The organism is Bradyrhizobium sp. AUGA SZCCT0176, assembly GCF_018130145.1.
Taxonomy (GTDB): Bacteria; Pseudomonadota; Alphaproteobacteria; order Rhizobiales; family Xanthobacteraceae; genus Bradyrhizobium.
Genome location: NZ_JAFCMB010000004.1, coordinates 56699 through 113450 on the forward strand (window position 1 = coordinate 56699; position 56752 = coordinate 113450).

A 56752-nucleotide genomic window follows, 5' to 3' on the forward strand; every position below is an offset into this window, starting at 1 on the left:
TGCGATCAGCATCGCGACCCGCGTCGCCTTCACGAGCTGCATCAGGGCGTTGAACACGTGATCGGCGGTGTGCGGATCGAGGTTGCCGGTCGGCTCGTCCGCCAGCAGCACCCGCGGCGCATTGGCGACCGCGCGTGCGATCGCGACGCGCTGCTGCTCGCCGCCGGACAGTTCGGCCGGGCGGTGGGTGATGCGTTCGCCAAGACCGAGATAGGCCAGGATCTCTGTTGCACGCTTGATGGTCTCGTTGCGCTTGAGACCGCGGATCATCTGCGGCAGCATGACGTTTTCGAGCGCGGTGAATTCCGGCAGCAGCCGGTGCTGCTGGTAGACGAAGCCGATGTCGGAACGCCTGATGTGGGTGCGGTCGATGTCTGACAATTGCGAGGTCGGCGCTCCCCCGACATAGACCTCGCCGTCATCGGGGCTTTCGAGCAGGCCCGCGATATGCAGCAGCGTCGACTTGCCCGAGCCCGACGGCGCCACCAGCGCCACCGACTGCCCGGCCCATAGCGCGAGCTTGGCGCCGTTGAGAATGGTCAGCGTCGCCTCACCCTGCGTGTACTGGCGTTTTATCTCGTGGAGATAGACCACCGGTACATCTTCCGCGCCCTCGGCCATTTTGCCCTCACTCATAGCGGAGCGCGTCCACGGGATCGAGGCGCGCCGCGCGCCAGGACGGATAGAGCGTGGCCAGGAACGACAGCGTCAGCGCCATGATCACGACGGCAGAGGTCTCGCGGAAGGCGATCTCGGCCGGAAGCTTCGAGAGGAAATAGATCTCTCGCGGAAATATGTCGGTGTTGGTGAGCCACGACAGGAATATCTGGATCGATTCGATGTTGAGACAAATCAGCATGCCGACGAAAAACCCGGTCAGCGTGCCGACCACGCCGATCGCGGCCCCCGTGATCAGGAATATCCGCATGATCGAGCCCCGCGAGGCGCCCATGGTGCGCAGGATCGCAATGTCCTGGCCCTTGTCCTTGACCAGCATGATCAGGCCGGAGACGATGTTGAGCGCTGCGACCAGCACGATCATGGTCAGGATCAGGAACGTCACGTTGCGTTGGACCAGCAGCGCATTGAAGAAGGTCGAGTTGCGCTGCCGCCAGTCGACCAGGAACACCGGCCGCCCGGCCGCATCCGTCACCAGCCTGCGGAAAGTGTCGATCTTGTCCGGATTGCTGGTGAACACCTCGATCGCGGAGACGTCGTCCTTGCGGTTGAAATAGACCTGCGACTCCGGCAGCGGCATGAACACGAAGCCTGAGTCATATTCCGACATCCCGATCTCGAACACGGCGGCGACCTTGTAAGGCTTGATGCGCGGCGTGGTGCCCATCGCGGTCACAGCCCCCTTCGGGGCAACCAAGGTGATGCTGTCGCCGGCACGCAACGACAGCGTATCGGCGAGCCGGCGACCGATCGCGACGCCCTGCCCCTCGTCGAAGCCTTCCAGCGTGCCCTGCTTGATGTTCGCCGAGATCGAGGTGAGGTTGTTCAGGTCAGCGGCGCGCATGCCGCGCACCACCACGCCCGAGGCGTTGAAGGCCGACGACGCCAGCGCCTGACCGTCAACCACCGGCGCGGCCAGCCGGACACCCTGAATCAGGCTGATCCGCTCGGCGACATCCTTCCAGTCCGTCAGCGGCGATTCCAGAGGTTGGACCAGCAGATGCCCGTTGAGGCCGAGGATCTTGTCCAGCAGTTCCTTGCGAAAGCCGTTCAACACGGCCATCACGACGATCAGCGTCGCAACGCCGAGCATGATGCCGAGGAACGAAAAACCGGCAATGACGGAAATGAAGCCTTCCTTGCGGCGCGCCCGCAGGTAACGCCCGGACAACAGCCATTCGAACTGTGAGAACGGCGGGGTACGAACTGTCTCCTTCATGGTCTCACCCATCACTCGTACCGGAGTGCGTCGACGGGATCGAGGCGCGCGGCGCGCCAGGACGGATACAGCGTGGCCAGGAACGACAGCGTCAGCGCCATGATCACCACCGCGGTGGTCTCGCCGAAATCGATCTCGGCGGGCAGCTTGGACAGGAAGTAGAGCTCCGGCGAGAACAGCTCGGTATTGGTCATCCACGACAGGAATTGCCGGATCGATTCGATGTTCAGGCAAACCAGCATGCCGACAAAAAAGCCGGTCAGCGTGCCGACCACGCCGATCGCAGCCCCCGTGATCAGGAATATCCGCATGATCGAGCCCTGCGAGGCACCCATGGTGCGCAGGATCGCAATGTCCTGGCCCTTGTCCTTGACCAGCATGATCAGGCCGGAGACGATGTTGAGCGCCGCGACCAGCACGATCATGGTCAGGATCAGGAACATCACGTTACGTTCGACCTGCAGCGCGTTGAAGAAGGTCGAATTGCGCTGCCGCCAGTCGACCAGGAACACCGGCCGCCCGGCCGCTTCCGTCACCAGTTTGCGGAAAGCGTCGATCTTGTCCGGATTGGAGGTGAACACCTCGATCGCTGTCACGTCGTCCTTGCGGTTGAAATAGGCCTGCGACTCCGGCAGCGGCATGAACACGAAGCTCGAATCATATTCCGACATGCCGATCTCGAACACCGCGGCGACCTTGTAGGCCTTGATGCGCGGTGTGGTACCCATCGGGGTCACGGCCCCCTTCGGGGCAACCAAGGTGATGCTGTCGCCGGCATGCAACGACAGCGTATCGGCGAGCCGGCGACCGATCGCGACGCCCTGCCCCTCGTCGAAGCCTTCCAGGGTGCCCTGCTTGATGTTCTTGGCGACCGAGGTGAGGTTGTTCAGGTCCGCGGAACGTATGCCCCGCACCAGCACGCCCGAGGCGTTGAAGTACGAGGACGCCAGCGCCTGACCGTCAACCACCGGCGCGGCCAGCCGGATGCCCTGAACCTGGTTGATACGCTCGGCGACATCCTTCCAGTCGGTCAGCGGCGATTCCAGCGGCTGAATTAAGAGATGTCCGTTGAGGCCGAGGATCTTGTCCAGCAGCTCCTTGCGAAAGCCGTTCATCACGGCCATCACGATAATCAGCGTCGCAACGCCGAGCATGATGCCGAGGAACGAAAAACCGGCGATGACGGAAATGAACCCTTCCTTGCGACGCGCCCGCAGGTAACGCCCCGACAACAGCCATTCGAACTGCGAAAACGGCGGGGTTCGGACTGTCTCGTTCATGGTCTCATCCATCTTTCGATAATCCCATGATTCGGGGCCAAATGTGGCCGGGAATGGCCAAGAATACCCGCCCCCCGTGGATAATCTTTATCCCGCTATCTTCCGCTTATCGTCCAACTATCTTGGCGACCGCTTCCGCCGGGCTGAGATTCTCGCGTGAGCCGTCGCTGCGCCGCTTGATCTCGAGCTTGCCCTCGGCGAGGCCCTTGGGGCCGACCAGAATCTGCCAGGGGATACCGATCAGGTCGGCGGCGGCGAACTTCGCCCCTGCGCGCTGATCGGTGTCATCATAGAGGACATCGACGCCCTTGGCCTCGAGCTCGCGATACAGCGCCTCGCAGGCCGCATCGGTGTCGCTGGAGCCCTGCTTCAGGTTCAGGATCACGGCGGTGAACGGGGCCACCGCCTCGGGCCATTTGATGCCGGCATCGTCATGGCAGGCCTCGATGATGGCGCCGACCAGGCGCGACACGCCGACGCCGTAGGAGCCGCCATGGATCGGGACGTCGACACCGTCGGCGCCCGCGACCATCGCCTTCATGGCGTCGGAATATTTGGTGCCGAAGTAGAAGATCTGGCCGACCTCGATGCCCCTGGTGTGCACCATGTTCTCGGCAGGCACTTCGCTGTCGAAGCGCGCGGCATCGTGCACGTCCTCGGTCGCGGCATAGACCGAGGTCCATTGCTTGATGATCGGGGTCAAATCGCCGTCATAATCGACGTCGTCGCCCGGGATCGGCAGGTTGAGCACGTCGCTGTCGCAATAGACGCCGGACTCGCCGGTCTCGGCCAGCACGATGAATTCGTGGCTGAGATCGCCGCCGATCGGGCCGGTCTCCGCGCGCATCGGGATCGCCTTCAACCCCATCCGCGCGAAGGTGCGCAGGTAAGCGACGAACATCCGGTTATAGGAGCGCCGCGCCGCCGCCTCGTCGATGTCGAACGAATAGGCATCCTTCATCAGGAATTCGCGGCCACGCATCACGCCGAAACGCGGACGCTGCTCGTCGCGGAACTTCCACTGGATGTGGTAGAGATTGAGCGGCAGGCTCTTGTAGGACTTGACGTAGGCGCGGAAGATCTCGGTGATCATTTCCTCATTGGTCGGCCCGTACAGCAGTTCGCGCTTGTGGCGGTCGCTGATGCGCAGCATTTCCGGGCCATAAGCGTCGTAGCGGCCGCTCTCGCGCCAGAGGTCGGCGAGCTGCAGCGTCGGCATCAGCAGTTCCAGGGCACCTGCGCGGTCCTGCTCCTCGCGGACGATCTGCTCGATCTTCTTCAACACCCGAAAACCCAGCGGCAGCCAGGCGTAAATGCCCGCCGCTTCCTGCCGCATCATGCCGGCACGCAGCATCAGGCGATGCGAGACGATCTCCGCCTCTTTCGGATTCTCTTTCAGGATGGGCAGAAAAAACCGCGACAATCGCATGGGTCAACTCAGGGAATCAGGGGGCGATAAGGAAGAATGGCAGTGAAACCGGATCGGCTACGAAAATACAAGGCCGGAACACCTTAAAAAGCCGCAAGATATGCGGATTTCCGACCGTTCTGCCCCCGATATTGACCGCATGATTGCGGCGCGATCAGGTCCGGGTTGGTCCCCACCAGCTCCGTCCGCGTCATTGCGAGCGAAGCGAAGCAATCCATTCTATCGTTACGCGGTGCGGTGGATTGCTTCGCTTCGCTCGCAATGACGGGAATGGCGCGTCTCCATACGATTCTGTCGTCCCCCGCGCATGCGGGGGATCCAGTACGCCGCGGCTTCTCGGTTCTTTCACTGGCGTCTCTGGGATACTGGGTCGCCCGGTCAAGCCGGGCGATGACAGCTGAATGTGTGTCCGCATTCTCGCGACGCGATGCGCCCGAGGTTTGCTGGAAACTTCTCGCCCTCCAAAATTCAGAGGGCGCAGGGAATGCCGGATGCGCGCTGCACCCGCGGTCTCGTGTGCGAATTGTGCTAAGTAGGCTGCACACGAGCATACAGGGCAGCGGAGGCAATCCGACATTCCCTGCGCAATGGCTTTACGGCTTATGGCGTGCTCTCCCCGGTGAGACGGCCTCTATTGCCACCGTCGCCCCTCGGAAGCGTTGGCTCCCGAAAGACTTGACGCCGTTACGGGCGCCAGGACCACACGCTTTTGCCGTACGCTTCCGCTACGACCGTCAATCGCAACGTCAGCGTCCACCGCAACCCGCCCCTCGTCGTGACGACGGCCGACGCCCCTCTGAGTGGGACGGGATGGGTGAGAATGTGCCGGCGATTTGGGTCGAAGGAAAGAGAAATATTTTTGATTTTCGGAAATTCTGGACTTGACATGATTTCCGTAAAACAGAAGTGATTTGCCCGTCGGGTTGATTTGTCGCACGCGGGCCGCGAGATTTCGCTTGCAAGCAAGGCGACGCAGCCCCCCTCACCGCACGTCGAATTCGCCCTCCAGCGTGACCTTCTCGAAATCGGTCACCAGCACGTCGATCCGCATGCGCCAGCGGCCGGCGACCGGCAAGGGCACGCCGCGCACGTGCCAGTAACCGTCGGGCCTGCGCTTGGCTTCACGTTCAAGCGGTTCGATACCGCGCTCCGGCAGGCTCAGCGTCAGCGTCGCCTCCTTGGCCGATAGCTCGCCGAAGTCGCCGGTCAGCAATTGCAGCACGAAATCGTTCGATCCCACTTTGCCCGGCACAATCGAGACCTGGGCCATCGCCTTCTCGGTGTGGATATGGATCGCCAACGGCGCCTGCGCGGCGGCCGCCAGCACGCGCGGCGGCGGCGTGAAACGCCAGGTCGCGACGACGGCGAGGATACAAGCCACCACGACGCATTCGATCAGGATCGAACCGATCAACGGCCGCGTATTCCCCGGATCAGCCGCCACGGCCAGCGTCAGGCGGTATCGGTTCAGCGCGGCGAGCCCAAGCAGGACCGTCACCAGTGTCAATTTGACCAGCAGGATAATGCCGTAGCGGGTGTCGATCAGCGCATGAAAGCTCTCGAGCTGGATGACCGCCAGACCCAATCCGCTCAACACCAGAAATCCGACGACCGGCACGGCCAGGCGCGAAAACCGTTGCAGCACCGGCACCACCGCGCCCGTCGATTGGCGCGCCAGCACCACAAGGGGCGCAAGTGCGCCGACCCAAAAGGCGATGGCAACGCCGTGGAGGAACATCGCAGGCGCCGTCAGCGATTTCGGTGACGCCGTTGCGGCGTGTCCGCTGGTTGCCAGCGACAGCCCGACGCCTGCCATCGCGAGAACAGTCAACGCCCAGGCGGTAATCCTGGTCGGGCTGCGCCACGCGAACCCGGCGATGACCATCGACGCGATCGCAATCAGCAGCGACGGTCCGAGGCTGGTTCCGAGCGCGCCGGTCCATGGCGCTGAGGTCGCCAGACCGCCGAGCGGAAGATCGAGCAAGTCGAGACCCTGCAGGCCAAGCGAGGCGACAGCGCTTGCGACACCGACGGCAAGCGCGCCCGTGATCACGAGCGCACCGCTGGAACCCTGCCCGATCCATACGGCAAAGAACGCGCCGCCGACGCCTGCGAACAAGCCGACATAAACCCCGATGCGAGCCAGCCAGATCAGGATCGCAACCGGGCCGCCATTCGACCTGGCAGTATTGGCCGTCGCAACGCCGATCGAAAACACCAGCGATCCCGCGACGGGATGCCCGTCCTGGGAAACCACGCGATAGCTGACGACCTGAGTCCCGCGCGGCAGGTCATCAGGCAACACGATCACGACGGATTGGTCGACCGCGCGAACCGTGACGGCGCGCGTCTTGCCCGCGGCATCGATCAGGTTGACAACCGCGGGTGTGACGCTTTCGTTGAACTGCAATTGCAGGGTCTTTGGCGCCTCGGCCACGACGCTGCCATCGGCAGGTTCGGCATCGACCAGCGACGCATGCGCAAACGTATCCGTTGCAAAACAGAGCGCCACCAGCAGTGCCGCGACGGCTGCGATGGCGCGTAGCATCGAATTTACGGCTTCGAAATCAGCTTGAGGCCCGGCGCCGGCGACGAGCCGTCATGACTATGCGACCCGGCCCCGGCCTTCGGAATATCGATCCAGCGGCTTACCCCCTTCTCGCATTCCTGCACCACCGGAAAATACAGCGTGGTGTTCGGCTTCAGGCCACCGGTGAGAAAGGTTGCCATGACGAATTCGTCGTAATTGTCGTCCGCGAGCTTGCCCCCGCTCCAGGACACTTCCTTGACGCCTTCGGAGAATTTGTTGCCATGATATTCGTATTCGGCGGCGTATTTTCCCTTGATGGTCTCGAGAGTCCAGCCAGCCTTCGGCATCGGCTTGACGCTGATCACGCCTTCGGGGATTTGCACCCGGATTTTGACGGTGGCCGATCCCGCGCAACCATGCGGCACGGCAAATACCGCCTTGTAATAACTGCCGACGGCCGCCTCGCGCTTCTCGAGCGTAACGTGCGCGTTGGCGGAAGACGCGGCGCAGAGTGCAGCGGCGGCGACTAGTAAACCTGGCTTAGACATTTTTGGCCTCAAATGTTCCTGCTGAATTGATCGGACTTCTCTCACGTCAATGGCGATGATGCGCCGCCCGTTCCTTGCCATGGCTGGTGGACGCGGGGTCGCCCGCTGCACCGGCCGCAGCGGCGAACCGCACGCCATCCCCGTTACTTCTTCATGCCGGAATGACCCGAATGATCAGGCGCGGGCGCCTGCGCGCCGACGCCCTGCACGTCGAGCGACAGCGTCACCTTGCCCGCTTTTTCGAACTCGAGCGTTACCGGTACCTTGTCGCCTTGCTTGAGCGGGCCCTTGAGATCCATCAGCATCAGATGATAGCCGCCCGGCGCGAGTTTTACGGTCTTGCCGGGTTCGATAGCGAGGCCCTTGTCGAGTTCCCGCATCGTCATCACGCCATTGTTGACAGCCATCTCGTGGACCTCGATCTTGCCGGAGATGTCAGCTGCGCCCTTGATCAACCGATCCGGCGTCGAGCCCTTGTTCTCGATGGTGAGGTATCCGCCCGCGATCTTGGCGCCGCCCGGCGTGGCGCGGCTCCAGGCTTGCGTGATGACGAGACCGCCGGCCTTGACCTCCTGGGCGTGCAAGGGGACCGTCTGCAAGCCCGCTACGAGGGCCAGGCACACGAGTTTGATTTGAATTGATTTCATAGCTTGTTCTTTCGATGTTTGAACGGCTTCGGCATTCGGATTTCCACCACGCTGGTGAAGAGAAACCGGCGACATATACCGTACTCCCTCACCATCGGTACTTCATGCCGGCATAAACAGCCCTTCCGTTACCAGGTTCGAACAGAGGCGACGTGGCGGTTGCCTGATTGATAATGCTCGCACTCGAAATATAGGCCTTGTTGGCCAGATTGCGCCCCTCGATATAGGCCGAAACCGGACCGCCATTGTCGAAGCCCGCCTTCAACCCGACGAGCGCATAGGGCTCGGTCTTCAGCGTGTTCGCGTTGTCGACAAAATAGGACTGCGGCACCCATTCGATATTGGGCCCGAAATAGAAACCGGTCGGATTCTTGTACAACAACTCGGCACGGAGGTAGTGGCGCGGGGCCCCGGGCAGGATGTTGTTGCGATAGTTTGGATCGTTGTCGAAACGAAAATCGTTCAGCGTATACGCAAGATTCAGCCAGATCTTGTCGGGCGCCGGGCCGTTGTTGAAGATGCCGCGGAAAATCGCGGCGCCCGCACCCGCTTCGATGCCCTGGTGAATGGTGCGATCGGCGTTGGTGACGTTACAGGTTCCGGCGGCGTTGCCGAAGATACATTGCAGCTCGTCGCGGATGTTGGCGCGATAGGCCGTGATCTCCCAGGCGTAATCGGGCCGCTTCATCCGAGTTCCGATCTCGTAGGTGGTGGCGATCTGCGGTCGGATGCTGGTGAAGGGAATGACCGGCGTGCCCCCCGCTCCGGACGAACTTTCCCCAAAACTTGGCACCTCGGCGCTTCGGGAGATGTTGGCGTAGGCCTGCCAGGTCGGATCGATATTCCAGAGCAGACCGGCCTTCGGCGACCACAGCCTGAACTCGGTCGCCCCCGACTGATTGCCATCGCTGAGAAAGCGATCCTGCCGGTTGCGGGTTGCGTACAGGAACTGCGTTCCGCCGATCGCGGCAACATTCGGCAAGAAGTAAAAGCTGTCCTCGATGTAGAGGGAGGTGTTTTTGGACCGATCGATCGACGACGACAACAGCGCGCCCTTCTGGCCGCCGATATTCGCGAACTGCTGGTTGTCGATGCTGCCGTTCAGGACGTTGACGCCGGCGACAAGGCGGTTGCGGAAGCCGCCGATGTACCGGTCGTCGGTGACCTTCGCGAAGCCGCCATAGTCCTTGTAACTGTAATCGAGCCACTGAAAGATCGGGTGCATCAGGTGACGGTCGACGCCGAACACTCCGAATTCGACCTTGGTGTCTTCAAACCGGATCGTCGTCTTGTTGGCGAGCCGCACAGTATCGATATTGCGCTGCTGGTCATTGATGACGTTTGCGGGAGCGGCGGCTTCAGGATTGCTCAAGGCGGAGGCCTTGGTGACGGTGCCGGGGATACGCTGGCGCACCTCATTGGCGTTGAAATAGAACCGTGTCTCGACATCCGGCGAGAACTGATAGCCGACATTGCCGCTGACGCGCGTGCTGCTGCCGCTGCTGTGATTGCGAAAGCCGTCGGACGCCTGGGTCGAAGCGGTGACGAAACCGTCCCACGGCCCATTCGCGCCGCCGGCATTGGCTTGGAGCCGCTTGAATCCGAATGCGCCAATATCAGCCGACACCCCGTTCGGAAACGGGTCGCGGCCGGTCGGCATCACGAAATTGATGGCGCCGCCGAGCGAGTTCGCGCCGAACTGCAGCGCGTTGCCGCCCTTGTAGACCTCGACATATTTGTAGGCGGTCGGATCGATTTCCTGGAAATCGCCATAGCCGTCCGCGGTGTTCATTGGAATGCCGTCCATATAGAGCTGCACGCCGCGCAGATGGAAGTTCCGTGACAGGCCGGACCCGCGGATCGAAAGCCGCGTGTCGTCACCCCATTTCGGCTGCGCAAAGACGCCGGGAACGTAATCCAGAATGTCCTTGATGGTGTTGGCGACTGTCGAATTCCTGTACGCTTCGGCCGGCACCAGCGCGACGCCGCCCGGCGTCTGGTTGATTTCCGCCAACGCCTGCTGTGCACTCAGTACCGCCAGGGCGCCGCGCGCCCCCTGCCCCTCATCGCTCGCGACCGGCGCAACCGGAGCCGGATTTCGAACGCGAGATGCCCGCGCGGTGCGCGCCGCGGCGCGTTGTGGGGGACGGGTCGTGGTCGCCCGCTGCTGTGTGGGGGCGTCAACCGTGACGGGAGGCAACACGCCGTGCGGGCCTGTCTGAGCGGCTGCTGGAATGGAAGCAAGTAGGACGGCGCCGGCAAGCAGGGGCTTGCACGGGCGCGCGCCCGAGGGGAAATGATAGCGAAACATTGATAATCCTGACACCGGCGCTGTGGCCGGCTTATTGAACTGCACCGATCAGCGCAGCCGAAGCCGCACCGATCGTTCGGATGTTCGAAAGGTCAGGAAATAGAGGGTGGCGCGCGCGCTTGCGCGTGCGAGCCGGCGCGGGAACCGAACCGCTCCGTTGTGAATTCGACCCAGACCACGCGCGCGTGCCGGCGTTCGAAGACGACGGCGTCGGCGGTTTGCGGTACATCGACCGGCGCACCGGTCTGGAGCACGCTGCAGACCGAACAGCAACCATCGTGCGCGCGATGCCCGGTCTGGTCGCTCTGGCCGGTGGAGGCATCTGCATTGCCGTGACAGATCACGGCCGCGGCGATCGGATCGGAGGCCGCGATGCTGGCCGCCCAGCATGCGCCGATCGGTGCGAAAATCTGCACCAACAAGGCGATCAGGACTATGGGTAGGAACTTTTTCAGCCGCGCGCGCATTGCAAACCCATCCGGGTCAAGAACTAATCACCGAGAGAGTCCGAAGTCGAGATCGGGTTTCCGGTTTATCCGCTTGTGTTGCGCAAATAACCCGGCGTTTTGGATGCGTTCCAGCCGATCGAGGCGGCGATTCCGGCCCTCCGCGCCCGTGACCCAGTACGGGTACTGACCCTGCGCCACAAGGAATAGTGGTGCAATTCCAATCATTTCGCAGATTGCTGGAATTTTGAACAATCGTTGCTGAAAATGGTGACAAGTGGAAAAAGATAGTCTACATGTGCTGGCTCAGGCTGGCCGAAAGGTTGAAGTCTGGTGGTCCAAGTCTCGGGAGGAGCCCTGACGCGCACAAGCAGCGTCGCCTCGTCAATCAAGATCAAACCCAAATTTTCGAGGTAAAAGGGTCGACACAATTTTTGAGCAGGGCTCCGTGCCCTGCTCTTTTTTTTTGAGTCTTTTGTTTTGACGCGTTTTCTTCACGCGAACCGCAGCCCGCTTCGGTTGAAAACGCTCTAGAATCGTTTCTCTAAATCGTTCCAAGAGTCTCCGAACCGCGTACGCCTCATGATCGCGTCCAATCCGATCGAGCGAAGCTTTGAGATCGCAGCCGCCCGCTGCGCGGATCTGACGCCGCTGGTCTATCGCCGCCTGCACAGCGAACATCCCGAAACACAAACGATGTTCCGGACCGAGGGCAGCGAGCTGGTCAAGGGCTCGATGCTGGCGCTGACGATCGATGCGATCCTGGATTTCGCAGGTCCCCGCACCGGCCACTTCCGCATGATCGAGTGCGAGATTTCCTCGCATGACGCCTACGGTACGCCGCGCGACCTGTTCATCGCATTCTTCGGCGTGATCGCCGGGACCCTGCGCGAAATCCTCGATCAAGACTGGTCGCCTGAGATCGATGCTGCATGGCGGAAATTACTCGATGAGATCGAGCAGCTGGTCTTGCAGCGCACAAGCTAGGACGGCTTCCACTCAACTTGCTCGATCGATTCTGCACCCTCAGCGATGACGTGATCAGCGAACGGGTAGCGCGTGCGCGACGAGTGTGAGACACTGCGGGCATCCGCGGTGCGTGCAACGCCCTCGGTCATAAAAATGAAAGCGAGGGAGCAAGCAATGTCAGGGACGGACAAATCCTCTACGACCAGGCGTGATCTTCTTCAGTCGGCGGCGTTCGCCGGCGCAGCGACTGCGCTGTTCGGCGGTTTGGGCGTGAGCCCGGCGCTCGCGCAGGCCGCACGTTCCGAAAAACCGCTGAAGGCCGCGTTCTCCAACGCCGGCCTGCAGGCCACCTGGTGCGCGCAGGGCAAGCAGGCCGCGGAATGGTGGGGCAAGCTGTTCAACGTCGAGGTCACCTGGTTCGACGGCCAGCTCGACGCCGTCAAGCAGCGCGCCGCGATCGACAACATGGCGTCGCAAAAATGGGATTTCGTCGCCATCCAGGCGTTCGGCATCGGCACCCTGACCCAGCCGGTGCAGAAGATGATCAGCGCCGGCACCCCGGTCATCGACATGGACACGCTGATCGCACCGCTCGACCAGATCAACGTCCACTCCTTCCTCGCCCCCGACAATGAATTTATGGGCGCTTCGGTGACGCAGGCGCTCTGCAATGCCATGGGCGGCAAGGGCAAGATCATCATGACCCAAGGCGCCCTCGGCCACACCGGCGCGCAAGGCCGCGCCAAGGGCTTCAATACGGTCGTCAAGCAATTCCCGAACATCGAGGTGCTCGATACCCAGCCCGCCGATTGGGACGTCACCAAGGCCGCGCGTCTGTGGGAGACCTATCTGACAAAATACCCGCAGATCGACGCCGCCTTCTTCCACAATGACGACATGGCGCTCGCCGCCTACAACATCATGAAGGCGCGCAACCGCACCAACATCCTGATCGGCGGCGTCGATGCCATGCCGCCGGCGATCCAGGCCGTCAGCGAAGGCCGGATGTTCGCCACCGTCCGCAATCCTTCGTGCCGTATCCATGGCGGCGCCATCGTCGCGGGCGTCGCCGCGGTGACCGGGGGCGAGAAGAGCGGTCAGGGCATTCCGAAGCACGTGATAACGGACGGCCCGGTCGTGACCAAGGCCAACGCCGCGGGCATGCAGTGGATGGAGAATCATTTCCTGATCTGAAGCCTGATGATTCCGCAACGCGCACCCATCCTCGAACTGCGAGGGATCACCAAAGCCTTCGGCGGCGTCGAGGCGCTTCGCGGGGTCGATTTTGCGCTGTTCGCCGGCGAGATCCATGGTCTCGTCGGCGAAAACGGCGCGGGAAAAAGCACGCTGATGAAGATCATCGCCGGCGTGCACGCGGAATTCTCCGGCCATTTTGCACTGGATGGGAAGGACACCCGTTTCCGTTCGACCCGCGACGCGCATGCGGCCGGCATCGCCATGGTCCATCAGGAGCTGAGCGTCGCCCCTGATCTGTCGGTGGCCGAAAACGTCTTTCTCGGCACCCAGCCGACCAACCGCTTCGGCCTCGTACAGTGGCGGCGCATGGCGCGCGAGGCCGGCGAGCAGCTCGCCAAATTCGGCATCGACGTCGATCCAATGTCGCGGCTCGGCGACCTGCCGATCGGCATGCAGCAGTTGATCGAGATCGCCCGCGTCCTGTTCTCGGGCGCCCGCATTGTCATTCTCGACGAGCCGACCTCCGCCCTCTCGCCGCCTGAGGTCGAGCGCCTGTTCGCGACGCTGCGGCGGCTGCGCGACGAGGGTTGCGCTATCGTCTTCATCTCGCATTTCATCGAGGACATCCTGCGCGTCTCCGATACGGTGACGGTGTTCCGCAACGGGCGGAAAGTCGCCGAGACGGAATCCGCCGCGACCAGCAAGGCCGCGCTGATCGAAGCCATGATCGGCAAGGGCAGCGAGGCGCTGGGCGAGACCTATACCGACGACATCATGCTGCCGCCGCCAACCGATCGTCCGGCGGTGCTGAAGGCGGACGAGCTCACGCTCGCCCGCAGCCTGCAGGACGTTTCGTTCGAGGCCCGCGGCGGCGAAGTTTTGGGCATCTACGGCTTCATGGGCTGCGGGCAGCTCGAGCTGGCGCGAATCCTGTTCGGCAAGATCAAGCCCGACCGCGGCACGCTGATCGTGGGCGGCGAGCCCAAGACCTTCGCCAGCACCGCGGCGGCGCGGCGCGCCGGCGTCGCCTTTGTTCCCGAGAGCCGCCGCGCCATGCTGTTCCACCAGGAGCCGGTCTACAAGAACATCTCGATCAGCGTGCTGGGCCGGATCTCTGCCCTGTTGCTCAAGCCCGCACGCGAGCGCTCGATCGCTGCGCGCCAGGTCGAACAGTTGCAGATCAGGCCCGCGGCCGTCGAACTCGAACTCGGCATGCTGTCCGGCGGCAATCAGCAGAAGGTGGCGTTGGCGAAATGGCTGAGCTATCCGCCGCGCCTTTTGGTGCTGTGCGAGCCGACGCGCGGCATGGACGTCGGCGCCAAGAACGACGTCATCAACATCGTCAGAGATCTGCGCGCCAAGGGACTGGCCGTGATCGTGCTTTCGACCGAACCGGAGACGGTGCTGTCGCTTGCCGACCGCATCATCGTCCTCAAGCGCGGCGCGGTGGTGCGCGAATTCACTCACGAGATGGTCAGCAAGGACCGCCTGCTGCAAGCGGCTTGAGGAGAACTTTGAATGGCGAGCAGTGAAAGCGCGACAGTCCCGGCGGATCGCAAGCGGCCGCGCAGCGTCGGCAGGTTCCTGCGCTCGCAGATGCGCAACATCGCGCCGTTCCTGACGCTGATCTGCCTGACCGGCTTCTTTGCCGCCGCCAGTCCATCGTTTGCGACGCTCGACAATTTCGGCAATATCCTGACCCAGGTCTCGGTGACCGGCATCATCGCCGTCGGCCTCACCTTCGTGATCCTGTGCGCCGAGATCGACCTGTCGATCGCCAGCATCGCCAACGTCACCGGCATCGCGGTCGCCTATTTCACGCTGCAGGAATCCTACGTGAACATCGCCAACGTCCCGATGCCCGGCTGGGCGGCGGTCATGCTGGCGCTCGCGCTCTGCGCCCTGCTCGGTGTCGTCAATGCGTTCGGGCTCACCGTGATCGGCATCCCCTCCTTCATCATGACCCTGGCGATGATGCAGATCGCCGCGGGCATTTCCGCGCTGCTGGTGCGCGGCCAGATTGCCTACAAGGTGCCCGACGTGATCACGACGCTCGGATCGGGATCGATCGGCGGTATCCCCTGCATCGTGATCGTGGCCGCGCTGATGTTGCTCGCCGGCCACCTGGTGCTGACCTACACCCGCTTCGGCCGCTACGTTTACATGGTCGGCGGCAACCGCGAGGCGGCGGAATATTCCGGGCTCAACGTCAAGCTCATCCTCGGCAGCGTGATGGTGATCGCGGCGGTCTGCTCGGGGATCGGCGGCATGCTCGGCGTCGCCCATTTCGGCAGCGCGCAGCAGAACGAGTTCGACACCTACCTGCTCGACTCGATCGCCGCCGTCGTGGTCGGCGGCACCAGCCTGTTCGGCGGCCGCGGCGGCATCGGCAACACCATCGTCGGCCTGTTCGTGCTCGGCGTCCTCAACAACGGCCTCGACCACGTCAACATCGACAGTTTTCTGAAGATCCTGATCCGCGGCCTGATCCTGCTCGCAGCGCTGGTGATCAACGTCTATGCGCAGCGGCTGCGGGAAAGGTCGGTTGATTGAAGGCAGCGTTCCAGGCCGCGAACCCATAAATCTGCCGAGGGCGGACTTCTTGCCAGAGTCCGCATTGCGTCCCGTGGACGCGACGGGTCGGTCATCTCGCCACGAAATCATCCGCGTCAAAGTCATCGTATTGTCAGCGCAAAAATTCGAGGCGCGCTTCCAATCCGCCGCCATCACGATTGGCGAGCGTGAGCGTCCCGAGAAGCGCGCTGGTAAGTTGCTGGGCGATGGCAAGGCCAAGCCCGGTGCCGCCGGTTTCGCGATTGCGCGAAGCCTCGACCCGATAAAACGGCAAGAATACCGACTTCAGATGCTCGTCGGGAATACCGGGGCCCCGGTCCGATACGGTGATCGTGATGCCGTTCGACCGCTGCGCATCGATGGCGACTTCGACATCCTCGCCGAATTTCAGGCCGTTATCGATCAGGTTGATCATGATGCGGCGCAAGGCCTGCGGGTGCGTGAGAATCGTCACCCCGCGTTCTCCGGAAAAGCGAAGAGATTTTCCGGCGTCGGAATAGTCGCAGACGAGGCTGTCGATAAGGGCATGCAGGTCGGTCTGACACCGCTGCTTGCTGAGCTCGTCGCGTCCGCGGGCCAGGGCAAGACCCTGCTTGACGAGCGTCTGCATTTCCTGCAGGTCGCCCTGCAGCCTTTCCTTGGCGTCGCTGTCACCCAGGAAATCAGCGCGCAGCCGCATGCGCGTGATCGGAGTCTGAAGACGGCGCGCTATCCCCGCCAGAATCTGGATCCGCTCCACAGCCTGCCCGGCAATGCGTCGCTGCATGGCGTTGAATGCGGTAGCGGCGCGCGCCACTTCCTTCGGACCATCCTCCGGGAGCAACTCGCCGCGCAGATCCGAACCCAGGCTGTTGGCCGCGCGCTCGAGGCGCACCAGCGGTTGTGTCGCGAGCTTCACGGCAATCCAGGTGAGGAACGCGAGAGCAAAGAGTTGAACGGCGAACGCCGTCGGCAACCAGGGCGAAATCACCGTCCTCTGTGCGACGAATTCGACCATCAACGGGCTGCCGTCCTTCAGGTGAACGAGCCAGCCCAGCCGCCGTCGATTCAGTGGATCGAGGTAGAAGATAGATTTCGCGTCGTGGCCGGCCCCTAGCATGGCCCTCAAACGCGCCAGGCGCTCTTGTCGTCGTTTGGATGGCGCCGCTTCTATCTCTCCCCCACCTCCGAGAACGTACCGATATGTAGGTCGACTGAGACGTTCGAGCCAGGCGGACCGTTCTTCGGTCTTGACCCGGTCGAGGATAGCGACCGTGGTCGCGATGTACCTGATGAAATAGTCATCCCCTATCTCGCGGCTGAGGCCGAAGACATTAAAGGCAACCAGACCAAAGGACAGCACATGTGTAGCCAGGAGACCGCCGAACAGGATGATCGCCAGCCGGCGGAACAGTGAGTCCGGCCAAAGACGCGCCGCCGTACGCCGAAAACGGGCGCTCATGACGGCTCCCGCAATGCTTCGACGGCGACATGCGCGGTGGCCCCGGGGCCAATGTCGTCGTACTCCCGCGCCAGGGCAAGGCCCTGTTTGACGAGCGTCTGCATTTCCTGCAGGTCGCCCTGCAGCTTTTCCTTGGCGTCGCTGTCACCCAGGAAATCAGCGCGCAGCCGCATGCGCGTGATCGGAGTCTGAAGATCGTGCGAGATCGCCGCCAGAATCTGGATCCGTTCCGCGACCTGCTCGGCAATGCGGCGCTGCATGGCGTTGAACGCGGTAGCCGCGCGCGCCACTTCCTTCGGACCATCCTCCGGGAGCGGCTCACCGCGCAAATCCGAACCCAGGCTGTTGGCCGCGTGCTCCAGGCGCGCCAGCGGTTGCGTCGCGAGCTTTACGGCAAGCCAGACGAAGAATGCGATAATACAGAGTTGAACGGCGAGCGCCGCCGGCAACCATGGCGAAATGGTTGCCCCCTGCCCGAAGATCTCGAGCGTCAGCGGGCTACCGTCCTTCAGATGCATGAGTATGCCCCGTCGCGATCGCGTCGGTGGATCGAGGTAGACAAAATTCGCCTCGTAGGCGGGCCCCAGCAGGGCCCGCAAACGCGCGATGTTTGCTTGCCGTCGTTTGGGTGGCTCCGCTTCCAGCTCTCCCCCATCTCTGAGAACGTATCGATAGTGCAGTCGAGAGATGCGGTCGAGCCAAGCGGGTCTTTCTTCAGGCTTGACGTAGTCCAGGATAGCGACCGAGTCCGCGACGTCCACGGCAGCAAATTTATTCCCCAGTTCGTCTTCGATAGCCATGTGGTCGAGGACAATCAAAACGAAGGCTAGCACATGTGCAGCTACAAGGCCGGAAAACAGAATCATCGCCAGCCGGCCGAACAGGGAGCCCGGCCAAAGACGCGCCGCCATACGCCGAAAACGGGCGCTCATGACCGCTCCGGCAATGCCTCGACGGAGACTGCAAAGACGTAGCCTTCGCTACGCACCGTCTTGATGTAGGACGGCTCCCGGGCGTCGTCGCGCAATCGCTGGCGAAGGCGGCTGACAAGAAGGTCGATTGACCGATCGTAGACTTCGGTCTCACGGCCTTGCGTCAGGTCGAGCAGCTGATCGCGATTGAGGACATGTTGAGGGTGATCGAGAAACACGCGCAACAATCGGTATTCGGCGCCACTCAACGAGACCACGGTTTCGTTGGAGTCGACCAGGAAACGCCCGGTCGTATCGAGCTTCCATTCGCCGAAGCGAAAGAGGCGGGCTTTTTCCGATGCCGCAAGGTTGCGGGGCAGCATCTCGGCCCTGCGCAAAACCGAGCGGATTCGTGCGAGCAGCTCGCGCGGGGCAAACGGCTTCGTGAGATAGTCGTCCGCCCCCATCTCAAGGCCGACGATACGGTCTGCTTCATCGCCGCGCGCCGTCAGCATCAGGATCGGAATGTCATAGGGTTGATTTGCGCGCAAGTTGCGACAGAGCGTGAGGCCGTCGTCCCCGGGCAGCATGAGGTCAAGCACGATCAGATTGACCCGGTGGTTTGCGAGAACCTCGCGCATCTGCCGGCCGTTGGCCACCGTAGTGACCCGATAGCCGTTGCCGACAAAATATCGGTCCAGCAGTTCGCGCAAACCCAAGTCATCGTCGACGACGAGAATGTGGTCCGAATTGCCCATACACGCCATAGTACCCAACCGGCGAGGCAAGCGACATCCTATTTTGTAACGTAATGTATCGACCCGCCGGCCTGACATGGAAAATTTCAAAATGGGCACAAACGGAAATTCGCGAGACACATCGGACACTTCCAGTTGGGGCTTCTCGTCTTTTTTGGAGGCGGTGTCGATGAACCTGGACAAGGACATGCTCGCCTTGCCCGCCGAGGCCAAATTGAGCGCGCCCGCGCCGTCCTGGGACGGCATTAATGTCCGGATTTGGGAGAACGTCTCATGAGAATGTCGTCAAGCCTATTTGCACCCTCAGCTGTCGCGATCCTGTCAACGGCATTGTTGTGCGGCCTGAGCGGTACGGCAATGTCGCAAACCGCAACGGGCTCAACCACCCCGCTTCCTGCCGTCACGGTCGACGCGCCGAAGCAGGTGGCAAGGCCGCTTCGGCCGGCGGTAAGGTCACAAAGGCCCGCTCGGGTGGCACACACGGTTGCATCTCCCCGGAGATCGCCAGCCGCGGCAATACGATCGACTTCGCCAGGTGCCATACTGGCGGGGCCAGGTACAACCATGGAGAAGCTTGCCGCGTTCGAGAAAATCTCCAACAATTGCAACGATGGTTGCCAAACAAGTTTCAAGTACGGCAACCAACCCTGGAATGGATGCTCGGTGTCGGGGGGGGTTCCGCCTCCTTTTTCGCCAACGTGCAGAAACGTACACAACTACAAAACCTATGCTGAGTGCCAGAACAGCAGACTGTTTTTGGGTGGGAGCAACGCTGGCGCCTGGTGGTATTGCAGCAGCCTGCTCGCCGGAGGGAAGTTGGCCGGGGAGAAGCCTCAGGTCGCAGAACTCAAGCGATCAGGGCGTCGCTAGTCCATACCGCCCGCTGGCTGCGCAAGTCTGGCCAAGTCCGCAATCCGCCGAAAGCGGAAGTAGATTACGCTTGGCCAGCCGCTAGCCTTTACCCACCGAATCCTGCTCGCGGCGCTGGTGATCAACGTCTATGCGCAACGGCTGCGGGAAAGGTGCATTCCAGGCCGTGAACCCAAATCAACACGCGGGTTGCGACAATGCGTCTCTCCTGTGCGCGGGAGAGAAGAATCGCGAACGATTGAGGGGCCTGCCTCGCTCGGAGACAGACCCCTCAACCGCTTCTCTCGGGAAGAGAGTCGTTAGAACACCTTGTCCACCGGCAGGCCGAGCGCCATCGAGCCGGCATATTGCGCCTGCGGGCCGGCCTGCAGCGGGTGGTAGCGGGCGGCCTGGATGTCGCGGAAGCGGCGCTCCAGTCCGGTGGCACGGTAGAAGCCGGCGCCGCCGGCGAGCTCCATCGCAAGCTCCACGGTGGCAATGGCGTGGCGCGCGACGAGCGTGCGGCCCGTCATCACCTGATTGATGGTCTCGGCCGAAGGCGCATCGAGCCGCACCGCCGCCAGCATGTGTTCGCGGGCAAGGCGCGCACCAGCCAGTTCGGTGTCCATGCGGCCGGCGAGCTGGATCATGTGGTTGTCGACCTTCTTCTTTTTCGCGACACCAACCGCGATGTCGCGGGCGCTCTCGGCGACGCCGAGATAGACCGAATAGATCAGCGGGAACGCGATGGTTGCGATGATCTGGAACAGCGGATGCCATTCGCCGGCCTTGCGCTTCACCGCGACGGCGGCCTCCGGCACCACATGGCCGTCGATCATGACGTCGTTGGAGCCGGTGCCGCGCATGCCGAGCGTGCGCCAGTTGTCCATCACCTTCACCTGCGGCGAGTTCATCGGCAGACCGAAGTGCAACACCTGCGCCGGTTCGCCTTCGCTCTCCAGCACGGCGGTGGTCATGAACAGGTTCGCGGCTGGTGAGCCGGAGGCAAACCTTGCGCGCGGTGATGCGATAGCCGCCGTCGACCTTCTCGGCCTTGCCGGAGCCGCCGATCCAGTCGCTGCCGCCGCTCGACAGCAAAAAGATGCGCTCGGCAGCGATGCGCTTGAGCAAGGGCTCGACGGGCGCCGCCTTCTGCACCTTCCAGCGCCAGGCGGGAATTGCGACCTGATGGGTGTGCATGGAAAACGCCAGCGCGGTAGAGCCGCAATGCTGGCCGAGGATGCGCAGCATTTCGGCGAGCTCATCGATACTGGCGCCGCCGCCGCCAAGCTCAGTGGGCACGCCGGCCTCGACCAGGCCCGCTTCCTTCAGCGCGGCAAAATTCTCGGCGACGAACTGGTCCTCGTCGGTGGCGGTGGCGGTGGCGGCGCGCTCGGCGAAGATGGGGCCGAGCTCGCGGGCGATCTCGACGGGGCTGCGGTGCGTTGTCGCATCGACGGCGCGTGCTGCGTTGCTGCTCATGGTGATCCCTCCATTCATTGGGACATTCGCCGGTAAGCGAGATGTCTAATGCCCCGGAAACTAGGCCCGGGCGCAAGATCCCTCCAGTTCAGGAAGTGTACTGCCGCGCCGGCGATGCCCCACAAGCAAAACAGCCCACTGTAAACACTGGATTATTCGCTTCCATGTGACAGCCGACAGGCTAGAGCGGTATAGTATCTGTACTGCCCCCGCGCGTGCATGAGGAGATTCCCGTTGCCCGACATAAGCGAACGCGGAAGCTACGGGCAGTTCTGCCCGGTGGCGATGGCGTCAGAGATCTTCTGCAACCGCTGGACCGCGCTGGTGCTGCGCGAATTGCTCTGCGGCACCACGCGCTTCAACGAACTGCGCCGCGGCGTGCCGCGGATGTCGCCGACACTGCTGTCGAAGCGGCTGAAGGAGCTGGAAGAGGCCGGCGTGATCGTCCCGGTGCCAACCGGTCAGCACGGCGTGGTGGACTACAAGCTGACCGAGGCGGGCGAAGATCTGCGCGGCATCGTCATGTCGCTCGGCTTCTGGGGGCAGCGCTGGGTCGAGTCGACGCTGTCGCTGAAGAATCTCGATCCCGGGCTGTTGATGTGGGACATGCGGCGCAACCTGCAGCCGACGCCGCTGCCGCCCCGCCGCACCACCATCAACTTCATCTATCCGGAGATGCGGCCCGACCGGAAATCATGGTGGCTGGTGGTCGATCGCGAGAAGGTCGACCTCTGCCTCACCGATCCCGGCTACGACGTCGACCTCTATGTCAGCTGCCCCCTGCGCTCCATGACCGCGGTGTGGATGGGCGTCGCCAAGCTCAACAGCGAAGTCGAGGCCGGCCGCATCAAGGTCACCGGCGATAGCTCGATCGCCAAATCGATGCAGCAATGGCTGGGACTCAGCCCCTTCGCGCAGGGGCAAAGGGCTGTGGTGTAGCTGGAAGCGGGCCGTTACGGTTAGAACCGGAGGGTCCTTCTTGTTCGGCTTATCCTGAGCCTGTTCGGCGGCCGCGGCGGCATCGGCAACACCATTGTCGGCCTGTTCGTGCTCGGCGTCCTCAACAACGGCCTCGACCACGTCAACATCGACAGCTTCCTGAAGATCCTGATCCGGGGCCTGATCCTGCTCGCGGCGCTGGTGATCAACGTCTATGCGCAGAAGCTGCGGGAGCGGACGGTGGAATGACGGCGGCATTCCAGGCCGTGAACTCATAGATCTGCCGAGGGCGGACTTTTTGCCAGAGTCCGCATTGCGTCGATGGCTCGACGTCGTCGGCACGGACTGACATGTCCGCAAAGTGAAGTGACGCCTACCTTACGTTGTCGTAAAGTGTAGATTGCTCTGCGTTTGGTGCTGGGCACTGGACGGAACATGCGCAACTTGCTGATGATACTTGTGGCGGTATTGATGAACGGGATGCACGGCGCTCAGGCCCAGTCACTCACCGTCGATCCCGAGTCGATCGTCCCGCTGCCAGACAAGTTCGACATGGAGACACCGGCACCCGACGTGCCGCCTGAGATTGCCCGCTTTCAGGGCGCATGGATTGGCACTTGGCACGACGACAGGCATATCCTCGTAGTCGAGCGCGTCAAACCTGACGGACATGCGAAAGTCGTTTTCGCGCAGTCGGACTCCGCCTTTTACGGCATGAATCGAGAATGGTGGCGCGACGAGGCGACGATCGTCGACGGCGTGCTGACGATGACAGGATTTCGTACCTTCCGTTACGCCTTCGACGGTTCGGACCGGCTGTACATGACTGCAACGCTGAAGTCGGGCGGCGTTACCTCTGGAGCAATGGTCCGTACCGACGCGGCTCGCTTGGCCGCGGGGCAACGGCCCGTCGATTGGCCATGGCCCGGCGAGCGGGTGCGGAGTCCGCACCTCATCGTTCGGACGCCCGATGGCGCACGGCCGATCATGTTGGAGGCGACGTTCTACCCGCCGACCGGCCCTGGCCCGGCGCCGCTTGCGATCTTCACCCACGGGTCCGATGTAGGCCGGAATCAGCTAAGGACCTGGTCGTTCTCGACCGAGGCGCATTGGCTTCGCGACAATGGTTTTGCCGTGCTGGCGCTGATGCGCCGAGGACGTGGCAGATCCGAAGGGATCAACGGCGAGGAAGACTTCGGACGTGCTAACGACGGTAGCCTCGTCGATGTCTCGGCGGGCGTCGCACAAGCCGTTGAGGACCTCGAGTCGGCGATTGCCTACGGCCGCACGTTGCCCGGCGTTCGGCCAGGACCGGTGCTGGTCGCTGGCCAATCACGCGGCGGCTTTCTTGCCATGCACTATGCCGGCCTCAAGCCCGGAGAGGTGATGGCCGTCGTGAATTTCACTGGTGGCTGGTACCCCTACGGGCCGGTGACCACACCGTATTATGCGAAGGCAGGCCGCGGCGCTGCGGAGAAGGTTCCGCAGCTCTGGCTTTATGCCGACAGCGACAAACTCTACCCCGAAGCCCTGATCCGCGAATACTACCAAGCGTTCACCGCAGCTGGGGGCCGTGCGCGCTTTGAACTTCTCCACGACGTTCCTGGTGACGGCCATCTGCTGCGACTTTATCCCAGCCGATGGCGACCGATCGCGGACGAATTCTTGGCTTCCCTCAGTCGCCAGCGCCCCTGACCGGCTCAATCCAGAGTTCGGTCGATGTCTGAAACGGGTCAATTGCGCCACTCTTACGGCTGTCTGATGACGGTGCGAACCTGGTCGAGGGCTTTCGCCGAGCTGATATCTTTGTCGATCATATCTTGAAGGACGCCCCCTATTCGGGAATACCGGCCTTGATCAAGCCCTCCGCGAACACCTCGCAATGGGCGAAGCCGCGCAGATTGTTGCGCAGCACGCCCACCCTCAGCGGTGGCCCGACCTTGTTGCGGCGGGCGGTGAATTCCTCCGCCTCTTCGATCAGGCCGAGATGCCCGCAGCAGCTGATGAGCGCATTGTAGTGCCCGGCGAATTCGGCATCGGCGGCGACCGATGCCCGGACATATGGCAGCGCCTCCGCAAAGCGCCGCGCCGCGAGCAACGCCAAACCGTGGATCGTGGTGTAAAGGCCGGCAAAGGAATCCAATGGGCTCATGCGAAGCGCTTTTGCAGTTTCGGCGATCGCATCATCGAAGCGACCCGCCCGCAACAACGCCCAGCCATAAGCCGTGCGCGCGAGCGCGAAGCTGGGATTGAGGTTGAGGGCGGCCTGGTGTTCGGCCAGCGCGCGCTGGTGTTGGCAGGAGGTGCTCAAGTTGAGGCCGACGGTCATGTGGGCCCACGGCTCGCCCTGGTCGAGGCGTAGCGCCTCCTGGGCGTGCAAGGCGCTCTGCCTGTAGCCCTCGGAGCGGTCTTCAACGTAATAGTAGAGCGTGGCCCACCAGATCGCCCAGCTGAGCGTGGCGTGCGCTCGCGCATAGTTCGGGTCGATCTCTATGGCGCGGCGCAGCAAGCGTTGCGCCTCTTCATTGTGCTTGCGGCCAAACTTGTTAATGAGGTCGATGGCGCGGACCACGAGTCCCCAGACATCGACGCTTTCAGGCGGCTGTCGGGTGGCACGATAGCCCTCCTGGGCGTAGAGGTGCGGCTCGATCGCGGCAACGATGTTTTCCGTAATCTCGTCCTGGACCGTGAAGATGTCGTGCAGTTCACGATCGTATTTCTCCGCCCAGATGTGCTTGGCCGTCTCCCCATCGATGAGCTGGCCCGTGATGCGGATGCGCTGGCCAGCCGTGCGTACGCTGCCCTCCAGGACGTAGCGCACGCCCAGATCGCGGGCGATTGTCCTCACATCGACGGCTTTGTCTTTGTAGACAAAGGCCGAATTGCGGGCGATGACGAAGAGCCAGCGAAGCCGGGACAGCGCCGTGGTGAGATCCTCGGTGACGCCGTCCGCGAAGTACGCGCGCTCCGGATCGTCACTGAGGTTCGTGAACGGCAGGACCACGATGGACGGCCTGTCCGGCAATGGCAGAGCTGGCGGAGCCGACGCGGCAGCGGCCAGGCCGACGTTGACCCGAAATACCTGCAACGGATCAGCGATGTTTTTCAAACGCTGCTCACCCATATCAGCGTACTGGGCGGCGATCTTACCCTTGACCTGTTCGTATGCGGAACGCGACAAGCAGATTCCGCCGGGTTCAGCAATTCCTTCGAGTCGCGCTGCGATATTGACACCATCGCCCAGAATGTCATCGCCCTCGACCAGCACCTCGCCGAGATTGATGCCGATGCGGTATAGCACGCGCTGTTCCGCGATCAGCTTGGCGTTGCGTCGGGCCATTAGCTTCTGCACTTTGATCGCGCATTCGACCGCTGCCACCACCGATGGGAACTCAATGAGCACGCCGTCGCCCATGGTCTTGAAAATCCGTCCGTCGTGCTTTCCGACGATCGGCCGCATTGCCGCTAGATGGTCACGCAAGCGGCGCGCTGTCCCTGCCTCGTCCAAGCCCATGAGTCGGCTGTAACCAGCCACATCGGCGGCAAGGATCGCTGCAAGCCTGCGTTCGACCCGCTGCTGTGCCATGGACTGCTCTCCAGGCTACGGCTTGCGGCACTGTACCACAATGAGCGCACGGCTATCACCACGGGGGCGATATCTGGTTCTGCCGCCGCGATTATGGAGGTATGTCTGTTATGGGTCATTCGCAACCGGGTCGAACCAGCAGCAAGTCCGCAATCCGCCGAAAGCGGAAGTGGACCACGCCCTAGCCAGCCGCTCGTCCTTACCCACCGAGATCCGGCCGCCAGTCGCGCATTTCTCGTGCCGCTTTCGTCACATCGCCGATCGTGGGGAATGAGGACGATTCCACCATCATGGCACGCGCCAGCCGCAGGCTTCGCGCCTCGCAGACGGCGCGAAGCTTCGGATCCTCGATCAGTTCGAAGTCGATATTGTGTGCGAGACCGAGTATCCGGCGGATGATCTTGGCCGCAGCAAACCCGACGGTGTCGCCAAACAGCTGCGCCATATAGGCCTGCCGCTCGGCCTCGAGCCGCGCCGCACCATCAGTGCCGGCAAACAGCGATGCCGGATAGGCATCGCCCTTCGCTTCGGTGCGCCACAATTCGACGAATTTTCGCGCGAATTCCGTCCATACGCCCTCGACCGTCTGCAGCAGCCACGCTTCGAAGGCGCGCCGGTCGCCGGGCGAGGTTTCGTGACCGCTGGAGGCGAGATAGGCCATGAGGAGATTGCCGATCACGGCGCCGATATCGAACCCCATCGGCCCATAGAACGCGAATTCGGGATCGATCACCTGCGTCTCGCGCTCGGTCACCATGATCGAGCCGGTATGAAGGTCGCCGTGGATCAGCGCTTCCGGCGAGGCCATGAACTTCAGCTTGAGCCGGGAGATCGCGACGTGCAGGTCGAGATCCCCGCGAAAGCGCGCCGCGGTCGCATCCAGCCAGGGCTGTGTCCAGCGGTTCTGTTCGGCGACGCGGTATGGATCGGTGAAGATCAGGTCCTCGGTAATCTTGCACAGCGCATGATTGCCGGCAAAGGCGGCAACGCCCTCCTTCTTTTCCGCGGCGGGGACCGCGAGATCGGAGCTGAAGAACAGCGTTCGCGCCAGAAAGGTCGTGATGTCGTCGACGAAGCGCGGATAAGTGGTTCCGGCCACCAATCCCTTGCGCATGATGATATGCGGCTCAAGAAACTCCATCGCGATCAGCGCAAGCGCTTCATCGTGGTGGAGGACCGCCGGCACCAGGGCGGGCGCCAGCCGGGCCTGATGGGTGAGCGCGAGATGTTCGTAGTGCGAGCGCGACAGCGGCAGCGGCCAGCTCTCGCCGACCAGGCGCACATAGGGCAGCGCCTGCTTGACGGCGATGCTGCCAGCCCCGTCGCGCACGATGAAGACGAGGTTGAGATTGCCGTCGCCGACCTCGCTGATCGACCAGGTGGCCGGCGCACCGCCAAGCTGGCTTGCGATCGAGGGAAGCTGCGCGAGATAGTCGCGCAGATCGGCTTCGCGCAGAATTCGGTATTGGTCCGGTCGGGAGGTGTTTTTGGATCGCTCGTCCGAGATCATCCGCAGTTGCCTCCAGTGCCGAAAACCGAGTTTGGGTCCTAGTCCCGCTCAAGGAAGTTGGAACCGATATCGGCCTTTTTCTTGATCGGATCGTAGTCGCAATAGACGCTGTCGGCGACCAGTGTGTAGCTCGCGATGATCGTATCCTTGTTGAGCTTGACCGAATTCAGGCCGATCGCCGCGGTCTGTTTGCCGCCATTCCATTTGAACGGCGTCGAGCTCTGCGCTTTCTCGCAGGCTACGACCGCGTCGGGAAAGACCGCCTGCTCGACGAAGGCTTTCACCGTTCGAAGCTGCGTCTGCGTCTTCCAATTCATGTAGAACGACCCGCCAAGGCCGGCGGCGAGCAGGATCACCAGAGCAATCATGATGCGTTGAAAAGTCATTTCTGTTCTCCCGCCAAGCTAGTGCCTGGCCTCGCCGCGCCGCAAAATTTGCATTGACGCGCCCCTAGAACGGCGTCCCCATCAGCTTGGCCAGCCGCTCGATATTAAAGAATCCCTGATAATAGGCCCACATCGCGATGGCGAAAATGACCGCCGATATGATCGTGGTCCAGATCAGCTTGCGGCCCATCCGCGCCAGGACCGGCGCGCCGGGATCGGTGCCGGGGGGGCCCTCGCCGTCCTCGTGCTGGCTGCGCACGCCGAACGGCAGCGTCACGAACAGCACGACCCACCACAACACGAAGTAGATCGCGAACATCGTCGAGATGTTGTAGGCCATAAGGGTTCAGGCCTGTTCTATTTCGACGAGCGCGCCGGAAAAATCCTTCGGATGGAAAAACAGCACCGGCTTGCCGTGGGCGCCGATCTTGGGCACGCCGTCGCCGAGCACGCGCGCGCCCTCGCTGATCAGCTTGTCGCGCGCCACGATGATGTCGGGCACGTCGTAGCAGATGTGATGGATGCCGCCGTCGGCGTTGCGCTCGACGAATTTGGCGATCGGCGAGGCGTCGCCGAGCGGCTGGATGAACTCGATCTTGGTATTGGGCAGCGTCACGAACACAGTGATGACGCCGTGCTCCGGCAACGGCACCGCGCCGGAGATTTCAGCGCCGAACGCGCCGCCATAAATCCTGGCCGCCTTCTCGGCGTCCTTGACCGCAATCGCGACATGATTGAGCCGGCCCAGCATCGTTGCTCCTCCCCTAGTACCCAATTCCGCGGAACACGCGCTAGATCGTCAGCACATGCACGAGGCAGATCGGCTTCTTGCCCCAATGTTCGTTCAGCACCGCGCGTACCGCGCGACGTACCGATTCCGCGGTGGCATCGGCATCGCGCCGCCGCGCCCGCGGCAGGCCTTCCACGGTCGATACCACCACATCGAACACGATGTCGTCGAGGGGTTCGCCGGCCGTATTCTTCTCGGGGATGCCGACCAGATCGACCTCGGGATCGTCGGCCAGCTCGCCCTTGTCGGTCATCGCGATCGCCACGAAGGCACAGCCGGCAAATCCCATCCGGCGCCGCTCCACCACGGCGCGCGACTTGGAATCCTCCAGGATCGTGCCATCCTTGTAAATCCGGCCCGAAGGTAGTTGGTCGATGATGCCGGGGTCGCCGGGGCCGAGCTTGACCAGGTCGCCGTTTTTGCAAATCAGGACCTTCGGCACACCCGCGGTGCGCGCCAGCTTGGCGTGCTCGGACAGATGCAGGGCTTCGCCATGCACGGGGATCAGCAGCTGCGGACGCACCCAGGAGATCATGTCGCGCAGTTCGTCGCGGCGAGGATGGCCGGAGACATGGACCAGATCGGTGCGGTCGGTGATGACCTCGATGCCCTGCGTAACCAGGCCGTTGATGATGCTGCCGACCGCCTTCTCGTTGCCGGGAATGGTGCGCGAGGAAAAGATCACGCAGTCGCCCTTGTTCAGGGTCACCTGCGGATGGTCGTCATTGGCAATGCGCGCCAGTGCCGCGCGCGGCTCGCCCTGGCTTCCCGTGCACAGCGCCAGCACCTTGTCCGGCGGGAAATGGCCGTAAAGATCGGCGCCGCGGAAATTCTGCACACCGTCGAGATAGCCGGTTTCGCGCGCGACCTGCACCACCCGTTCCATGGCGCGGCCGACCACGACCACTTCGCGGTCGGCGGCCTTGGCGGCGTCCGCGACCGCCTTCAGGCGCGCGACGTTGGAGGCGAAGGTGGTGACGGCGACCCGGCCCTTGGCGGCCTTTACCAATTTCGTAATGGTGGCGGCGACCTCGGTCTCCGAAGGCGAGCGCCCGTCCCGCACCGCATTGGTGGAATCGCCGACCAGCGCCAGCACGCCCTCGTCGCCCAGTTCGCGCAGACGGCGCTCGTCGGTCGGCAGGCCTATGATGGGCGTCGGATCGATCTTCCAGTCGCCGGTGTGCAGCACGGTGCCGACCGAGGTGTGGATCGCCAGCGCGTGCGATTCCGGAATCGAATGCGCAACCGGGATGAACTCGACGTTGAACGGGCCGAGATGGACACGCCCCCCTGAAGGCACCACCGTGACCGGAATTTTCGGCGGATTGCGCTCGGCCGCCAGTTTGGCCTCGAACAGAGCCGCGCTGAACTTGGTCGCGTAGATCTTGCATTGCAGCTTCGGCCAGAGATCGATGATGGCCCCGAAATGGTCCTCATGGGCGTGCGTCAGCACCAGGCCCATCAGGTTCTTACGTTCCTTCTCCAGGAAGCGGATGTCGGGCATGATCAGGTCGATGCCCGGCAAATGCTCCTCGTCGCCAAAGGAGACGCCGAGATCGACCGCAAGCCAGGATCGCTCGTGGCGGTTGCCGAGCCCGTAGATCGACAGGTTCATGCCGATCTCGCCGACGCCGCCGAGCGGCGCAAAGGTCAGTTCATCTGGTCTAGCCATCAGGCAGCTCCCACGGAGGCCGCCGAGCCAAAATAAACCTCGCCCGCGGCGATCGGGAGGTGTTTGCCTTCTGCGGTCCGCACGATCAGGCAGCCGCTTTCATCTATCGTGTCGAACGTGCCTGCGATCGTCGCAGTTCCGGTCTGGATTGCGACCGGCTCACCGAGGCCGGCGGCGCGCGCCAGCCACAGCCGGCGGATTTCGGCAAAGCCGCGACCATTGTCCCAAATGCCGCGGAACTCGACCCAGGCGTCCGATAGCACGGCGAACAGCTCCTCGGCGCCGACATGGACACCTAGCGCCGCCAGCGAAATGGCTGGCGTCGGCGTGCCGGTGGGGGCTGCGACCACATTGGTACCGATCCCGACCACGACAGCCAGCCGGTTGCCGGCGACAGCTTCGGCTTCGAGTGAAATACCGACCAGCTTCTGCTTCTCGACCAGCACGTCGTTCGGCCATTTCAGCAGGAATTTCAACGGGTCAGAGCCGGCCCTTCGCAGATTGGCTTCGATGCTCACCTGCTGCAGGGCGGTCGCGATCGCGAGCCCCGCGGCAAAGCCCAATGTCGCGGCGGTCGCGGGCGGGACGTCGATGATCTCGAGAACGCTGCTGGCAAGGTTGCCGCGCGGCGCGATCCAGGCGCGCTGGCGCCGTCCCTTTCCTGCCGTCTGCTCTGTCGTGACAAACCAAGTCGATCCGGGCTCACCACTGCGGGCGTGCGCCATGGCCTCGGTATTGGTCGAACCGACCTGGTCAAAGGCGGCGAGACGGTAACCCGCCGATAAGGCCCGGGAACCGAGCGCGAAGGCCATCTAGAAAAGCGACTTCGCCGCGGCCGCGGCCACACTGACCAGCAGCCCCGGATAGACGAAGAAGAAGATCGTGAAGATGCCCGTGATCGCCAGCACCACGCGCAATTCGGTGCGCATCGGATCGAGTTCGCCCGCCGGCTCGTCGAAATACATCACCTTGATGATGCTGAGATAGTAGAACGCGCCCACGACACTGGCGAGCACGCCGACCACGGCGAGCGTGAACAGGCCTGCCTTGATGGCGGCGACGAAGACGTACCATTTGGCGAAGAAACCCGCGAGCGGCGGAATGCCGGCCAGCGAGAACAGCAGCATCGCAAAGACGAAGGCGAGCAGCGGATTGGTGCGCGACAGACCGGCAAAGTCGCTGATCTGCTCCATCGGCTGGCCGTTGCGCTTCATGGTCAGGATAACCGAGAAAGTGCCGAGCGTCATCGCGACATAGATCGCGATATAGACCAGCACTCCCTGCGCGCCTTCGACGGTGCCGGACGCGAGCCCGACCAGCGCAAAACCCATATGGCCGATCGACGAATAGGCCATCAGGCGCTTGATGTTCTTCTGCCCGATGGCGGCAAACGAGCCCAGCACCATCGAGGCGATCGCCACGAACACGATGATCTGCTGCCACTGCGAGACGATGCCCGGGAATGCCGTCAGCGCCACGCGCGTAAACACCGCCAATGCCGCGACCTTGGGCGCGGAGGCAAAGAACGCGGTCACCGGCGTCGGCGCGCCCTCATAGACGTCGGGCGTCCACATGTGGAACGGCACCGCGGAGACCTTGAAGCAGAGGCCCGCGAGCAGGAATACCAGGCCAAACACGAGCCCGATGTTGCCGGTTTTCGCAGCCGCCGCGATGCCGGCGAAGCTGACGGTGCCGGTAAAGCCGTAGATCAGCGAGGCGCCGTAGAGCAGCATGCCCGAAGACAGCGCGCCGAGCACAAAATACTTCAGGCCGGCTTCGGTGGATTTGGCGTTGTCGCGGTTGCTGGCGGCGACCACGTAGAGCGCCAGACTCATCAGTTCCAGCCCGAGATAGAGCATGATCAGGTCGCCGGCCGAGATCAGCACCATCATGCCGAGCGTCGAGAGCAGCACCAGGATCGAATACTCAAAGATCCGCCGCGACGGATCGGACAGGTATTCCGCCGACAGGATCAGCGTCGCGCCAGAGCCGATCAGCGCCAGGATCTTTAGGAAACGCGCAAAATCGTCGACGATGAAGCTGCCGCCGAAGGTCGTGAGCTTGCCGGCCGGCAGCATCAGCTCCAGCGCGCCGGTCAGGATCAGCAGGCATACCGCAAGGCTTGTAACGAGCTTCGTCGTCCCCTCGCCGCCGCGATAGGCGCCGAGCATCAGCAGTGCCATGGCACCCGCGGCCAGCACCAGCTCCGGCAACACCGGCAGCAACTGATAACCTGCACTTTGGAAGCTCATGGAGGCGGCCTTACTGGATCAACGCGGCTGCCTTCACGGCAGTCACGGCGGTGTTGTAATTGTTGACGAGTTGCTGAACCGAGGCCGCCGACATGTCGAGCACCGGCTTCGGATAGACGCCGAACAGGATGGTGAGGAACACCAGCGGGAACAACATCAGGCCTTCGCGGAACGTGAGGTCCTTGATGCTGGCGAGCGCCGGCTTGGTCAGGGTGCCGAACACCACCTTGCGATAGAGCCAGAGCGCATAGCCCGCCGAGAGGATCACGCCGAACGTGGCGAAGGTCGCGGTCGGGATCGAGACCTTGAAGGTGCCGATCAGCGTCATGAATTCGCCGACGAAGCCGCTAGTGCCGGGCAACCCGACATTGGCCATGGTGAACACCATGAACACCAGCGCGTAGAGCGGCATCCGGTTCACGAGGCCGCCGTAAGCGGCGATCTCGCGGGTGTGCATGCGGTCGTAGACGATGCCGACGCAAAGGAACAGCGCGCCCGAGACGATGCCGTGCGAGATCATCTGGAACACGCCGCCGGCCACGCCCTGCGTGGTGCCGGCGAAAATGCCCATGGTGACGAAACCCATATGCGCCACCGACGAATAGGCGATCAGCTTCTTGATGTCTTCCTGCATCAAGGCCACCAGCGAGGTGTAGATGATCGCGATCGCTGACAGCGAGAAGATGATCCAAGCGAAATCATGCGACGCCAGCGGGAACATCGGCAGCGAGAAGCGCAGGAAGCCGTAGCCGCCCATCTTCAACAGGATCGCCGCCAGGATCACCGAGCCCGCGGTCGGCGCCTCGACGTGGGCGTCCGGCAACCAGGTGTGCACCGGCCACATCGGCATCTTCACCGCGAACGATGCAAAGAACGCCAGCCATGCCCAAGTCTGCAGGGAACGCGGCACGGCGGTGTGCATCAGCGTCGGGATATCGGTGGTTCCGGCGTTCCAGTACAGCGCCATGATCGCCAGCAGCATCAAGACCGAGCCGAGCAGCGTATAGAGGAAGAACTTGAAGGACGCGTAGACCCGGCGCGGGCCGCCCCAGACGCCGATGATCAGGAACATCGGGATCAGGCCGCCCTCGAAGAACAGGTAGAACAGCACGAGGTCGAGCGCCGAGAAGGTGCCGATCATCAGCGTTTCCAACAGCAGGAACGCCATCATGTATTCGCGCACCCGAATCGTCACCGATTTCCAGCTCGCGATGATGCAGAACGGCATCAGGGCGGTGGTCAGGATCACGAACGGCAGTGAAATGCCGTCGACACCCATGTGGTAGGTGATGCCGCTCGCCAGCCACGACGCCTTTTCAATGAACTGGAAGTCCGGATTGGTCGCATCGAAGCGCCAGACCAGGATCAGCGAGACCGCAAAGGTCACCAGCGTGGTCCACAGCGCGATCCAGCGCGAGTTGCTTCTCGCCGCGTCGTCGTCGCCGCGGCTGATGTAGATCACCAGCGCGCCGAACAGCGGCAGGAAGGTGACGACCGAGAGAATGGGCCAGGTTGTCATCACTGGCCTCCCAAGCCGAACATGAACCAGGTGATTAGTCCGGCGACCCCGATCAGCATCGCAAACGCGTAGTGATAGAGATAGCCGGTTTGGATCTTCACGACGTTGCGGGTGACATCGAGCACCCGCGCGGAAATGCCGTCGGGGCCGAAGCCGTCGATGACATAGCCATCGCCCTTCTTCCACAGGAAGTGGCCGATCCATTTGGCCGGACGAACGAAGATCAGGTCATACAGCTCGTCGAAATACCATTTGTTGAGCAGGAACTGGTACAGCATCGGGTGCTGATTGGCGAGTTCGACCGGCAGATAGGGCCGGCGAATATAGAAGACGTAGGAGATGTAGGCGCCCACCACCATCATCACGGTCGGCAGGTACGCGATCCACGCCGGGATGTGGTGCATCTCTTCGATGATGTTCGGGTGCATCTTCAGGGATTCACGGAAGAACTCGGCCACGCCGTGGCCTGCGAACAATTCCTTGAACGGGAAGCCGGCCAGGATCGAGCCTGCGGCGAGGACGCCGATCGGGACCAGCATCCACAGCGGAGCCTCGTGAGCGGCTTCATAGTGCTCCTGATCGTGCGGTTCGCCGTGGAAGGTCTTGAAGATCAGACGCCAGGAATAGAACGAGGTCAGGCCGGCTGCGACCACCGTCATCAGGAAGCCGTACATCGCGAACGGATTATGCGAGACGAACGCAGATTCGATGATCGCATCCTTGGAGAAATAGCCGGCAGTGAGCGGGAATCCAGTCAATGCCAGCGTGCCGATCACCATCACGATATAGGTGAAGGGAATCCGGTCCTTCAGCCCGCCCATGTTGCGGATGTCCTGCTCATGATGCATCGCGTAGATCACCGAGCCGGAGCCCAGGAACAGCAGTGCCTTGAAGAAGGCGTGCGTGAACAGATGGAAGATGCCGACCGAATAGGCCCCTGCCCCCATCGCCACGAACATGTAGCCGAGCTGCGAACAGGTCGAGTAGGCGACGATGCGCTTGATGTCGTTCTGCACGAGGCCAATCGTCGCCGCAAAGAACGCGGTGGTGGCGCCGAAGAACATCACGACGGCCTGCGCATTCGGCGCCAGCTCGAACAGCGGCGACAGGCGCGCCACCATGAACACGCCGGCGGTGACCATGGTCGCGGCATGGATCAGCGCCGAGACCGGCGTCGGGCCTTCCATGGCGTCTGGCAACCAGGTGTGCAGCAGGAACTGGGCCGACTTGCCCATCGCGCCCATGAACAGCAGCAGGCAGGTCAGCGTCAGCGCGTCGGCATGCCAGCCGAACACGTCGATGGTCTTGCCTGCGAGCCCCGGCGCACCCGCGAAGATGGTCTCGAAATCGGTGGACTTGAGCAGCATGAACACGGCGAAGATGCCGAGCGCGAAGCCGAAATCGCCGACGCGGTTGACCACGAAGGCCTTGATCGCCGCCGCATTGGCCGACGGCTTCTGGTACCAGAAACCGATCAGGAGATAGCTGGCGAGACCAACGCCTTCCCAGCCGAAGAACATCTGGACCAGATTGTCCGAGGTCACCAGCATCAGCATCGCGAAGGTGAACAGCGACAGATAGGCAAAGAAGCGCGGCCGGTGCGGATCCTCGTCCATGTAGCCGATGGAATAAAGATGCACGAGCGCCGAGACCGTGTTGACCACGACCAGCATGACCGCGGTCAGCGTATCGACGCGCAGCGACCATGCGACCTGCAGGTCGCCTGAATTGATCCAGGGGAACAGCGCGATCCGCGCGTCATGGTGCATGAAGCCGACATCGACCAGCGTGACCCAGGACAGACCAGCCGAAATCATCAGCAGGCAGGTCGTGATCAGTTCCGCTGCGCGCGAACCTGCCGCCGCCGGCTCGGACACGTGGTGGTCGTCATGGCCGTGGTCATCGTGGCCATGGTCGTCATGGGCAGCTGACGCCTGCGCGTGCGCATCGTGCCCATGATGCCCGTCATCATGATGCTCGACGGTGTCGCCGCTCGGGTTGCGCGCATGCGCGCCAAAAATGGCGATCAGGCCGGCCAGAATGGCGCCCAGCAGCGGCAGAAAGACGATTGCCTGAACCATCAACGTTTTCCCTTGCGCATGATCTTGCCGGAAAACCGGCGTCCACTTTTCCGGATCATGCGCCGTCAGCCCTTCATCAAATTAACGTCTTCAACCGCGATCGAACCGCGGTTGCGGAAGTACACCACCAGCACCGCCAAGCCGATCGCCGCCTCGGCTGCGGCGACCGTCAGCACCAGCAGCGCAAACACCTGGCCGACGATGTCGCCGAGGAAGGTGGAGAACGCCACCAGGTTGATGTTGACCGAAAGCAGGATCAGCTCGATCGACATCAGGATGACGATGATGTTCTTGCGGTTGAGGAAGATGCCGAGGATCCCGAGCGTGAACAGGATGGCGCCGACCGAGAGGTAATGTCCGAGCCCGATCGTCATTTCACCCACTCCGCCGCGTCCGCGTCCTGCAGGCCCTGGCCCGCGGCCACCTTGCGCACGCTCATCGCGAGCTCCGGCGTCCGCGCGTTCTGCACGTTGATGTCCTGCCGCTTGACGTTGACCTTGTGGCGCAGCGTCAGCACGATGGCGCCGATCATCGCGACCAGCAGCACCATGCCGGCGAGCTGGAAGTAGTGGATGTACTTCGTATAGAGCACGAGGCCGAGCGCCTCGGTGTTGCTGATATTCGTCGGGATTGCCGCCGTGATGTTCTTGGTCACGGACGGATTGATCGCCCAGCCGCCGACGACCAGCAGAAGCTCGAACACGAAGATGCCGCCGATCACGAGCCCGATCGGCAGATACTGCATGAAGCCCTCGCGCAGTTCGACGAAGTCGACGTCGAGCATCATGATCACGAACAGGAACAGGACCGCGACCGCGCCGACATAGACCACGATCAGCATCATGCCGAGGAATTCGGCGCCCATCAGGATGAACAGGCCCGAGGCGTTGACGAAGGCCAGGATCAGATACAGCACGGAGTGCACGGGATTGCGCGAGACAATCACCATCACCGCCGACGCCACGCAGATGCCGGCAAACAGATAGAAGAACAGCGCGGGAAGGATCATGCCCTCACCTCACCGGTACGGCGCGTCGAGTTCGATCGATTTTGCAATCTCTCGCTCCCAACGGTCGCCATTGGCGAGCAATTTCGCCTTGTCATAATAGAGTTCCTCGCGGGTCTCGGTCGCGAATTCGAAATTCGGTCCCTCGACGATGGCATCGACCGGGCAGGCTTCCTGGCACAGGCCGCAATAGATGCATTTCACCATGTCGATGTCGTAGCGCACGGTACGGCGGGTGCCGTCGTTGCGGCGCGGCCCGGCCTCGATCGTGATCGCCTGCGCCGGGCAGATCGCCTCGCACAGCTTGCAGGCGATGCAGCGCTCTTCGCCGTTCGGATAGCGGCGCAGCGCATGCTCGCCGCGGAAGCGCGGCGAGATCGGGCCCTTCTCGAACGGATAGTTCAGCGTCGGCTTCGGCTTGAAGAAGTAGCGCATGGCGAGAATGAACGCCGATACGAACTCGGTCAGGAGAAGCGAGCGGGCTGTTGCGTTGATATTGATGCTCATAGCGACCTCATTTCGGCGCGAGCCCCGCGAATTGCAGGACCCCGGCGACGATCACCACCATCGCCAGCGACAGCGGCAGGAACACCTTCCAGCCGAGCCGCATCAGTTGATCGTAGCGGTAGCGCGGCACGATCGCCTTCGCCATCGCGAACATGAAGAACATGAAGAACACTTTCAGCGCGAACCAGATGATCCCGGGCACCCAGGTGAACGGGGCGTAGGGAACCGGCGGCAGCCAGCCGCCCAGGAACAGGATCGTCGCCAGCGCGCACATCGTGGTGATCGCGACGTATTCGCCGAGCATGAACAGCAGATACGGCGTCGAGCCGTACTCGGTCATGAAGCCCGCGACCAGTTCGGATTCCGCTTCAACCAGGTCGAACGGCGGCCGGTTGGTTTCGGCCAGCGCCGAGACGTAGAAGATCACGAACATCGGAAACAGCGGCAGCCAGTACCAGCCGAGCAACCCGAATCTGGTGTTCTGGGCCTGCACCACGTCGGTCAAGTTCAGCGAGCCCACGCACAAGAGCACCGTGATGATCACGAAGCCGATCGAGACTTCGTACGACACCATCTGCGCCGCCGAACGCAGCGCGGCGAGGAACGGATATTTCGAGTTCGACGACCAGCCGGCCATGATGATGCCGTAGATCGACAGCGACGAGATCGCGAAGATGTAGAGCACGCCAACATTGATGTTGGCGATCACCCAGCCGAAATCCATCGGGATCACGGCCCAGGCCGCCAGCGCCAGCACGCAAGAGACCAGCGGCGCGAGCAGGAACACGCCCTTGTTGGAGCCGGAGGGAATAACCGGCTCCTTCAGCACGAACTTGAGCAGATCGGCGAAGGATTGCAGCAGGCCCCAGGGGCCGACGACGTTGGGACCGCGGCGGATCTGCACCGCCGCCCAGATCTTGCGGTCGGCAAGCAGGATGTAGGCGATCGCGATCAGCAGCACGACCAGCAGCAGCAGGCTCTGCGCGACCATGATGATCAGCGGCCAGAGGAAACCGGTCCAGAACGAGCTTGCGAAGAATTCAGCCATCAGGTCACGCTCACTCCGCTGCCGTCAGCATTTGCCCGGACGCCAGGCGGGAACATTCCGCCATCACCGCCGACGCACGCGCGATCGGGTTGGTGAGGTAGAAATCCTCGACGGACGTCTTGAACGGCGTCTTGTCGACGCCGCCGCCCTTGCCGGCCAGCGCCTTCACCTCTTCCGGCTTACCGGGCTCGATCTGGTCGATCCGGATCAGATGCGGCACGGCCTTGAAGAGCTCCTGGCGCAGCGCCTGAAGCGAGTCATAGGGCAGCTTCTTGCCCAGCACATCCGACAGCGCACGGACGATCGCCCAGTCCTCGCGCGCCTCGCCCGGCGGGAACGCGGCGCGGTTGGCAATTTGCGCCCTGCCCTCGGTGTTGACGTAGATGCCGGATTTTTCGGTATAGGCCGCGCCCGGCAAAATGACGTCAGCGCGATGCGCGCCGCGGTCGCCATGGGTGCCCATATAGACCACGAAGGTCCCGTCCGGCACCTTGACGTCGTCAGCCCCTAGCAGGAACAGCACGTCGAGCGTGCCGAAGGTCGTCATTTGCGCGAGATTCAGGCTGCCCTTGCCGGCCGCAAAGCCGATATCGAGCGCGCCCGCGCGCGACGCGGTGTCCTGCAGCACACCAAAACCATTCCAGCCCTCCTTGAGTGCGCCGACGTCGACCGCGAGTTTGGCAGCGAGCGCCAGCACCGCCGCGCCGTCATGGCGCGCCAGTGATCCGGCGCCGACCAGCACGATCGGGTTCTTGGCGCCCTTGAGCACCTCGGCGAAGGAATGCTTGCCGGCCGCGAGATCGCCGAGCGAGTCGGTACCGGCGCCGAGATAGTCGTAATCATAGGTCAGGTCGGCCTTGGCGCCGATGACGCCGATCTTGAGCCTTCCCGTGCGCCAGCGCTTGCGGATGCGGGCGTTGAGGACGGCGGCTTCCTTGCGCGGGTTCGATCCCACGATCAGCAGCGCGTCGGCCTGCTCGATCCCGGCAATGGTCGGATTGAAGATATAGGACGCGCGGCCTGTGCTGGGGTCGAAGGCGTCGCTGCCCTGCACCGCGAGATTGCTTGAGCCGCACTTCGCCAGCAGTTCCTTCAGCGCGAACATCTCTTCGACCGCGGCAAGGTCGCCGGCGATCGCACCGATCCGCTTGCCGTCGATACGGCCGGTCTTGGCAGCAATCGCCGCAAACGCTTCAGACCACGACGCGGCGCGGAGCTGGCCGTTCTGGCGGATATAGGGTCGGTCGAGCCGCTGGGTCCGCAGGCCGTCGACGATGTGACGGGTCTTGTCGGAAATCCATTCCTCGTTCACGGCCTCGTTGATGCGCGGCAGGATTCGCATCACCTCGCGGCCGCGGGTATCGACCCTGATCGCCGAGCCGACGCCGTCCATCACGTCGACCGACTGGGTCTTACCGAGCTCCCAGGGCCGCGCCGCAAAGGCATAGGGCTTCGAGGTCAGCGCGCCGACCGGGCAGATGTCGACGAGATTGCCCTGCAGTTCCGAAGTCAGCGCCGATTCCAGGTAGGTCGTGATTTCCATGTCCTCGCCGCGGCCGGTCGCGCCCATTTCCGGCGCGCCGCAGACTTCGGCGGAGAAACGGACGCAGCGCGTGCACTGGATGCAGCGGTTCATCGAAGTCTTGACCAGCGCGCCCAGATATTTGTCCTCGACCGCGCGCTTGTTTTCGGCAAAGCGCGAGGTATCGACGCCGTAGCCCATCGCCTGGTCCTGCAGGTCGCACTCGCCGCCCTGGTCGCAGATCGGGCAATCCAGCGGATGGTTGATCAGCAGGAATTCCATCACGCCTTCGCGCGCCTTCTTCACCATCGGCGAACGCGTCGAGATTTCCGGCGGCTCGCCCTTCGGACCCGGACGGCAATCGCGCACGCCCCAGGCGCAGCTTGCGACCGGCTTCGGACCGCCCTTCACCTCGACAAGGCACATCCGGCAATTGCCGGCGATCGACAGCCGCTCGTGGTAGCAGAAGCGCGGAATTTCGGCGCCCGCGGCCTCGCACGCCTGCAGCAGCGTGTACTCCGGGGGGACATCGATCTCTTTGCCATCGACGATGAGTTTGGTCATTGCGCTCTCAAGTCTTTCCGAGCTTGCAGTCGGGTGGTGTAACGCTTGATGTCTTCAGCGACGCCTTGATCCATTGCTGGGTCTCGGCGCCATAGGTGGCCAGATAGGCCGGCTGCGCCGCGTTCTTCTCGCACAGGAACGGCAGATGCGGCTTCAAATCGTAATCGCAGGAGGCCTGCCATTCGCGCTTTCCCGCGAACGCGCCGATCGCTTCCTCGCACGCGTAGAGGAAGTAGGTGACGAAGCTCTCGTACTGAACCTGCTCGTCGCGGCCGGAAGCCTTGATCTTGTCGTAGTCCGGCTGCGCGAACTTCGGATTCTTGAACGCCAGGTCGGTGTAGCCCAGAAACGCCTGCCGCGCGCTGGTCGCGCGGCTGCCGGTGCGGATCTCGTTGATCTGGAGCAGGATCGCAACAAAGCCGAGCAGCGCCACGGTCGCCTGCGCCATCTGCGCCAGCGTTCCGTATCTCTGCCACCAAAAGCTCGGTTGCGACATGGACATTACTCCGCCGCGACCATGTTTACGGGGTCGCGCACGCCGATATCGTCGATATCGGCCTTATGCGAATACTGATCGATACGCTCTTCGATCTCGTGGCGAAAATGCGCGATCAGGCCCTGGATCGGCCACGCCGCGGCATCGCCCAGCGCGCAGATGGTGTGGCCTTCGACCTGTTTGGTCACCTCCAGCAGCATATCGATCTCGCGCTTGTGGGCGCGGCCGTCGGCCATGCGGGTGAGCACCCGCCACATCCAGCCAGTACCCTCGCGGCACGGCGTGCACTGGCCGCAGCTCTCGTGCTTGTAGAAATAGGAAATGCGCGCGATTGCCCGGATCAAATCGGTCGATTTGTCCATCACGATGACAGCTGCGGTGCCGAGGCCGGAGCGCAGCTTGCCAAGGCTGTCGAAATCCATCGGCGTATCGATGATCTGTTCGGCCGGCACCATGCGCACCGACGAGCCGCCGGGGATCACCGCCTTTAGATTGTCCCAGCCGCCACGAATGCCGCCGCAATGGCGCTCGATCAATTCGCGGAACGGAATCCCCATCGCCTCTTCGACGTTGCAGGGCCGCTCGACATGGCCGGAAATGCAAAACAGTTTTGTGCCGACATTGTTGGGCCGGCCGATCGCGGCGAACCATGCCGCGCCACGCCGCAGGATATCGGGAGCCACCGCAATCGACTCGACGTTGTTGACGGTGGTCGGGCAGCCATAGAGACCGACATTGGCCGGGAATGGCGGCTTCAGCCGCGGCTGGCCCTTCTTGCCTTCGAGGCTTTCCAAGAGCGCGGTCTCTTCGCCGCAGATATAGGCGCCGGCGCCGTGCGCGACATAAATGTCGAACGGCCAGCCATTGAGGTTGTCCTTGCCGACCAGCTTGGCATCATAGGCCTGGTCGATCGCGGCCTGCAGATGTTCGCGCTCCCTGATGAATTCGCCGCGCACATAGATGTAGCAGGCATGCGCGTTCATCGCGAAGCTCGCGAGCAAACAGCCCTCGACCAGAAGATGCGGATCGTGCCGCATGATCTCGCGGTCCTTGCAGGTGCCGGGCTCGGACTCGTCGGCATTGACGACGAGATAGCTCGGCCGGCCGTCGGTGGATTCCTTGGGCATGAACGACCATTTCAGCCCGGTCGGAAAACCCGCGCCGCCGCGCCCGCGCAGGCCGGAGGCCTTCATCTCGTTGATGATCCAGTCGCGACCCTTGTCGATGATGGATTTGGTGCCATCCCAGGCGCCGCGGCGGCGTGCACCCTCAAGGCCCCAATCGTGCAGGCCGTAGAGATTCTTGAAGATGCGATCCTTGTCGTCGAGCATGACCAGAACTTCCCGGGATCAACGTTTGGACTGAGAGTAAGCGAGCCCCGCGGCGCATCCGCCGAAGGTCAGCGCCCACAACAAAGCGGAATCAAGCGAGGCGCTCAGCGCGTAGCGCTGCAGCAGAAAAATGAACGTCGCCGCGGCCAGGGCGTGAAGGGTCATCAACTGCCAGGTCTTCATCGCAGCGGCCCTCCCCGGCCCGCCCGTTCGCAAGATGCGATCGCGCGTCATGTAGTTTCCTTCAGCGTTGTCGGGCCGCCCACCGGCGCCGAGAACTGACGGTCGATCTGCGGTCCAGGCTTTGGCGGATTGCCGGAGGCAAAGCCGTCCAGCACCTTGCCGAAGTTTTCCTTGTTCAGGTCCTCGTAGGTGTCCTTCCAGATCAGCACCATCGGCGCGTTGACGCATGCGCCCAGGCACTCGACCTCTTCCCAGCTGAAATTGCCGTCCTTCGACAGGTGGAAGGGATCGTGATGGATGCGGCTCTGGCACACTTTGATGATGTCTTCCGCGCCGCGCAGGCGGCACGGCGTGGTGCCGCAGACCTGGACATGGGCTTTCTTGCCGACCGGCTGCAGCTGGAACATGGTGTAGAAGGTCGCGACCTCGAGCACGCGGATGTAGGGCATATCCAGGAGATCCGCGACCGCGCGGATCGCGGCTTCCGAAACCCATCCCTCATGCTGCTCCTGCACGCGCCACAGGATCGCAATCACCGCCGACGCCTGGCGTCCGGGCGGATACTTCTCGATCTGCTTCTTCGCCCAGGCGAGGTTCTCCTCGGAGAACGCAAAGCTCGCGGGCTGCAATTCCTTTGGTGCAAGGCGGCGGACGGACATCGTTCAGTCTCTCATTGCGCGCGGGGCTGCGGCTTTCGCATTGAGCGCATTGATCCGGTCGAGCCAGAATGCGCTTGCGGTGCCGAACACGTTGTAGCCGACGTGGGTTGAAACCTTGATGCGATCGAGGATGGAAAGGTCGGTCACGGTTTCAAGGCGATTGCTGCGCGGATCGTAGACGATCAGCTTCAGCGGGGTCTGGTCGAGGATGTAGCGCGACACGGTATGCTGGGGATCGTTGCCGTGCTCCTCGCACAGGATCACGCTGTCGGCCTCCAGCAGCCGCTTGCCGCCCTTCATGGCCTCGATCTCGACGCCTTCGACGTCGAGCTTGATCAGGAATTTTCCGCCGGCCGTAACCTTGCCGTCGTCGATCAGATTGTCGAGCGCGATGACAGGCACTTCCTCGCCAGCGGTCTGGTCGCCGGCGATGCTGAAGGCCTCATGCTTGGTGCCGCTCAATCGCGCAGTGCCGCGCGCGGCGCCGATCGCGCATCTCATCGCTTCGAAGCGGTTGCCGTTGAGTCTCGCGTTGTTGGCCAGCTTCGGGAAATTCTGCCCCGACGGCTCGATCGCGATCGCCTTGTGCGAGCCGAACGGCTTGCTTGAGACCAGCACCGACCAGTAGCCGTAATTGGCGCCGCAATCGAGCAGCGTGTAGTCGACGTCGACCGATTCCCGGAACAGCAATTCGAGTTCGTTCTCATAGGCGAACGAACGGTTGAGCAGCTTGCTCCAGTAGCCGTCGCCATAGGGGAATGCGAATGTCGCGTCCGCATTCAGCCTGACGTCGATGTCGCGCTCGGGCAACGTCCTGCGCAGCAGGTTGGCGCACATGTTGTAGCCGCGATGCGAAAAGTTCGACGATATTTTCGATCCCAGCGTCAGCGCCACCGCAGCCAGCCGCTCCCACGGGTTGGCGCCTTCAAGCGCACCCGAAGCCCGGTCAAACTGGATTGGCGGCTGCGCCATCACCGATCGACCTCTCCGAACACGATGTCGAGCGAGCCGAGGATGGCCGAGACGTCGGCGAGCAGATGGCCCTTGCAGATGTGGTCCATCGCCTGCAGATGGGCAAAGCCCGGCGCGCGGATCTTGCACTTGTAGGGCTTGTTGCTGCCGTCGGCGACCAGGTAGACGCCGAACTCGCCCTTTGGCGCCTCGACCGCGGCGTAGACTTCGCCGGCCGGCACGCGAACGCCCTCGGTATAGAGCTTGAAGTGATGGATCAGCGCTTCCATCGAGCGCTTCATCTCGCCGCGCCGCGGCGGCGCGATCTTGTTGTCCTCGACGACGACAGGCCCCTGCCCGTCCGGCGCCCGCAGCTTGGCGATGCACTGCTTCATGATGCGCACCGACTGGCGCATCTCTTCCATGCGGATGCAGTAGCGGTCGTAGCAGTCGCCGTTCTTGCCGATCGGAATGTCGAAATCCATCTCGGCATAGCATTCATAAGGCTGCGACTTGCGCAGATCCCAGGCAGCACCGGAGCCGCGCACCATCACGCCGGAGAAACCCCACTCCCAGGCTTCTTTCAGCGGCACCACGCCGATATCGACGTTGCGCTGCTTGAAGATGCGGTTGCCGGTGAGCAGCGTTTCGAGGTCGGCGACGACCTGCAGGAACGGATCGCACCAGGCGTCGATGTCGTCGATCAGTTTTGGCGGCAAATCCTGATGCACGCCGCCGAGGCGGAAGTACGCCGCATGCATGCGCGAGCCGGAAGCGCGCTCATAGAACACCATCAGCTTTTCGCGTTCTTCAAAACCCCACAGCGGCGGGGTCAGCGCGCCGACGTCCATCGCCTGCGTGGTGACGTTGAGCAGATGCGACAGGATGCGGCCGATCTCGCTATAGAGCACCCGGATCAATTGCCCGCGGCGCGGCACCGTGATGCCCAGCAACTTTTCCGCCGCGAGGCAGAACGCATGTTCCTGGTTCATCGGCGCGACGTAATCGAGCCGGTCGAAATACGGGATCGCCTGCAGATAAGTTTTCTGCTCGATCAGCTTTTCGGTGCCGCGATGCAAGAGGCCGATGTGCGGATCGACGCGCGCGACGACCTCGCCGTCCAGTTCGAGCACGAGACGCAGAACGCCATGGGCTGCCGGATGCTGCGGTCCAAAGTTGATCGTGAAATTTCGAAGATTCTGTTCGTTCATGGTCAGGCCTTCGGCTCCGCCTTCTCATCGCCGGGCAGCGGATAGTCAGCGCCTTCCCATGGCGAGAGGAAATCGAACTTGCGGAATTCCTGGTTGAGACGGACGGGTTCGTACAACACCCGCTTCTCCTGGTCGTCGTAACGCACCTCGACGAAGCCGGTGAGCGGGAAATCCTTGCGCAGCGGATGGCCGTCGAAGCCGTAATCGGTCAGCAGGCGGCGCATGTCGGGATGGCCGGTGAAGATCACGCCATAGAGGTCGTAGCATTCGCGTTCGAACCAGTCGGCGCCGGGAAACACGTCGATGATCGAGGGCACCTGCGTGGTCTCGTCGGCCTCGGCGCGCACGCGGAGGCGACCGTTCAGCGTCGGGGACAGGAAGTGATAGATCACGTCGAAGCGTTTTTCGCGGCCGGGATAATCCACCGCCGTGACGTCGATGATGCTGACGAAACGGCAGGAGGGATCGTCGCGCAGGAATTTAACGACCTCGACGATTTTGGTCGCGTCGACCGTGATCGTGAGCTCGTTGTACGCGACCGCGTGGGCGCTGGCCGCACCCGGAAGCGCGCTAACAATCGTCTGCCCCAAGGCGTCGAGCTTGCCGTCGTCCATTGACCTGAAACCTTAGCGTTCGATGGTGCCGATGCGCCGGATCTTCTTCTGCAACAGCAACACGCCGTAGAGCAGCGCTTCCGCCGTCGGAGGGCAGCCGGGCACGTAGATGTCGATCGGCACGATCCGGTCGCAGCCGCGCACGACCGAATAGGAATAGTGATAATAGCCGCCGCCATTGGCGCACGACCCCATCGAGATCACGTAGCGCGGCTCCGGCATCTGGTCGTAGACCTTGCGCAACGCCGGCGCCATTTTGTTGGTCAGCGTCCCCGCAACGATCATGACGTCGGACTGCCGCGGCGAAGCGCGCGGCGCAAAGCCGAAGCGCTCGACGTCGTAACGCGGCATCGACACCTGCATCATCTCGACGGCGCAGCAGGCCAGACCGAACGTCATCCACATCAGCGAGCCGGTGCGCGCCCAGGTGATGAGATCGTCGGTCGCGGCGACGAAGAAGCCCTTGTCGGAAAGCTCGTGATTGACCTCGAGGAAGTACGGGTCATTGGCGCCGACCGGCTTGCCGGTCGAGGGATCGATAATGCCGGTCGCGGCCGGTGCGATCACCGGCGAAGACCCATGCGATACGGCGGTGGGGCTCAATCCCATTCGAGCGCGCCTTTCTTCCATTCGTAGGCAAAGCCGACCGTGAGGACGGCGAGGAACACCATCATCGACCAGAAGCCGGTGGCGCCGAGCTTGCCGAAAGCCACCGCCCACGGAAACAGGAACGCCACTTCGAGGTCGAAGATGATGAAAAGGATCGCCACCAGATAGAAGCGGACGTCGAATTTCATGCGGGCGTCATCGAAAGCGTTGAATCCGCATTCATAGGCGGAAAGCTTTTCCGGATCGGGCTGCTGGAACGCGACGAGGAACGGGGCAATCAACAGCGCCAGACCGATCAGGCTTGCCACCCCGATAAACACCATAAGTGGAAGGTAATTCTGCAGGATGCCGTTCATCGGCGGGACCTTTTCCTGCGGTTTCGGACAGCCGCAGATTCGCTGATTGGAATTATTCTTGAGGCTTAGCGCAGCGCAACAGAGGGCGCAAGACAAGCTATTTTTACGGTCTAACCGGCGCTACCGTGCCGTGGACAACTCAGGAAAGCCGGGCGCACCCGCCGCCACCCGACCTGCACTTAGCAGCATTTTTTGGGCGTGCTCCTCGCGCAATCCGTTCGCCCGAACCCTGCTCATGCGCGGCCCATTTGGGTTTACCGATCAACCAACAGAATGTCGGGGTTCGCCGGTCAGTTGTTCACGGTGTGCATGCTGATGCAGGGTTCAGAACCATGGTCGCCGTACGGGCGCGACTTCATTTCTGGCCAGCTGTCATCTCGGTCCGATCTTTGCGATCGTTTAAGACCGTCGCCAGGCCGAGCAGGCAGGCGCCCGCTTCCGCGATCATCCTGTTGAGCTCGATCTGCTTCGGCCAAGGGCATAGGAACGCTGGCGGTCGGCGGGGTCAATGACGCTGAAGAGCAACGATGGTGCCAATGCCGTGAGCCGGGCGCTGCTGTCGGCCGCGGTCACGACCACGCTCGGCGCGCCGCCGTTCAGCTGGGCCGCGCAGTCGATACGCGAGGACATCAAACGGGCAGTTGAGCCGGTTTTGGATTTATCCTGTTGTTATTGCTTATATTTAACGTCTAAGCGCTCGACTTGCCTTCGCCGCACCAACCGACCGGCCGCCTAAGGACGCCGAAAAGGCGCAAAATCGCCTCGAAAACCCGCCGGACGAAACCATTTCACGGAATCCACGAAACCGTCCCGAAACAGACGGGGCGTACATCTCTCGCCATCAGATGGCGCATAGACGCCTCGGAGGCATCACATGAACCACTCAATTCACTCGGCAGACCGTTCGACCCACCTGAAGATCGTGGTTGTGGCGCTCGTGGCTGGTATCGCGGTGGCAGCTTTCGGCATCTCGGCGCGCACCAATTCGGAATACACCCAGACGGCCCAGACCCAGGTCGTGAAGGCAGGCAAGCCGGTGGTCATCACCAGCTCGCAGACCTCGGCGGTCCGCTAAAGGGGTTTCGTTCTCAGCACCGGCAAGACGGCCGCCTTCGGGCGGCTTTTTTGTTGGCCGCACCGCCACTTCTGACGCACGCTGGAACTATCGGAACGCGTGTGAGCGCGACCGAGTTCCAGTCCGACGATTGGGCGATTTGTCTTTAAGCCATTGAGAAATGGCGCGAGAGACGGGACTCGAACCCGCGGCCTCCGCCGTGACAGGGCGGCGCTCTAACCAACTGAGCTACTCCCGCGGATGCGTAATCACGTCTTGATCCGCGCAGAAGCGAGGACTTAAAGGGCCTCCTTGTTTTAGTCAAGGACGTTGCGAATCCCCTTGTCAAATGGGCCTTTTTGCGATGCCGATGCAAATAACGGCCTATTTGCAGGCAAAACAGCGTAGGCACCCGCCACCCGAATCGTTTAAGGCCTGATACGCCTAAGTTTCCGTAAAGCCATTCATCACCGAGGAGGGCCGAATATGGCGAAGAAAGCAGCGACTCCGGCGACGATCACGCTGAAGCATCTGGCAGCGGCAATCGCTGAGGACCAGGAATTGTCCAAAAAGCAGGCTGAGTCGATTCTGAGCGACATGGTCACCATGATCACCAAGCACCTGAAGAAGGGCGAGCGCATCCGCATCGTCGGTCTCGGCATTCTCCAGGTTCGCAAGCGCGCCGCCCGCATGGGCCGCAACCCCGCCACCGGCGAAGCCATCCAGATCAAGGCCAGCAAGAAGGTTGCCTTCCGCGCGGCCAAGGAACTCAAGGAAGCCGTCTAAGCGACGCGCTTTAAGGTCCGACATTCAAGCGCCGTTCCGGGGGCCCGGAATGGCGCTTTTGTTTTGAGGAAGGCCCGCCGGGAATTCTGCCGTCTGGAGGACTTTGCGATGATCCGCTCGGCGGTGGGTTGGTTGTGCGCGGGGCTCGGCTGCCTTTTCGGGCTCGCATTTTATGAACGCTACTGGCGTTGGCGGGACTGCTTCAACGAACTTGGCCGCTGCTATGATTCGAAATCGCGGGAAGTATTCCTCGAACAGGCCGGCATCGCCTGGGGCAGCCTCACCGTCATTTGTTTCACCATTGCGGTGGTTCTGCTGGTGCTGATACGTCGACGCTAGATCGAGATGAATTCGAGCGCTACGATACAGCCATGACCACAATCAAATTCACCCACGGTGTCACCGAGCGCTTCCTGCGCTATGTCGTGATCGATACCCAGTCGGATCCGGCGTCGCCGACCTGCCCTTCCACCGAGAAGCAAAAAGACCTCGGCCGCGTGCTGGCGGCCGAACTGCGGGAGATGGGCCTCTCCGACGCCCATCTCGACGAGCACGGCTATGTCTACGCGACCATCCCGGCCAATTCAGACAAGAAGGTGCCGGTGATCTGCTTCTGCTCGCACATGGACACCTCGCCGGATTGCAGCGGCAAGGACGTCAAGCCGCAGATCGTGCGCAATTATCGTGGCGGCGACATCGTGCTGCCGGCTGATACGACGCAGGTGATTCGATTCGCCGATCATCCGGCGCTTGCCGACCAGATCGGCAACGACATCGTCACGACCGACGGCACCACGCTATTGGGCGCCGACAACAAGGCCGGTCTCGCCGAGATCATGGATGCCGCGCAGTTCCTGATCAACAATCCGCAAGTGAAGCACGGCGCCATCAAGATCCTGTTCACGCCGGACGAAGAGATCGGCCGCGGCGTCGACAAGGTCGACTTGAAAAAGCTCGGCGCCGACTTCGCCTACACGATGGATGGCGAGACCGCGGGGAATATCGAGGACGAGACGTTTTCGGCCGATGGCGCCACCATCACCATCGAGGGCGTCAGCACCCATCCGGGTTTTGCCAAGGGCAAGATGGAGCACGCCATCAAGATCGCCGCCGCCATCGTCGATCGCCTGCCGAAGGAAACCTGCTCGCCGGAGACCACCGAAGGCAAGCAAGGTTTTCTGCATCCGATCGGCATTTCCGGTGCACTGGAAAAAGCCACCGTCGGCTTCATCGTGCGCGATTTCACCAACGAGGGCCTGAAGGAAAAAGAGGCGCTGCTGGAGGGCATCGTCAAGGACGTGATGAAGGACTATCCGCGCTCGACCTACCGGATGGAGGTCAAGCACCAGTATCGCAACATGAAGCAGGTGATCGACCGCCACCCCGAAATCGTCACTTACGCGATCGAGGCGATCCGCCGTGCCGGCTTGACGCCGGTGCGCAGCTCGATCCGCGGCGGCACCGACGGCTCGCGGCTGTCGTTCATGGGACTGCCCTGCCCCAACATCTTCGCCGGCGAGCACGCATTCCACTCGCGGCTGGAATGGGTCAGCGTGCAAGACATGGAAAAGGCCGTGCAGACCATCGTGCATCTGGCGATGATCTGGGAAGAAAAGGCCTAGCTGACGAGCGGGAGCGATAGTGTGAAAATCAGAAGTTCGATCTGTGTTGTGTGGTTGTTCACGTCTGGCGCAGCGCCTTCCCTGGCGCAGACTGCGGCACCCTCGGCCGAAAAAGTCACCGTGAGCTCCCTGCTCGCGCAGGACTATGCAATCGCCGGAACCTCGGCGACGCCGAGCGGCGGCGCCGGACTGTTTCTGCGCAAAGGCGCAAAACTCTATTTCTGCTTCGTTTCCGAGACCCGGCAATCGGCAACGGTCTCGACGGAATATTGCAAGCCGGTCGAGTAGCCGGCTGGCTCGCAGGTAGAACGGGGCGCGGCGGGCAGCGCGCCGCGCTGGCACTATCCGGCGCGCGCGGTCACGACCCAGACCGAGGCCGGTAGCAGCACCGCGTCCCCTTTGGCGAACGGCGTCAGCGCTTCGCGGATCGAATTGGCTGCGGCAACGCGAAGCTCCTCCGGCTGGCCGTCCAGCGCGCGGCTCACCGGGCCGATTTCGAGCGAACCCTGCACCGCCCCATCGACGCCGCGGCCGATCGCGGCGTCCAGCAACAGCGGACAGGCTTCCATTTCCACCGCGGCAAAGCCGGCTTCGCTCAGGATGCGGCGCACGCGCGCTTCCGAGGCAAACGCAAACGGCCCGGGATCTTCCGGCCCCTGCTGCGGCAGCTTTGGCACGTGTTTATAGGCAGCCTGCAATGGCGCCATGAAGAACGGGTTTTCGCGCGGCTCGCGCCAGCAGGCGAATGCCAGCCGGCCCGTGGGTCGCAGCGCCTTGCGCATGTTGGCAAACGACGCCACCGGGTCGGCAAAGAACATCACGCCGAACCGCGACGCCAATAGATCAAAGCTCGCGGGGTCGAACGGATAGACGGTGGCATCGGCCAGCGCGAAGTCGACAGGCAAATCCTTCGGCGCGCTCGCCCGCGCCCGTTCCAGCATCGGGCCTGATATGTCGACGCCGAACGCGTGTCCTGACGGCGCAACCTTTTTCGCAAACGCAATCGTGGTGACGCCGCTGCCGCAGCCGATATCGATGACCCGCTCGCCCGGTTTGGGCTTCGCGCGATCGATCAGAAGGTCGGCGACCGGCCCGAGCACGACGTCCTGCTCCGCCTGCCGATCAGCCCAGCGTTGCCCGGCCGGGCCGTTCCAGTAGGCTATCTGGTCGGCGTTCTGCTCGTGGCCTGTGGGGGTGTCCATGTGGTGTCTCGCGCGTATGAAAGGCGTCGTCCAACGAACAGTCCGCCTTCGCTCTTCGAGCTACGGCGAGACAGCCTTCGCGCTTCGCACCCTGGCTGGCTTGCCCAGCCGTAGCGCGAAGCGCGAAGGCTGGTAGGCGATGACGGACTCGAACCGCCGACATCTTCCGTGTAAAGGAAGCGCTCTACCAACTGAGCTAATCGCCCTTAAGTCGCCTGTTTAGCGCCGCCCTGCCCCTTGGCGCAAGCGGGGATGCCCTAACAAAAAAGCGGCGCCCCGGGGACGGGACGCCGCTTTGTCACATTGTCTGATCAGTGGGCCGTCAGGCCGCCACCGGCTTCGTCCGTGGCGTCGGATTTGACCGGCACCTTGGTGTCCTCTTCCCAGACGATCGCCACCGGAGGGCGCACCAGCGCCTTGGCGACGACGTCATCAAGCCGGGCGACCGGGATGATGTCCATGCCGCCCTTGATCGCATCGGAAATCTCCGTGAGATCCTTGGCGTTGTCCTCGGGGATGAACACCGTCTTGATGCCGCCACGGGCCGCCGCCAGCAGCTTCTCCTTCAGGCCGCCGATCGGCAGCACCCTGCCGCGCAGCGTGATCTCGCCGGTCATGGCGACATCGTGCCGGACCGGAATGCCGGTCATGACCGAGATGATGGCGGTCGCCATCGCGACACCCGCCGACGGTCCATCCTTCGGGGTTGCGCCCTCGGGAACGTGGACGTGGATGTCACGCCGGTCGAACAATGGCGGCTCGATGCCGTAGTTGATCGCCCGCGAGCGGACATACGACGCCGCCGCCGAGATCGACTCCTTCATGACGTCGCGCAGATTGCCCGTCACCGTCATCTTGCCCTTGCCGGGCATCATGACGCCTTCGATCGTGAGCAGCTCGCCACCGACATCGGTCCAGGCCAGGCCCGTTACGATGCCGACCTGAGGCTCGCTCTCGATCTCGCCGTAGCGGTACTTCGGCACACCCAAAAATTCCTCGAGGGATTTCTCGGTGACCTTGACCGACTTCTTCTTGGAGATCATCAGCTCCTTCACCGCCTTGCGGGCGAGTGTGGAGAGCTCACGCTCCAGGTTACGCACGCCCGCCTCGCGGGTGTAGCGGCGGATCATCAAGAGCAGCGCATCGTCGTCGATCGACCATTCCTTGGAATCGAGGCCATGCTTGGAGATGGCATTCGGGATCAGATGCTTGCGCGCGATCTCGACCTTCTCGTTCTCGGTATAGCCGGCGATCCGGATGATCTCCATGCGGTCCATCAGCGGGCCCGGAATATTCAGCGTATTCGCGGTCGTGATGAACATGACGTTCGACAGATCGTAATCGACCTCCAGATAGTGGTCGGCGAACGTGCCGTTCTGCTCCGGATCCAGCACCTCAAGCAGCGCCGACGACGGATCGCCGCGGAAATCGGCGCCCATCTTGTCGATTTCGTCGAGCAGGAACAGCGGATTCGAGGTCTTCGCCTTCCGCATCGACTGAATGATCTTGCCGGGCATCGAGCCGATATAGGTGCGGCGATGACCGCGGATCTCGGCCTCGTCGCGCACGCCGCCAAGCGACACGCGCACGAACTCGCGGCCCGTCGCCTTCGCGATCGACTTGCCCAGCGAGGTCTTGCCGACGCCGGGAGGTCCGACCAGACACAGGATCGGTCCGGTCAGCTTGTTGGCGCGCGACTGCACCGCCAGATACTCGACGATCCGGTCCTTGACCTTCTCAAGCCCGTAATGGTCGCTGTCCAGGACCTCCTGCGCGGCCACCAGGTCCTTCTTGACCTTGGACTTCTTGTTCCACGGGATCGACAGCAGCCAGTCGAGATAGTTGCGCACGACGGTGGCTTCCGCGGACATCGGGGACATCTGGCGCAGCTTCTTCAGCTCGTGCTGCGCCTTCTCCCGCGCTTCCTTGGAGAGCTTGGTCTTGGCAATCTTCTCTTCCAGATCGGCGAGCTCGTCGCGACCTTCGTCGTCGCCGAGTTCCTTCTGGATCGCCTTCATCTGCTCGTTCAGGTAATACTCGCGCTGGGTCTTCTCCATCTGGCGCTTGACGCGCGAGCGGATGCGCTTCTCGACCTGCAGCACCGAGATCTCGCTCTCCATCAGGCCCAGCACCTTCTCCAGGCGCTGCGTCACGGACAACGTCTCCAGGATGCCCTGGCGATCGGCGATCTTGACGGCGAGATGCTGGGCGACCTGATCGCTCAGCTTGGCGAAATCAGTGATCGCCTGAACCACGCCGACGACTTCGGCGGAGATCTTCTTGTTCAGCTTCACATAGCTTTCGAAGTCGGACACCACCGAACGCGAGAGCGCCTCGGCCTCGACCGAGGTCGCATCGGTATCGGCGAGCGCAACCGCGGTGGCTTCGTAATATTCGCTGCGGTCGGAATATTTCTGGACGCGTGCGCGCTCCAAGCCTTCGACCAGCACCTTCACGGTGCCGTCGGGCAGTTTGAGCAGCTGCAGGACGCTGGCGAGCGTGCCGACTTCGTAGATCGAATCCGGGCTCGGATCATCGTCGGACGCGTTCTTCTGCGTCGCGAGCAGGATCAACGCATCGTTCTTCATCACCTCTTCGAGCGCGCGGATCGACTTCTCGCGGCCGACGAACAGAGGCACGATCATGTGCGGGAATACGACGATGTCGCGGAGCGGCAGCACCGGATAAGAGTGGCTTTCGCCGTGGACGATAGATGGCCGGGGTTTGGCGGTCGTCATGGCCTAATTCCTTTTGTTGTGCCCCCTTGCACGCAGTCCGCCTGTTGTGCGCAACCGCCACAAGGTGCCGGGAGGTTCCGGGGCTGCAAGCCACCTTCGCAGCCTGTATTTCCGGATCGTTTGGCGACGAATCTCAAGCATGAGCTTCGCCACCGACAGCATTAGGTGGCTATCGGGTACGGGGGTGTCAAGTCACGAAAAATGCCCGCCAAATGGGGCTAAACGCCAAAGGATTGCTGCGAAATAACTACGCCGCTGTGGCCGCCGGAATGTCCCGGCAGCCGTCCTGTTTGGGACAGAAATCCATCCCGGACCAGGGCCTATCAGGCGCTGGCGCTGCTCTCGACGGCGCGGTCGGAACGGTCCGCGTAGATGTAGAGCGGACGGGCAGTTCCCTCGACCACTTCGCGCGAGATCACCACCTCTTCGACGCCTTCCAGACCCGGAAGATCGAACATGGTCTCGAGCAGGATGCTTTCGAGGATCGAACGCAAGCCCCGCGCGCCGGTCTTGCGCTCGATCGCCTTGCGGGCGACAGCGCCAAGCGCCTCGTCGGCGAAGGTGAGTTCGATATTCTCCATTTCGAACAGCCGCTGGTACTGCTTGACCAGCGCGTTCTTCGGATCGGTCAGGATCTTCTTCAGCGAAGCCTCATCCAGATCTTCCAGCGTCGCGACGACCGGCAAGCGGCCGACGAATTCCGGGATCAGGCCGTACTTCAAGAGGTCTTCCGGCTCGACATGGCGGAAGATTTCGCCGGTGCGGCGGTCTTCCGGCGCCAGGACCTGCGCCGCGAAACCGATCGACGTCGAACGGCCGCGTGCGGAGATGATCTTCTCGAGGCCTGAGAAGGCGCCGCCGCAGATGAACAGGATGTTTGTGGTGTCGACCTGCAGGAACTCCTGCTGCGGATGCTTGCGGCCGCCCTGCGGAGGCACGGAGGCAACGGTGCCTTCCATGATCTTCAACAGCGCCTGCTGCACGCCCTCACCCGAGACATCGCGGGTGATCGACGGATTGTCGGACTTGCGGCTGATCTTGTCGATCTCGTCGATATAGACGATGCCGCGCTGCGCGCGCTCGACATTGTAGTCGGCCGACTGCAGCAGCTTCAGGATGATGTTCTCGACGTCCTCACCGACATAGCCGGCCTCGGTCAGCGTGGTCGCATCCGCCATCGTGAACGGCACGTCGAGAATCCGCGCCAGCGTCTGGGCCAGCAACGTCTTGCCCGAACCGGTCGGACCGATCAGCAGTATGTTCGACTTCGCGAGTTCGACGTCGTTGTGCTTGGTCTGGTGATTGAGCCGCTTGTAGTGATTGTGGACGGCGACCGACAGCACCTTCTTGGCGTGGCTCTGGCCGATCACGTAGTCGTCCAGCACCTTGCAGATTTCCTTCGGCGTCGGAATGCCGTCGCGCGACTTCACCAGCGAGGACTTGTTCTCCTCACGGATGATGTCCATGCAGAGCTCAACGCATTCGTCGCAGATGAAGACGGTGGGTCCCGCGATCAGTTTGCGGACCTCATGCTGGCTCTTGCCACAGAACGAGCAATACAGCGTGTTCTTGGAGTCGCTCGTGCCGACCTTACTCATTCTATTCTCCGTCCGCCGTTCGATCCCGTCACTCGATCGACCCATTCCGGTACCAAACCGGACCTGAAAGTAGATAGAGCAAATTCCGTACCAAAAAAGACCTTAACTCAGTACGCGCCGTTCGAATCACGGTTTACTCGAATCCCCGCGATCCTACCCGATCCCTCACAGCCAACCATGCTGACACCCGACTATCAAGAATTCGCTAACCGGGCTCGGCGCGGACACCGTGACAATACCGTGATTTTCGGCCTTCGCACGGGGAGAAGTTACCGAAATCACCCAAGCGTTGCGCGATTACCACGCCGCCAAACCAGCACGAAAGCGGAACTTTCTGCCTACGTTCGGGCATAAGCAGCCGCTTAGAGCGTAATTTGCCGATTGGGCCCACCTGTCAAGGTCAACGCGTGGGTACCTCCACCCGTTACCTTACGGGGTCTTGGTCATCGCCGGCTCTTCCGGACGCTTATCCATCACCTTGTCGACAATACCGAAGTCCCTGGCCATGTCGGCGGTCAGGAACTTGTCGCGCTCCAGCGCTTCCTCGATCGCCTTGTAGGTCTGGCCGGTGTGCTTCACGTAGATTTCGTTGAGCCGCTTCTTGAGATTCAGGATCTCCTGCGCGTGCAGCATGATGTCGGTGGCCTGGCCCTGGAAGCCGCCGGACGGTTGATGCACCATGATGCGCGAA

Annotated in this window: 54 protein-coding genes, 2 tRNA genes and 1 pseudogene (2 of these 57 cut by a window edge); 13 read left to right on the forward strand and 44 right to left on the reverse strand. The window is 62.5% G+C overall.

Annotation, left to right across the window (positions count from 1 at the left end):
- From JQ600_RS11520 to JQ600_RS11560, 9 genes are all read right to left on the reverse strand, one after another.
- On the reverse strand, positions 1–636 hold the 5' portion of the coding sequence (locus JQ600_RS11520; RefSeq protein ID WP_409363298.1) for an ABC transporter ATP-binding protein. The gene continues 78 nt to the left of window position 1, outside the view; the window shows 636 of its 714 coding nt (coding positions 1–636); its start codon is at positions 634–636; its stop codon lies off the left edge, out of view.
- On the reverse strand, positions 629–1909 hold the full coding sequence (locus JQ600_RS11525; RefSeq protein WP_212388893.1) for a lipoprotein-releasing ABC transporter permease subunit: 1281 nt from the start codon (positions 1907–1909) through the stop codon (positions 629–631). Before JQ600_RS11525 ends, JQ600_RS11520 begins: the two co-directional genes overlap by 8 nt.
- Entirely contained in the window at positions 1909–3189 is a 1281-nt protein-coding gene (locus tag JQ600_RS11530) for a lipoprotein-releasing ABC transporter permease subunit (protein WP_212262410.1), read from the reverse strand. Before JQ600_RS11530 ends, JQ600_RS11525 begins: the two co-directional genes overlap by 1 nt.
- Before the next feature lie 94 nt (positions 3190–3283).
- Complete coding sequence (gene proS, locus JQ600_RS11535) at positions 3284–4606, reverse strand: proline--tRNA ligase (RefSeq protein ID WP_212388902.1); 1323 nt, start codon at positions 4604–4606, stop codon at positions 3284–3286.
- A gap of 982 nt (positions 4607–5588) precedes the next feature.
- Positions 5589–7154, reverse strand: coding sequence for a copper resistance protein CopC (locus tag JQ600_RS11540; protein ID WP_212489923.1), 1566 nt, complete (start codon positions 7152–7154; stop codon positions 5589–5591).
- A gap of 5 nt (positions 7155–7159) precedes the next feature.
- A complete protein-coding gene (locus JQ600_RS11545; RefSeq protein ID WP_212262416.1) occupies positions 7160–7684 on the reverse strand; it encodes a YcnI family protein in 525 nt (174 codons plus the stop codon).
- A 143-nt stretch (positions 7685–7827) separates the two neighbouring features.
- Positions 7828–8331, reverse strand: coding sequence for a copper chaperone PCu(A)C (locus JQ600_RS11550; protein ID WP_212262418.1), 504 nt, complete (start codon positions 8329–8331; stop codon positions 7828–7830).
- An 88-nt stretch (positions 8332–8419) separates the two neighbouring features.
- The gene (locus tag JQ600_RS11555; protein WP_212262420.1) at positions 8420–10642 is read right to left on the reverse strand and encodes a TonB-dependent receptor domain-containing protein; all 2223 of its coding nucleotides are present in this window, start codon (positions 10640–10642) and stop codon (positions 8420–8422) included.
- A gap of 92 nt (positions 10643–10734) precedes the next feature.
- Entirely contained in the window at positions 10735–11109 is a 375-nt protein-coding gene (locus tag JQ600_RS11560; protein ID WP_212388906.1) for a DUF2946 domain-containing protein, read from the reverse strand.
- Positions 11110–11670: 561 nt separating this feature from the next.
- On the opposite strand from JQ600_RS11560, the gene JQ600_RS11565 reads away from it, so the two are divergent.
- The 4 genes from JQ600_RS11565 to JQ600_RS11580 all read left to right on the forward strand — a co-directional run bounded on the left by JQ600_RS11565 (position 11671) and on the right by JQ600_RS11580 (position 15807).
- Positions 11671–12075 (forward strand): globin, encoded by a 405-nt coding sequence (locus tag JQ600_RS11565; protein WP_212388908.1) that lies wholly within the window; start codon positions 11671–11673, stop codon positions 12073–12075.
- Between the two features lie 156 nt (positions 12076–12231).
- Positions 12232–13251, forward strand: coding sequence for a sugar ABC transporter substrate-binding protein (locus JQ600_RS11570; protein WP_212262426.1), 1020 nt, complete (start codon positions 12232–12234; stop codon positions 13249–13251).
- 6 nt (positions 13252–13257) lie between these two features.
- On the forward strand, positions 13258–14760 hold the full coding sequence (locus JQ600_RS11575; protein ID WP_212388910.1) for a sugar ABC transporter ATP-binding protein: 1503 nt from the start codon (positions 13258–13260) through the stop codon (positions 14758–14760).
- Between the two features lie 12 nt (positions 14761–14772).
- Positions 14773–15807 (forward strand): ABC transporter permease, encoded by a 1035-nt coding sequence (locus JQ600_RS11580; protein ID WP_212388912.1) that lies wholly within the window; start codon positions 14773–14775, stop codon positions 15805–15807.
- 133 nt (positions 15808–15940) lie between these two features.
- On the opposite strand, the gene JQ600_RS11585 is transcribed toward JQ600_RS11580, so the two are convergent.
- The 5 genes and pseudogenes from JQ600_RS11585 to JQ600_RS36830 form a co-directional block, all read right to left on the reverse strand.
- Positions 15941–17269, reverse strand: coding sequence for an ATP-binding protein (locus tag JQ600_RS11585; RefSeq protein WP_212388914.1), 1329 nt, complete (start codon positions 17267–17269; stop codon positions 15941–15943).
- Entirely contained in the window at positions 17266–18201 is a 936-nt protein-coding gene (locus JQ600_RS11590; protein WP_212388915.1) for a HAMP domain-containing protein, read from the reverse strand. The genes JQ600_RS11585 and JQ600_RS11590 overlap by 4 nt, the downstream gene beginning before the upstream one ends.
- Positions 18198–18938, reverse strand: coding sequence for a response regulator (locus JQ600_RS11595; RefSeq protein ID WP_212389024.1), 741 nt, complete (start codon positions 18936–18938; stop codon positions 18198–18200). Before JQ600_RS11595 ends, JQ600_RS11590 begins: the two co-directional genes overlap by 4 nt.
- A 1169-nt stretch (positions 18939–20107) precedes the next feature.
- On the reverse strand, positions 20108–20764 hold the full coding sequence (locus JQ600_RS36825; protein ID WP_249135841.1) for an acyl-CoA dehydrogenase family protein: 657 nt from the start codon (positions 20762–20764) through the stop codon (positions 20108–20110).
- Positions 20765–21020: 256 nt separating this feature from the next.
- A pseudogene (locus JQ600_RS36830) lies at positions 21021–21287 on the reverse strand (hypothetical protein); the annotation flags it as partial.
- A 267-nt stretch (positions 21288–21554) separates the two neighbouring features.
- Between JQ600_RS36830 and JQ600_RS11605 the strand changes: the two are divergent.
- The 3 genes from JQ600_RS11605 to JQ600_RS11615 all read left to right on the forward strand — a co-directional run bounded on the left by JQ600_RS11605 (position 21555) and on the right by JQ600_RS11615 (position 23903).
- Positions 21555–22208: a winged helix-turn-helix transcriptional regulator gene (locus JQ600_RS11605; protein WP_249133054.1), complete on the forward strand. Its 654-nt coding sequence runs from the start codon at positions 21555–21557 to the stop codon at positions 22206–22208.
- Positions 22209–22316: 108 nt separating this feature from the next.
- Positions 22317–22457: a hypothetical protein gene (locus JQ600_RS11610; RefSeq protein ID WP_283814721.1), complete on the forward strand. Its 141-nt coding sequence runs from the start codon at positions 22317–22319 to the stop codon at positions 22455–22457.
- 186 nt (positions 22458–22643) lie between these two features.
- Complete coding sequence (locus JQ600_RS11615; RefSeq protein WP_212489924.1) at positions 22644–23903, forward strand: dienelactone hydrolase family protein; 1260 nt, start codon at positions 22644–22646, stop codon at positions 23901–23903.
- Between the two features lie 139 nt (positions 23904–24042).
- Here the strand turns inward: JQ600_RS11615 and JQ600_RS11620 are convergent, their stop codons facing one another.
- The 24 genes from JQ600_RS11620 to JQ600_RS11735 form a co-directional block, all read right to left on the reverse strand.
- Positions 24043–25794 (reverse strand): adenylate/guanylate cyclase domain-containing protein, encoded by a 1752-nt coding sequence (locus tag JQ600_RS11620; protein WP_212263530.1) that lies wholly within the window; start codon positions 25792–25794, stop codon positions 24043–24045.
- Between the two features lie 199 nt (positions 25795–25993).
- Positions 25994–27304: an S-methyl-5-thioribose kinase gene (mtnK, locus tag JQ600_RS11625; RefSeq protein ID WP_212388918.1), complete on the reverse strand. Its 1311-nt coding sequence runs from the start codon at positions 27302–27304 to the stop codon at positions 25994–25996.
- A gap of 38 nt (positions 27305–27342) precedes the next feature.
- On the reverse strand, positions 27343–27690 hold the full coding sequence (locus tag JQ600_RS11630) for a hypothetical protein (protein ID WP_212263532.1): 348 nt from the start codon (positions 27688–27690) through the stop codon (positions 27343–27345).
- 64 nt (positions 27691–27754) lie between these two features.
- Positions 27755–28030 (reverse strand): DUF1467 family protein, encoded by a 276-nt coding sequence (locus JQ600_RS11635; RefSeq protein WP_212388919.1) that lies wholly within the window; start codon positions 28028–28030, stop codon positions 27755–27757.
- Between the two features lie 6 nt (positions 28031–28036).
- Positions 28037–28441: a methylmalonyl-CoA epimerase gene (gene mce, locus JQ600_RS11640; RefSeq protein ID WP_212263534.1), complete on the reverse strand. Its 405-nt coding sequence runs from the start codon at positions 28439–28441 to the stop codon at positions 28037–28039.
- A 40-nt stretch (positions 28442–28481) separates the two neighbouring features.
- Positions 28482–30152, reverse strand: a complete 1671-nt coding sequence (locus JQ600_RS11645) for a ribonuclease J (RefSeq protein ID WP_212263535.1) — start codon at positions 30150–30152, stop codon at positions 28482–28484.
- A complete protein-coding gene (locus JQ600_RS11650) occupies positions 30152–30964 on the reverse strand; it encodes a biotin--[acetyl-CoA-carboxylase] ligase (RefSeq protein ID WP_212388920.1) in 813 nt (270 codons plus the stop codon). Before JQ600_RS11650 ends, JQ600_RS11645 begins: the two co-directional genes overlap by 1 nt.
- The gene (nuoN, locus tag JQ600_RS11655) at positions 30965–32404 is read right to left on the reverse strand and encodes an NADH-quinone oxidoreductase subunit NuoN (RefSeq protein ID WP_212489925.1); all 1440 of its coding nucleotides are present in this window, start codon (positions 32402–32404) and stop codon (positions 30965–30967) included.
- A 10-nt stretch (positions 32405–32414) separates the two neighbouring features.
- Positions 32415–33923 carry an NADH-quinone oxidoreductase subunit M gene (locus tag JQ600_RS11660; protein WP_212489926.1) on the reverse strand — a complete coding sequence of 503 codons (1509 nt, stop codon included), beginning with the start codon at positions 33921–33923 and terminating at the stop codon, positions 32415–32417.
- A complete protein-coding gene (gene nuoL, locus JQ600_RS11665; RefSeq protein WP_212388922.1) occupies positions 33923–36004 on the reverse strand; it encodes an NADH-quinone oxidoreductase subunit L in 2082 nt (693 codons plus the stop codon). Before nuoL ends, JQ600_RS11660 begins: the two co-directional genes overlap by 1 nt.
- Before the next feature lie 65 nt (positions 36005–36069).
- Positions 36070–36378, reverse strand: coding sequence for an NADH-quinone oxidoreductase subunit NuoK (gene nuoK, locus JQ600_RS11670; protein ID WP_028162793.1), 309 nt, complete (start codon positions 36376–36378; stop codon positions 36070–36072).
- On the reverse strand, positions 36375–37013 hold the full coding sequence (locus JQ600_RS11675; RefSeq protein ID WP_212263540.1) for an NADH-quinone oxidoreductase subunit J: 639 nt from the start codon (positions 37011–37013) through the stop codon (positions 36375–36377). Before JQ600_RS11675 ends, nuoK begins: the two co-directional genes overlap by 4 nt.
- Positions 37014–37022: 9 nt before the next feature.
- A complete protein-coding gene (gene nuoI / locus JQ600_RS11680) occupies positions 37023–37511 on the reverse strand; it encodes an NADH-quinone oxidoreductase subunit NuoI (protein ID WP_212389026.1) in 489 nt (162 codons plus the stop codon).
- Between the two features lie 13 nt (positions 37512–37524).
- Positions 37525–38565: an NADH-quinone oxidoreductase subunit NuoH gene (gene nuoH, locus JQ600_RS11685; protein ID WP_192733448.1), complete on the reverse strand. Its 1041-nt coding sequence runs from the start codon at positions 38563–38565 to the stop codon at positions 37525–37527.
- Between the two features lie 10 nt (positions 38566–38575).
- Positions 38576–40651: an NADH-quinone oxidoreductase subunit NuoG gene (gene nuoG, locus JQ600_RS11690; protein WP_212388923.1), complete on the reverse strand. Its 2076-nt coding sequence runs from the start codon at positions 40649–40651 to the stop codon at positions 38576–38578.
- A 7-nt stretch (positions 40652–40658) separates the two neighbouring features.
- The gene (locus JQ600_RS11695; RefSeq protein ID WP_212388924.1) at positions 40659–41147 is read right to left on the reverse strand and encodes a hypothetical protein; all 489 of its coding nucleotides are present in this window, start codon (positions 41145–41147) and stop codon (positions 40659–40661) included.
- A gap of 5 nt (positions 41148–41152) precedes the next feature.
- On the reverse strand, positions 41153–42478 hold the full coding sequence (gene nuoF / locus JQ600_RS11700) for an NADH-quinone oxidoreductase subunit NuoF (RefSeq protein WP_212032190.1): 1326 nt from the start codon (positions 42476–42478) through the stop codon (positions 41153–41155).
- Between the two features lie 18 nt (positions 42479–42496).
- Positions 42497–42712 carry a hypothetical protein gene (locus JQ600_RS11705; protein ID WP_212388925.1) on the reverse strand — a complete coding sequence of 72 codons (216 nt, stop codon included), beginning with the start codon at positions 42710–42712 and terminating at the stop codon, positions 42497–42499.
- On the reverse strand, positions 42709–43320 hold the full coding sequence (nuoE, locus tag JQ600_RS11710) for an NADH-quinone oxidoreductase subunit NuoE (protein ID WP_212388926.1): 612 nt from the start codon (positions 43318–43320) through the stop codon (positions 42709–42711). Before nuoE ends, JQ600_RS11705 begins: the two co-directional genes overlap by 4 nt.
- Before the next feature lie 3 nt (positions 43321–43323).
- The gene (locus JQ600_RS11715) at positions 43324–44292 is read right to left on the reverse strand and encodes an FkbM family methyltransferase (protein ID WP_212388927.1); all 969 of its coding nucleotides are present in this window, start codon (positions 44290–44292) and stop codon (positions 43324–43326) included.
- Positions 44292–45482, reverse strand: a complete 1191-nt coding sequence (locus tag JQ600_RS11720) for an NADH-quinone oxidoreductase subunit D (RefSeq protein WP_212263546.1) — start codon at positions 45480–45482, stop codon at positions 44292–44294. Before JQ600_RS11720 ends, JQ600_RS11715 begins: the two co-directional genes overlap by 1 nt.
- 2 nt (positions 45483–45484) lie before the next feature.
- The gene (locus JQ600_RS11725; RefSeq protein WP_212263547.1) at positions 45485–46096 is read right to left on the reverse strand and encodes an NADH-quinone oxidoreductase subunit C; all 612 of its coding nucleotides are present in this window, start codon (positions 46094–46096) and stop codon (positions 45485–45487) included.
- A 12-nt stretch (positions 46097–46108) separates the two neighbouring features.
- Entirely contained in the window at positions 46109–46705 is a 597-nt protein-coding gene (locus JQ600_RS11730) for an NADH-quinone oxidoreductase subunit B family protein (RefSeq protein ID WP_192733457.1), read from the reverse strand.
- Entirely contained in the window at positions 46696–47061 is a 366-nt protein-coding gene (locus tag JQ600_RS11735; RefSeq protein ID WP_212263548.1) for an NADH-quinone oxidoreductase subunit A, read from the reverse strand. The genes JQ600_RS11730 and JQ600_RS11735 overlap by 10 nt, the downstream gene beginning before the upstream one ends.
- Positions 47062–47569: 508 nt before the next feature.
- Between JQ600_RS11735 and JQ600_RS11740 the strand changes: the two genes are divergently transcribed.
- Together JQ600_RS11740 and JQ600_RS11745 are read left to right on the forward strand one after the other, a co-directional pair.
- A complete protein-coding gene (locus tag JQ600_RS11740) occupies positions 47570–47797 on the forward strand; it encodes a hypothetical protein (RefSeq protein ID WP_212489927.1) in 228 nt (75 codons plus the stop codon).
- Positions 47798–47935: 138 nt separating this feature from the next.
- Complete coding sequence (locus JQ600_RS11745) at positions 47936–48136, forward strand: hypothetical protein (protein ID WP_212263550.1); 201 nt, start codon at positions 47936–47938, stop codon at positions 48134–48136.
- A gap of 161 nt (positions 48137–48297) precedes the next feature.
- Here the strand turns inward: JQ600_RS11745 and JQ600_RS11750 are convergent.
- Positions 48298–48374, reverse strand: a tRNA-Asp gene (locus tag JQ600_RS11750).
- A gap of 227 nt (positions 48375–48601) precedes the next feature.
- On the opposite strand from JQ600_RS11750, the gene JQ600_RS11755 reads away from it, so the two are divergent.
- From JQ600_RS11755 to JQ600_RS11770, 4 genes are all read left to right on the forward strand, one after another.
- Entirely contained in the window at positions 48602–48901 is a 300-nt protein-coding gene (locus JQ600_RS11755; protein ID WP_212208117.1) for an HU family DNA-binding protein, read from the forward strand.
- 108 nt (positions 48902–49009) lie between these two features.
- On the forward strand, positions 49010–49240 hold the full coding sequence (locus JQ600_RS11760) for a hypothetical protein (protein WP_212388929.1): 231 nt from the start codon (positions 49010–49012) through the stop codon (positions 49238–49240).
- Positions 49241–49272: 32 nt separating this feature from the next.
- Complete coding sequence (pepT, locus tag JQ600_RS11765) at positions 49273–50523, forward strand: peptidase T (RefSeq protein WP_212388930.1); 1251 nt, start codon at positions 49273–49275, stop codon at positions 50521–50523.
- Between the two features lie 120 nt (positions 50524–50643).
- Positions 50644–50811 carry a hypothetical protein gene (locus JQ600_RS11770; protein WP_212413957.1) on the forward strand — a complete coding sequence of 56 codons (168 nt, stop codon included), beginning with the start codon at positions 50644–50646 and terminating at the stop codon, positions 50809–50811.
- 53 nt (positions 50812–50864) lie between these two features.
- Here the strand turns inward: JQ600_RS11770 and JQ600_RS11775 are convergent, their stop codons facing one another.
- The 5 genes from JQ600_RS11775 to JQ600_RS11795 all read right to left on the reverse strand — a co-directional run.
- Entirely contained in the window at positions 50865–51725 is an 861-nt protein-coding gene (locus JQ600_RS11775) for a class I SAM-dependent methyltransferase (protein ID WP_212388932.1), read from the reverse strand.
- Positions 51726–51855: 130 nt separating this feature from the next.
- Positions 51856–51931, reverse strand: a tRNA-Val gene (locus JQ600_RS11780).
- Positions 51932–52036: 105 nt separating this feature from the next.
- On the reverse strand, positions 52037–54463 hold the full coding sequence (lon, locus tag JQ600_RS11785) for an endopeptidase La (RefSeq protein ID WP_212489928.1): 2427 nt from the start codon (positions 54461–54463) through the stop codon (positions 52037–52039).
- A gap of 323 nt (positions 54464–54786) precedes the next feature.
- Entirely contained in the window at positions 54787–56061 is a 1275-nt protein-coding gene (clpX, locus tag JQ600_RS11790) for an ATP-dependent Clp protease ATP-binding subunit ClpX (RefSeq protein WP_027537232.1), read from the reverse strand.
- Positions 56062–56490: 429 nt separating this feature from the next.
- Positions 56491–56752, reverse strand: partial view of an ATP-dependent Clp protease proteolytic subunit gene (locus tag JQ600_RS11795; RefSeq protein ID WP_192733466.1) — the final stretch only. The gene runs 374 nt beyond the window's last position; only the last 262 of its 636 coding nucleotides appear in the window; its start codon lies beyond the right edge, outside the window; it ends in the stop codon at positions 56491–56493.

Bases quoted from the DNA above. Each gene is read 5' to 3' on its own strand.
- JQ600_RS11525 (WP_212388893.1), bottom strand. From the start codon at position 1,909: ATGGGTGAGACCATGAAGGAGACAGTTCGTACCCCGCCGTTCTCACAG.
- JQ600_RS11530 (WP_212262410.1), bottom strand. From the start codon at position 3,189: ATGGATGAGACCATGAACGAGACAGTCCGAACCCCGCCGTTTTCGCAG.
- proS (WP_212388902.1), bottom strand. From the start codon at position 4,606: ATGCGATTGTCGCGGTTTTTTCTGCCCATCCTGAAAGAGAATCCGAAA.
- JQ600_RS11540 (WP_212489923.1), bottom strand. From the start codon at position 7,154: ATGCTACGCGCCATCGCAGCCGTCGCGGCACTGCTGGTGGCGCTCTGT.
- JQ600_RS11545 (WP_212262416.1), bottom strand. From the start codon at position 7,684: ATGTCTAAGCCAGGTTTACTAGTCGCCGCCGCTGCACTCTGCGCCGCG.
- JQ600_RS11550 (WP_212262418.1), bottom strand. From the start codon at position 8,331: ATGAAATCAATTCAAATCAAACTCGTGTGCCTGGCCCTCGTAGCGGGC.
- JQ600_RS11555 (WP_212262420.1), bottom strand. From the start codon at position 10,642: ATGTTTCGCTATCATTTCCCCTCGGGCGCGCGCCCGTGCAAGCCCCTG.
- JQ600_RS11560 (WP_212388906.1), bottom strand. From the start codon at position 11,109: ATGCGCGCGCGGCTGAAAAAGTTCCTACCCATAGTCCTGATCGCCTTG.
- JQ600_RS11565 (WP_212388908.1), top strand. From the start codon at position 11,671: ATGATCGCGTCCAATCCGATCGAGCGAAGCTTTGAGATCGCAGCCGCC.
- JQ600_RS11570 (WP_212262426.1), top strand. From the start codon at position 12,232: ATGTCAGGGACGGACAAATCCTCTACGACCAGGCGTGATCTTCTTCAG.
- JQ600_RS11575 (WP_212388910.1), top strand. From the start codon at position 13,258: ATGATTCCGCAACGCGCACCCATCCTCGAACTGCGAGGGATCACCAAA.
- JQ600_RS11580 (WP_212388912.1), top strand. From the start codon at position 14,773: ATGGCGAGCAGTGAAAGCGCGACAGTCCCGGCGGATCGCAAGCGGCCG.
- JQ600_RS11585 (WP_212388914.1), bottom strand. From the start codon at position 17,269: ATGAGCGCCCGTTTTCGGCGTACGGCGGCGCGTCTTTGGCCGGACTCA.
- JQ600_RS11590 (WP_212388915.1), bottom strand. From the start codon at position 18,201: ATGAGCGCCCGTTTTCGGCGTATGGCGGCGCGTCTTTGGCCGGGCTCC.
- JQ600_RS11595 (WP_212389024.1), bottom strand. From the start codon at position 18,938: ATGGGCAATTCGGACCACATTCTCGTCGTCGACGATGACTTGGGTTTG.
- JQ600_RS36825 (WP_249135841.1), bottom strand. From the start codon at position 20,764: ATGACCACCGCCGTGCTGGAGAGCGAAGGCGAACCGGCGCAGGTGTTG.
- JQ600_RS11605 (WP_249133054.1), top strand. From the start codon at position 21,555: ATGGCGTCAGAGATCTTCTGCAACCGCTGGACCGCGCTGGTGCTGCGC.
- JQ600_RS11615 (WP_212489924.1), top strand. From the start codon at position 22,644: ATGCGCAACTTGCTGATGATACTTGTGGCGGTATTGATGAACGGGATG.
- JQ600_RS11620 (WP_212263530.1), bottom strand. From the start codon at position 25,794: ATGGCACAGCAGCGGGTCGAACGCAGGCTTGCAGCGATCCTTGCCGCC.
- mtnK (WP_212388918.1), bottom strand. From the start codon at position 27,304: ATGATCTCGGACGAGCGATCCAAAAACACCTCCCGACCGGACCAATAC.
- JQ600_RS11630 (WP_212263532.1), bottom strand. From the start codon at position 27,690: ATGACTTTTCAACGCATCATGATTGCTCTGGTGATCCTGCTCGCCGCC.
- JQ600_RS11635 (WP_212388919.1), bottom strand. From the start codon at position 28,030: ATGGCCTACAACATCTCGACGATGTTCGCGATCTACTTCGTGTTGTGG.
- mce (WP_212263534.1), bottom strand. From the start codon at position 28,441: ATGCTGGGCCGGCTCAATCATGTCGCGATTGCGGTCAAGGACGCCGAG.
- JQ600_RS11645 (WP_212263535.1), bottom strand. From the start codon at position 30,152: ATGGCTAGACCAGATGAACTGACCTTTGCGCCGCTCGGCGGCGTCGGC.
- JQ600_RS11650 (WP_212388920.1), bottom strand. From the start codon at position 30,964: ATGGCCTTCGCGCTCGGTTCCCGGGCCTTATCGGCGGGTTACCGTCTC.
- nuoN (WP_212489925.1), bottom strand. From the start codon at position 32,404: ATGAGCTTCCAAAGTGCAGGTTATCAGTTGCTGCCGGTGTTGCCGGAG.
- JQ600_RS11660 (WP_212489926.1), bottom strand. From the start codon at position 33,923: ATGACAACCTGGCCCATTCTCTCGGTCGTCACCTTCCTGCCGCTGTTC.
- nuoL (WP_212388922.1), bottom strand. From the start codon at position 36,004: ATGGTTCAGGCAATCGTCTTTCTGCCGCTGCTGGGCGCCATTCTGGCC.
- nuoK (WP_028162793.1), bottom strand. From the start codon at position 36,378: ATGACGATCGGGCTCGGACATTACCTCTCGGTCGGCGCCATCCTGTTC.
- JQ600_RS11675 (WP_212263540.1), bottom strand. From the start codon at position 37,013: ATGATCCTTCCCGCGCTGTTCTTCTATCTGTTTGCCGGCATCTGCGTG.
- nuoH (WP_192733448.1), bottom strand. From the start codon at position 38,565: ATGGCTGAATTCTTCGCAAGCTCGTTCTGGACCGGTTTCCTCTGGCCG.
- nuoG (WP_212388923.1), bottom strand. From the start codon at position 40,651: ATGACCAAACTCATCGTCGATGGCAAAGAGATCGATGTCCCCCCGGAG.
- JQ600_RS11695 (WP_212388924.1), bottom strand. From the start codon at position 41,147: ATGTCGCAACCGAGCTTTTGGTGGCAGAGATACGGAACGCTGGCGCAG.
- nuoF (WP_212032190.1), bottom strand. From the start codon at position 42,478: ATGCTCGACGACAAGGATCGCATCTTCAAGAATCTCTACGGCCTGCAC.
- JQ600_RS11705 (WP_212388925.1), bottom strand. From the start codon at position 42,712: ATGACGCGCGATCGCATCTTGCGAACGGGCGGGCCGGGGAGGGCCGCT.
- nuoE (WP_212388926.1), bottom strand. From the start codon at position 43,320: ATGTCCGTCCGCCGCCTTGCACCAAAGGAATTGCAGCCCGCGAGCTTT.
- JQ600_RS11715 (WP_212388927.1), bottom strand. From the start codon at position 44,292: ATGGCGCAGCCGCCAATCCAGTTTGACCGGGCTTCGGGTGCGCTTGAA.
- JQ600_RS11720 (WP_212263546.1), bottom strand. From the start codon at position 45,482: ATGAACGAACAGAATCTTCGAAATTTCACGATCAACTTTGGACCGCAG.
- JQ600_RS11725 (WP_212263547.1), bottom strand. From the start codon at position 46,096: ATGGACGACGGCAAGCTCGACGCCTTGGGGCAGACGATTGTTAGCGCG.
- JQ600_RS11730 (WP_192733457.1), bottom strand. From the start codon at position 46,705: ATGGGATTGAGCCCCACCGCCGTATCGCATGGGTCTTCGCCGGTGATC.
- JQ600_RS11735 (WP_212263548.1), bottom strand. From the start codon at position 47,061: ATGAACGGCATCCTGCAGAATTACCTTCCACTTATGGTGTTTATCGGG.
- JQ600_RS11740 (WP_212489927.1), top strand. From the start codon at position 47,570: ATGACGCTGAAGAGCAACGATGGTGCCAATGCCGTGAGCCGGGCGCTG.
- JQ600_RS11745 (WP_212263550.1), top strand. From the start codon at position 47,936: ATGAACCACTCAATTCACTCGGCAGACCGTTCGACCCACCTGAAGATC.
- JQ600_RS11755 (WP_212208117.1), top strand. From the start codon at position 48,602: ATGGCGAAGAAAGCAGCGACTCCGGCGACGATCACGCTGAAGCATCTG.
- JQ600_RS11760 (WP_212388929.1), top strand. From the start codon at position 49,010: ATGATCCGCTCGGCGGTGGGTTGGTTGTGCGCGGGGCTCGGCTGCCTT.
- pepT (WP_212388930.1), top strand. From the start codon at position 49,273: ATGACCACAATCAAATTCACCCACGGTGTCACCGAGCGCTTCCTGCGC.
- JQ600_RS11775 (WP_212388932.1), bottom strand. From the start codon at position 51,725: ATGGACACCCCCACAGGCCACGAGCAGAACGCCGACCAGATAGCCTAC.
- lon (WP_212489928.1), bottom strand. From the start codon at position 54,463: ATGACGACCGCCAAACCCCGGCCATCTATCGTCCACGGCGAAAGCCAC.
- clpX (WP_027537232.1), bottom strand. From the start codon at position 56,061: ATGAGTAAGGTCGGCACGAGCGACTCCAAGAACACGCTGTATTGCTCG.